The organism is Halobacillus sp. A1-3, assembly GCF_050971765.1.
In the GTDB taxonomy this organism is placed as follows: Bacteria; Bacillota; Bacilli; order Bacillales; family Halobacillaceae; genus Halobacillus; species Halobacillus mangrovi_B.
Genome location: NZ_JBPCEO010000009.1, coordinates 57,672 through 115,342, shown reverse-complemented (window position 1 = coordinate 115,342; position 57,671 = coordinate 57,672). Strand labels below are relative to the sequence as shown.

Genomic DNA, 57,671 nt, shown 5'->3' with positions numbered 1-57,671 from the left:
CGAGTCCGTACTGAGACATTTGCGCCCGATCTACAAGAACCTGGACTTCACGAACCTTTCCGCCTTCGATACTTACAGATGCAACGCCTTCTTGCCTTTCTAAAAATGGGACTAGGCGGTTTTCAGCTACTTCTTGTAGTTCTTCGGGTGTATCCCCTGATAGCCCAACAGTCATGATTGGCAGCTGCTGGGGATCGAAACGTAACACGTTCGGTTCTCCCGCTCCTTCTGGCAGAAGGCCCCTGACTTGGTCAACATTTTCCCGAACTTGTAATAGGGTGCTGTCTAAATTCACACCCGTGTTAAATTGCATCAAAACAAGAGAAGATCCAGCCTGCGACTGCGACTGGAGAACTTCCAAACCTTCGATTGAACTTACAGAAGATTCCACGGGTCTGCTTATCAGTTTTTCGACTTCCTGTGGTGCTGCCCCTTCGTACGAGGTGGATACTACGGCAATTGGCAGGTCTATTTCCGGATAAAGATCAATCGTTAAATTTCTTAATGAAACGAATCCTAAAGCAAGGATTGCGGCTACAACCATAATTACACCGACGGGGCGCTTAACTGAAAGATTAACAAGCTTCACTTAAGCGTCCTCCTTCATGATCGTGACCTTGCCACCATCCGAAAGAGTTAATTGTCCAGTTGTAATTACTTGGGCATCTCCTGGTAGGTCTGCTTCAATCGCCGTACGGTCCGTCTGAGCTTCTACCACCTCAACGTCCATCCGAACTGCTTTCTCATCGACGACATGATAGATATACGATTCATTTCCCTCTTCTACTACAGCATCCGTAGGGACAATCCACGTGTTCTCTACGACGATTTCTGGTAGTAAGAACGTAGCCATCATTCCTGGCTTGATCTTCTCGTCTTCGTTGTCCACTTGCGCCTCTACAGGGTATAACCCTGTATCATCAGGCACAGAAGATACATATTCAATAGTGGATGTAACCGTCTGATCGATGGAGTCTATGGCAACTTCAAGTTCTTCCCCTTTCTCAAATAAAGAAAGCTGATCTGCGGTAACAGAAGCTGTTACCGTCATCGGGTTGAGCCCTACAACCGTAGCAAAAGGCTGTTGATTGGTTACAAAATCACCTTCACTAGCGTTGAGAGTAGAAATTTCTCCAGAGGTGGGAGCGGTAACAGCTTCATTCGCTGTTTGGTCTTTGGCTTGATTCAGTTGTACGTTAGCCTGCTCAACTTGGAGTTCAGCTTGATCAACCCCAACTTGCGCCTGTTCCAATTGCTGCTGTGCCTGGTCAAGCTGAGCTTCCGCTTGAGCAACAGCCGATGTGGACTGTGGCTGCTGACCTTTCAACTGTTGATATTGCGCTTTTGCTTGATCAGCCCTGCTTTGAGCTTGCTGGTAAAGAGCTTCAGGAATCGCACCTTCATCCACTAGCTTCTTCGTCTGATCTGCCAATTGCTGAGCCTGTTGATACTGCTCACGAGCAGCTTCAGCAGCTTGTGAGGTTTGACTTTTCTCAGATTTTGCAGCCTCTTTCGCCAAGTTTACTTGCTCCTCAGCATTCTCCACCCCAAGTGCAGCCTGCTCCTTTGTAATTTGAGCATTCTCTAGTTGTTTTTCAGCCTGACGAACAGCCAGCTGTTGTAATTCAACTTGACTCTCCCCATTACCAGGATCAACTACACCAATGGTTTCGCCTTCTTCCACTCGATCTCCCTTCTCAACGTTTAAGGTTACAAGCTCTCCTGGCGTCCTAGCTGTCACAGGAGAGGAATTAGCAGTCGATGCTCGTCCAACAATCTTTCTATCAATAATAAAGTCATCCTTTACAGCCTTCTCTATCTCCACGGGCGTTACTCTTTCTTCTGTTACTTCCTCCGAATCATCACCAGAACAGGCGGCTAGTAAAGCCGTTAACAATAACAGCATGGAAATTCTTTTCATAGCAAGACTTCCTCCCCTTTTATGTAAAAACGCTTTCTCAGTTGTGAATCAACTCGTTCTCTATATAAGTTTCCCCAAATGCTCAATTCTTTATATATAGCGGTTTTCATCCTCTGACCAAGTAGTCATAATTATGAATAATGTTACTAAACTGGGAATTGTAATGCAACTTGTAGACGGCTGTCTGAAATGACAAAATTGTGTCATGAACTAACTCATGCGGTAAAGAAGACTATACAGAACGCCTTGTTAGACTATAAAAAAACCGGATCCGCTGCCGGATCCGGTTTTGCCTTATTGAAGTGTATTGCCAAGCTGGGAAACAATCAAATCAAGTTTCTTTACTTTTGGAAGATCGTATCCGCGGAAACGCTCATTAAAATGAGCGAATACAGGTTCTAAAGCTTCATCATCCATTAATTCTCCATAAGTCTTATAAGCATGTTGATATTGTCCGATATATCGCTTCATCTTCTTCTCAAACCCGGACAAATGATACGTGGAGGAAAAATCGAATGCTTTTACAATATCACCATCATACGTAGGGAATTCAGGGTTGATCGTATGGAGCATGGAAGTTGCCAACGGAAACTGCATTGTAGGATTGCCTTTATGGTTCTTAACTTCGTAAAGGCTTTTAGTAATTTGGACGATATTAGGACGCTCATATCCTCGCTGTTCTTCCATCAATTTAAAGTAGTAAGTTTCAAACTCCTTCGTTAAGCTCGGATTATCTAGCCTGAAGAAATGTCGAAATACGAATTGGTACAAGGTATCATCGGGTACATACGTATCCTGATAAACCGTATGAAGATACACATACACATCTAACTTTTCTTGGGGGATACTGTTAATTACTCTTTCGAAATCTCCTAATAGTAAGTCTTTCAGATCACTAGCCGTTCTGTACTTCATCATTAATCACCTCTATTCGCTTATTCCACGCACAAAAAACTAGAAAACTCCAAATTGTAAAGTTTTTATGAATCTTTGTCTTACTATTCATTCTACATAAGCTAGGATGATTTTCCAACAGATAACAAAAAGCTGAACTAAGGAATTCTTAGTCCAGCTTCTCGAAACCTATATTTCTCTATTAGAAGTTGGGTTACAGGAGAGATCTGAAAGGGAATAAAAATATTGAGACACTGGGAATAGTGAGGCGATTTCAATTCAGTAAAACTCTTATTGACATAGGTATTGTTTTTTATTGACGGGGCTATCTATTTTTGGACTACTTATCTTTCCTTCAAAATCTGTACAATAGGAGGAATATGTATCATAGTGGTTGGTGTTTTTATATCTTTTTAGCACGAATAAATAAAAGCCGCTTAATAGAGCGGCTTCAAAAGAAAACGTTACTCATTTCCATTCTCGTTGTTTTCACCATTATCCATTGTATCTTCGTTTGTCATATCTTCTTCAGTAGCATCATTATCTCCGTCAGTCATGTCACCTTGATCTTCTTCTGTTTCTTCGGTTCCGTCAGTTCCACCCTCGTCCATGTTATCTTCTTCTTCCATATTACCCTCGCCGTTTTCTTCCTCTTCATTCATGTTTTCTTCTGTATCGTTTCCTTCTTCCATTTGCTCATCTTCCGTAGCACAAGCTCCTAGAAGAGAGAACGTTAAAAGGGCGATCAAAAGCTTCAATGGCAGTGTTTTCATTTTGTGTTTCCTCCTTTTTAGTGATTACGTCCCGTATTATACCCATCCCATTTCATTTCATACCATTTTGTGGATAAAAAAACACTCCGGTGCGTGGCCGAAGTGTTCCATTTATTTATCTGAAGTTTTCATTAATAGAACGCGCTAAAAAGGTGGCAAATTGTTCTCTTGTGATTCTTTGATCAGGTCCGAATTCTGTTTCACTTACACCTTTTGTAATTCCAGAAGCATAAAGTCTTTCAACAGCTTCTTTATACCAGTCATTATCTTTTACATCAGTGAAAGGTTCCTCTTTGGAGGCAGGCGGGAATTGATACACTCGCTGAAGAAGAACAGCCATTTCCCTTCTTTTCAAGTAGGAATCTAAGTTGAAGCGATTTTTATTATCTCCTTCAAAGATCCCTTCGTCTGCTAATGCAGCCACTTCATCATAAAAGTCACTGCTACTTGGAACATCAACAAATCCAGGGTCTGGCCGGTTAGTCAGTTCAATATTCTCTGCACGGACTAAAAGCAAAGCTGTATTTTTACGTTTTAAAGGATCCTTATAACCAAATTCGTCTTCACTATAGCCTTTAAGAATGTTCATGTCATACAAGTATTCAATGGCTTCCACTGAATAATTATCTTTAGGAACATCCTTAAACTTATTGCGAAGATACGGACTTGCAACATAGCCTTCTGTGCCATTCTCCAATTTGACTGGATAAAAAACAAACGTGTTTTCGTTAGGCGATTGGTCATATTGGTAAGACCCAGTTACAGTCGCAAAATCTCCTTCATTTAAGGTTCCAACTATTTCTGACTTTGTTGATGGAGCTTTTCTGACTCTCAGGTCTACGGTAGAGCCTATCGTTTGGCCTTCTTTGTAAAAATGTTTAGACTTAGTAAAAGGTATTAAAAAATGGTACTTATCCTTCTTGAATTCAATATTTTCATCACTATCAGTATCATATTTGAATTCTTCTGCCTCAAAATCCATTTGGGCTAAATCATCATAGCCTACTCCATTTCTAATGTTAGAAAATAGTTCCTCCTGGTAAGCTCCTTCATTCTTTTCACCGGTCGCTTGCTTTACAGGACTGTTGACAGGCTTGGTTCCATTGTAGGCCATTACTGCAAAATACCAATGTTCGATGACACGTCGATCCCCATTGTTAATCACTGGTAAATCACTGCGTTCGAATTTGTCATTCAAAATTTGTATTCCAGCTTCAATGTTGTAGATGATATCGTTCTTCAATTTTTCCTGATCGAAGGCTGGTTGATTGGTCAACTGCATGATACCAATCCCCCCATCCGGCGAGATCACAGGTTCTCCATTTTCATCAAACTGTTCCAATTTGCTTTCTTTTTTTGCAATCTCGGTAACGATTTCAGGAGGCACATCATACTCAATAGCCGCTTCTGTCAAAAGACAAATGGTTGTCTTATAATCCGGATTTTCACCAGTCTTTTTTTCATAATTACATTTTTCTTTAATAGATTCTTCCGCATGTACTTGGGTGCTTGAAAAAGCAGCAATAGAGCTAAAAAACGTCAATACAGCTACTGTTTTAAGCACCTTTCTTATAGTAATAATGACACAACTCTCCCTTAATAGATTGATAGATTCATACTAGCCTCCTAGAATTGTACCATAATATTCCTTTCCAACCAATCAAGCATAGACAATGCGATGCAGTTGAGGACAATTGATCAATGAAAGGCCACCTTGAGGGACTTGGACTTGAATCCTGACATTAAAAAAAGCCCGGATATAAGATCCAGGCTCTTTTGATTATTTCAATGCGAACATGATTTCTGCTTCACATGCAACTTCACCATCAACGGTGGCCTTGGCTTTTCCTTTACCCATCGGCCCTTTAAGGCGTACGATTTCTACTTCCAGCTTCAACCTGTCACCAGGTTTAACCTGACGCTTGAAACGGCATTTGTCGATACCCGTAAAGAAGGCGAGTTTACCCTGATTTTCCTCTTTCTTAAGCATCGCTACAGCTCCGATTTGAGCAAGAGCTTCTGTAATTAATACTCCAGGCATAACCGGGTAGTCTGGAAAATGTCCTTGGAAAAATGGCTCGTTCACCGTTACATTTTTATATCCAACGGCTCGTTCTCCTTCTACTACCTCTTCCACTTGGTCAATCAGAAGAAATGGATAGCGGTGCGGAATGATTTTTTTAATCTCTTCAATATCTAACATATTCTGGCTCCTTTCGCACATACTATCCCTATTATAAAGGTCGATTAGTCGTACGACAAAATTTATTTTAAATGGAGAGAATGCTTCTTACATTAGGAGGTAAAACGATGATTTGGACTATTTTAATTGTCCTGCTGGTATTGTGGCTGCTTGGTATAATCGGTGGAATCGCCGGAAACTTGATACATTTACTTCTCGTGATTGCTTTAATCGTCCTTATTGTTAGACTCGTAAACGGCCGTAGGCGCTAGCTTAATGGGATCCAATAACAAAAGTCAGCCTGGTCTTCTAAGACCAAAGCTGACTTTTATTATTTCTTATGAGGATCTGATGTATTCTTTTTGCTGAGAAGCAAGCGTCTGTTCAGAGCTTCCAGCCATTTTTGTATGTCTCATTTCTTTTACCGGAGCACTTGGGCTCAGCCAGAACGTGTACCAAGACCCTTCCTTGACAATAGGGTCTAAATCAAACATATCGAACTGGCAGTGCTCAGAGATCTCCTGTAGCTCTTTTTTATTTGGCAAAGCGAAAAGATTAGAATGGGCCACGAAGAAGCTATTAAAAGCTGAAGAGAAAGCTTCCCCGTGTTCTGTTTCATTGATAGGAGTAATGACAGAAACCAGTCCCCTCTGGGTCACATATTGATGGATATGATCTAAAAGTTGATGACGGGCATCAGGATGGATATAGTGGAAGATATTGTGAAGAAGGACAACATCCGCTTTTTGGTCTTCCCTAGGCTTCCATTCACTAATGTCACCCACTACGTATTCAATGTTTGAAAAGCTCTCAGACAGCTCTCTCGCTCGATCAATTACTTTATTGTTTAAATCTACACCAATCATTTGGATTTCAGGAAATTCTAACGCAAGCTTTCTTAAATATCCCCCGTGACCGCACCCCAAATCGATTATTGTTTCTGCATTGCGCTCACGAATCATCTTTTTAATTTTCTTAATGGCAAAATGTTCAAGTAATGCAGATGTTTCTGCCACTACTCCGCCGTGTAATTCGTGATCAAATAACGCTCTTTCCTGAGATCTCATAATTTCAGGGTATTTTAGCATCGTCGGCAGATGAAGCTCCATCATTTCTTTCAAGAGGGCTTTCACTCCTGGAGAGTCATCCTTACCCATCAAAGAGGCACAACGTCTTTTAGAAGTCCGGTACCTTTTGTTCGGCCGTTTTTTTAAATGTTTCACAGCCACTCCTACTTTTACCCAGGAAGCCAGCAGGTCATAAGGATAACCTGTCTTCTCACTGACAGCTTCTACGGTTCTGGCACTCTCGAATTCATTAAATAAGTCAAGTTCTGAGCCTACATAAGCATGCCAGCTAGGTAAAAAAGACTCGTTTTTTTTCATCCACTTCCTCGCCTGCATCGCGGTTACCCATTCATTCATGTGACCCATCCTTTCTATATCTTTCTTTCCAGGGGTAATCTTCTGCTTCAGAGAACAAGTAATTTCTCTGGGTATCATCAGAGACTTGTTTTTTTCTGGCGGGAAGCACTCCCCCTTGAACAGCTCTATCGATGAGAGTAAAATCCCAGCGACCTAAACCAGAAATATTTAACATCTGTTTCACATGTAACTGATCATCGTCCAATATACGCTGGACAGCATTCATTCGAAGCTTTCTCCACCATTCGTTTCTAAAAGAATAAACGAGTGCAGATAAATGACTAAGCTGAAGCAAAAATTCAACACGTGGCTTGCGAACATCTTCGTAATAATGAAGATACTCATGATAGGGCTTTCCTTCTTCTTTGCACCATGCAAGCAACTCTCCGAGCACATCGGCATCCTGAATAGCTAAATTCATACCTTCTCCTGCCATGGGGTGTACCGTATGAGCTGCGTCACCCATTATTGCTAGATTACCTGAATAATAATGATCAACGTGATAAGTGAAAGGAATCATTAACTGAACTTTTTTCCAGTCCTCTATGCTGCGGACACCTTCTGACAGCTCTGGTTCCAACTCACTATAAGAACGGTATAAATATTCCAGTCCTTTTTCCTTAATGTTCTTGTACTCTCCAGCTTTAATTAGATATACCGTACGCACCTCATTATCCGGGAGAGGGAAAAGGCCTAGAAAACAACTAGAGGTCGTAATAATTTTTCCTTTAGTAAAGTCTTCAGGCCTTGGAATAGTAACAGTTAAAAAATGATGATTGTAATCTTTTCTTTCTACATGCACATTCATTGCGTCTCTTGTAGGAGAACTGCGGCCTTCGGCTCCAATATAGACCTTTGCTTCGATATAAGTAATTTCTTTTTTTTGTTTAATTTTTGCCATGCCATTTTCAAACCCTAAAAATCTTGCACCTGGAAAATAGTGAAAATACTGCTCGGAAGCTGCTCCTTTGTTTCTTAAAATCGACTTTGTCTTTTCGTGAGGAACCATCAAGGCATGGTCGTATTGGCTGGCTACTCGACTATAATTCAATTCAGTCAGGTTGACTTCTTCTGGCGGGCTTTCGGGGATCCGATGTATTTCTTGAAAACGCAGCTGATCGATGGGATGACCACAGCCTTCGATTTCTTCGATAACGCCGAGCCTCTCAAGAATCGCGAGTGTTTTAGGTTGTAAGAGTTCGCCTTTGTAAACGGGTGATTCTTTTTTCAGCTGCTCCGCTATCGTCACATGGACACCGCGGCTTGCCAGTTTAGCAGCTAGAGTTAAACCGCCCACGCCGCCCCCAGCAATAAAAACGTCCGTCTTCACTTCCTTTCCCTCCCCCGTTGTGTAATTTTTTCTGTTACGAATAGATTCCCTATTCCAAAACTTGAAAACATATGGATAAGTTAGGAAGTTCTCTTTCATTAACGGCTCGTTTTATGGTAAGTGGTAATTATTAAAAAATTAAGTTTTAATTATAGAGTTGTACATAATAGCTTGTATCTGGAAGACACGACTTCGAGACAAATTGAGTTATAATAGATATTTCCGTTGCCGTGAGTAGAAGTTGGAGGTCCGGGAAATGATTCGCTTTCCGTGGGCATGCGCTGAGCCTCCTCAGACTTTGTCTTCCGGGGTCTCACCTGTCATGTTTATCCCACAGGAGTCTCACCATTTCCCGGACCTCCTTACGATTATTTGGAATAACGGAAACGCTTTTGAAGTGAAGATAATCAATATCATTACCTTCATTTTCATTTAAATGGGACGCTGAAAAAAATTGATTACTATTATTTGCAGAGCACTATTATTGATAGAAAATCCTATACTTCCGTTTAATTAATGGCGTAGAAAGATCCTGAAAACTCTTGTTGAAGTTAAATGGGGTCCGTTCATCCAAGAACAGATGGGTTGGCTGGAAAACGACGAGACCCCAAAGAGAGCGCAGCGAACGAAGAGGCTTACCAGTTCCCCCGCAGGAAAGCGAGTCGTTTTCCAGACAACCCTCTCTCTGATAATGTAACGGACCTAAGAAAATCTCGAAACTGAGTTCTCAAGATTAGGAGGTTTTAAAAGAAGACAGGATGAAGGTTTGCAGGATGTAGTAGTCTATACATATAAAAAGAAGCACTGGCCATGGGGCCAATGCTTCTCATATCTTTTCCGTACATTTCATATAATGAATAGACGAGCTTATTCTGTTTTGGTGACAATATCCCATATATGCTGCCAGGTCTCCCAATTCAGTGCATCTGTAGGCTTGCCGTCACCAAGTACACCATATCCAACCATTAATCCTAACACTAAAGCAAGTGCACTAAGAAGAAGGACGATAATGATGCGGAGCCAAATAGGGAGAATACGTCTACGAGCTTTCCTAGGACGTTCCTCTGTTGAAGAAACCTTTTCTTTATTCTCTTTAGGCTGCTTGGTCTCTAATGAATTAGACTTGGAGTCCTTTGGCTTCGTTGCTTCGTCTAAAGCTTTTCGCTTTTGTTCTCTTGTCAGATTCTTTTTATTAGAATTAGGATCTGTTGCCATGATCGTCAAGCTCCTTACATTTATGATCTCAGCTGATTGACAAGCCCATCTGTTTACTTGTCGAAATCGACTTCGCATTGAATTAGGAAGCCTTGCTTGATTTCAATACTTACTTCAGGGTTCCCACGCACTTCAGTGAGCATGTCCTCTTCTTATCAGGGCGATATAATCTGCTTCCCTCTTTCCCCATATCTTGGCTGTTAGAACTATAAGAGAGTCCAAAGGATTGACTTATCCCCGCTTCCTTTATATCGCCTTGAGTAAATACTTGTACAGCTTTTTGCATATAAACACCTGGATTAAGAGATCCTACACCTCTACGCACAGGTAACTTCAAGTCTTTGACACAGGTATAGACTTCATCCCCATTTTGCTCAATCAACAACTCTGGAAAAGCTCTCATTGTGACTTAATCAGCTTTATATCCTGGCGTTAGCCATGATAACATTTCTTGCATCCACTGATTAGCCATCATTCCGGAGCGGCTGTCTAGAATCTTCTTAACAAGGTTATCGCTGCTTCTTTCTAAGTATCCTAGAACGTTTAATACTTTGCAGAAATACGTTTATCAATGTTCTCAAGCATGATTCCAGTACCAGATGCTACACAATCCATCGGAGACTCTGCTACTAATACTGGAACCTTCAACTCTTCTGCTAGTAGTTGATCGATTCCATGAAGCAGGGCTCCGCCTCCTGTCATAATAACTCCCCGATCAATAATATCTGCGGATAGTTCAGGTGGCGTACGTTCCAGTACTTGCTTAGCAGCCTGAACTATAACCTGGACTGATTCCCGAAGCGACTTTTCAATTTCACCAGAATTCACAGAAATTGTCCTTGGCAGACCAGATACCATGTCTCTTCCGCGAATCTCAATTTCTTCATTGCGGGATCCAGGGAATACAGTCGCTACACTGATTTTAATATTTTCAGCTGTTCGCTCTCCAATCAGGAGCTTATATTGTTTTTTAATATATTGGAGAATTTCGTAGTCGAATTTATCCCCTGCCATTTTGATGGACGACGCGGTTACGATATCCCCCATTGAAAGGACTGCAACATCCGTCGTACCTCCACCAATGTCCACAACCATATTACCGCTTGGTTGAAAGATGTCCATCCCGGCCCCAATGGCAGCAATTTTTGGCTCTTCTTCTAAGTACACTTTCTTACCGCCTGACTTTTCGGCAGCTTCTTTAATTGCCTTTTGCTCTACTTTCGTTATGTTTGTCGGACAGCAAATCAACATACGTGGTTTCGAGAGGAATCCGCGTACATTTGTTTTTTGGATAAAGTGCTTGAGCATAGCTTCAGTCACATCGAAGTCTGCAATGACCCCATCTTTCAGTGGGCGGATGGCTTCAATGTTACCCGGCGTACGGCCTACCATCCGACGAGCTTCCTCACCTACTTCAAGCACTTTACCAGTGTTACGGTCCATAGCAACTACTGACGGTTCATTTAAAACAATTCCTTTACCCTTTACATGTATCAGCACATTTGCTGTACCAAGGTCTATTCCTATATCTCTTGCAAACATGTCCTGTAGATCCTCCCTATTGTAAAAAGCATAAATACCCATAAAGACACAATAGGACACAAATCCTGCACTGGGCAGCTTTTGAATCCTTCTATGCCTTCAAGGGGTAGGAGAAGATTACTCCTTCTATTTAGTCTTCCCTATTCTTTAAATAGCTATCGGTATAGTTTAAAAACTCACACATCTAATTCTATATTCTATCACAGTATTGCGACATTCGTCTCATCTAACATGAAAAAAGTTACCTTTATCGAGGGATTTTGACAAATAGGAGGATCTAAAGTATCAGTGAAGGGGTTGAACGGACTTCTCGTCTACCAGCTGTGCTTTATATTTCCGTCTCGTTGCTTCTCCGCCGCGCAAATGCCGGATTTCCTTGTGGTAATCCAGAATTTTTTTTACTTCTTTTGCCAGCTCTGGATTCACCTCCGGGAGTCTCTCCGTCAAATCTTTATGGACCGTACTTTTTGAAACGCCAAACTCTTTGGCGATCACTCTCACCGTTTTTTTTGTTTCGATAATGTGCTCTCCAATCTTGATGGTCCTCTCTTTGATGTAATCATGCACTCCACTCGCCTCCTGTGATTGACTATCCAAGGGGGTGGGTCTTTAGGAAAGCGCTTATGTTTTTATGTGTGGGTGGTTAACTCTTGATGTTTGTCATGCTGCATCACCCTGGAAGTTACCGAGTGCTCGGTTATCCTCATTGTATTAATAAAACGGTGAAGATATGCCACATGTGTAAGAGTGGAGACGGGAAACTTTCTATCTAGCTTATTTCTAGGCACAAAAAAAAATGAGGGAAAGCTCCCTCATTTTTAAGTTTGAATTGTAGAGATGGATGATGCGCTATCTTCATCAGGTGTTTGTTCTTCATCTTCAGAACCTGATGGATCTTCTTCTGTATTTGGTTGTTCATCTTCGTTTGTTTGATTATCTTCGGCAGATGGATCTGATTCATCAGCTGGATCTTGAGATGGAGCTTCATTTTCTTCTGCTGCATCATCTTCTGGTGCACCTTCTGTTTCAGAACCTTCTTCCGCATTATCATTGATTTGGCTTAATGGTTGTCCAAAAAAGCTTTCTGGATTGAATGGCTCACCATTTTTACGAACTTCAAAGTGTACATGAACGCCACTTGCTTGTCCGAATGAATTCTGACCAGCTGCACCTAGAACATCACCTTGAGTGACTTCTGAGCCTGCTTGGACTTGAACATCATTTAGACTAGCATATACAGTGGTCACATCTTTGTCATGAGTGATCTCAATCACATTGCCGTACAATGGATCTTCCTTCACTTCTGTGACTTTACCACTTAGAGCAGCGGTAACCTCGAACGATTCCCCATCTTCTCTAGTGATATCGACACCTTGACTTTGATAGTACTTATTGTTGTATAGGACCAGTGCACTTTCTTGATCTTCTTCTGGAGCGTCGTAATCATAGAATTTAGTTACAATTGTAGCTGCTTTTTCATCAGCGACAGGCATTTGTAAGTTTTCATCCTGCCCCATGACCGCCATTGAATCTTGTTGTTCATTATCAAGAGTTGAAAACTCATTTTGAACTTCAGACTTAGGCTCCTCAGCAACTTCATCACCTACATTGTTCGCACTCTGCTGATACCAAAATACTCCAACTAGAACTAATGCTGCTACCGACAAATACAAAGCTGGATACAACCACTTCTTACGCATCAAGCGTTTAAACTTTAATTTAGTCACGCTTTTCTTACCTTCCTCTCTCATGTTCATCACCTCAAAAACCATTCTGAACACTTATGAGGAATTCTATACATCTTTAGGAAAAATTTTCTTACTGTGCCAACCCTCCATTCACTGCACGGTGAAGTTAACGATAAAAAACTAAAAAAAGAACCGCATGAAGCGGTCCTGTTAATTTACTGGCTTTTCACCTTCCATGAGTGATGCGGTTTGCTTACTCATTGGAGAGATTTCAGTGTTCTGATAATAATGATGCACGATATCTTTATAACTCTTTCCATTCATAGCCATTCCATTCGCTCCATATTGACTCATTCCAACGCCATGACCATACCCTTTCGTCGTAAAAATGACATGATCTCCTTTTTGCTGAATCGTAAAGTCACTGGAAGGCAGACTCAATTTCTCACGAATCTCTCTTCCCGAGAATGCCTGATCACCGAACACAACTTTTTCTACCCGGTTTCCTTCCGTTTTTGTCATCTTAGTATTACTTAAGTCTGTGTTAAGCGCCACACCTAAACTTGCCTGTAATTCCTCTAATGATACTACCTTCTGATCAACAAATTTCGGCGAGGCTTCATCCCATGGACTCTCCACGCTTCTTAAATAAGGAATTTCATTCTCCCAATAATCTTCAGCGTTTTCTGTGTAACCGTTACTCGTTGAAAAGAAAGCTGCCGTTATCGGCTGATGCTCATACGTAATGATCTCTCCAGCCGTTTCTTTTACAGCCTGATTAATTTTTTTCATATTCTCTGCATACCGGTCTTGCCATTGTTGTCTCAACTCTTGATCGTTTTTGTACACTTGGTGATTAACCGTGTCTGTCACATCAGCTTCGCTTGAAACAGCACTTTCTTGTACTAAATGCCTTGTAATGTATGTTCGGGCTGCCAAGGATTGCGCTTTTAATGCTTCAACCTCAAAGGTTGCTGGCATTTCAGAGGCTACGACACGAGCCACGTAAGTTTCTAACGGCACTTTTTCCACTTCCCCAGATCCACTCCTTAATACACGAATGGAAAAGGATGATAAGTCTTCTGAAAGCTCTCCTACACTCTCCTCTTTAGTGCTTGGGGCTTCCTGGACTACATTGACTTCGTTAGAGCCGATGAACGGTACGACGATTAGTGTTGGAATAATAAGAATAGCCATAAACAGGCCACTTGCTACGATTAGTCCTAGCCATTTTTGTCTTCTCATTCTCATCCTCCTGGTCATATAGTAGATCCCTCTACTAAAATGTATCCAAGAAGGAAAAATGATAGAACTAAAAAAGCTCAGTTATTTCAATAAAAATTGAAACAACCGAGCTACTGGATGAGTATATTATAAGGTCGAAACAGATTCACTAGCTTCTTGCTCTTCGATGTAGGATTCACCTTCAAATACACGTTCAATATCTGCACCTAGCTGAGCAAGTTTTTCAGTAAAGTTTACATAGCCGCGATCCAAGTGTTTTAATTCAGTTACTCGTGTATAACCATCAGCAACTAGTCCGGCTAACACTAAAGCTGCTCCAGCTCGCAAGTCTGTAGCTGCCACCTCAGCTCCTTGAAGCGCAGATGGACCTTCCACAATAACACTGCGGCCTTCTATCTTCATATTTGCATTCATACGACGGAATTCTTCTACATGCATAAAACGATTTTCAAATACAGTTTCTGTAATTACACTTGTACCTACTGCGTTTAGCATAAGAGCCATCATTTGGGATTGCATATCCGTAGGAAATCCAGGGTGAGGCATTGTCTTAATATCAGTCGCTTTCAAGATGTCAGGACCGATTACACGCAAGCCTTCTTCTTCTTCCTTGATCGTGACTCCCATTTCTTCCATTTTGGAGATAACAGAACGTAAATGCTCTGGCATCGCACCTTTGACGAGCACATTCCCTCCAGTGATTGCAGCAGCTACCATAAAGGTTCCTGCTTCAACACGGTCAGGAATAATTGTATGAGTAGCACCAACTAATTTCTCTGCACCTTCAATGCGGATAGTTTCTGTTCCAGCCCCTACAATCTTAGCGCCCATCTTGTTTAGATAGTTCGCTAAATCTACGATCTCAGGTTCTTTCGCGCAGTTTTCAAGAACTGTCTTTCCGTCGGCTAGTGCAGCCGCCATCATGACATTCTCTGTAGCACCGACACTAGGAACATCGAAATAAATTTTAGCTCCCTTTAAGCGACCTTTGACTTCCGCTTCAATATAGCCATTTCCGACTGTCACCTCGGCACCCATAGCTTCAAAGCCTTTCAGGTGCTGGTCTATAGGGCGTGAGCCAATGGCACATCCTCCCGGCAGGGCAACCTTAGCATGGCCATAGCGGGCCAAAAGCGGTCCCAGTACGAGAACAGAAGCGCGCATTTTACGAACATATTCTATTGGAGCTTCCGTTGACAACTCACTAGAAGCATCAATTGTTACTGTATTGCCATCAACTTCTACGTCTGCATTCATATGTCTAATTACTTCATTGATCGTATAGACATCTGCTAAAGCAGGTACTTCGTGCAAAACGCTTTTTCCTTCACTTGCAATAATACTTGCTGCGATGACAGGCAGTACGGCATTCTTGGCACCTTCGGCTTTCACGGTACCATTCAGCTGCCTCCCACCACGGACGATGATTTTTTCCAAGGTTCATTCTCCTCCGCGTCCATATTCATTATTATTAATATTCAGCAGTAATAATGGGTGTGCCAATAGTGATGTTTGTCTCCCCGCCCAAAGTTCTAGAGGCGAACTGGACGTTCATATGATCACCAGCTACAGGGATGGCTTGTCCCCATTCTTTTGTATATCCGGTTCTGCTAGACCAGCCGTGTTCAATTACTTCGTCTATTGGTTGAATGTTAAATGTCTGTCTGAATTTTTGATACACTAAAACATCATCTATAATACCACTAGACTTCGCCTTAAGACAAGAGAAAATGTTGACTTTCTCCCCAAAAAATCGACTTTTTACTTCCTGTGGCTTCGACATGTTCGCTGGTGACATTGAAGATGTTCCCTGTCCACTTGCTACATAAACCATTTCTGGTCTCATACCTTTTTCTTTAGGTACGATTAAAATAAATGTTTCGTTGAATGTAGTTTTTTCCTGAGCGTCTTTAAAGATGATTTTGGATGAATTTGTCGTATTCTCTGTTTTAATGACTGAGTCCTTGTAATATGAGATAAGTTCGTTTTTTCTTGCTTCAAGATCGTTCATTTCGAAGGGCTGTTTAATGGTGATTTTCCATTCGTTCACTTCAAGCTGCTCATCCTCAGCAAATGCTGCAAACTTCAAGACAGGTGAATCCTTGCCTGCAGACATTTCCTGTGGATTAGCACCTAGTAAAAAAATAATTGTAGCAATAAGAACAGTTCCTATCATTTTCATTTGAATGCCTCCCCAAGCATTTACTTACTATAAGTGTGACCTGAGAAGACAACTCTCATACGATACAATTCCTAACAACATTAGACATTTGCTCATTTGATTAAAACAAGTAAACTAAACTGTTGGACCAGCGAATGAAATCTAAAAAGAAGTTGCTGACTGTTGTACCTAAAGCTATGGTAATGAAAATAAGTAGTACCCTTGCTTCAAACACTTTATTCTTGCGAAAAAACGCATCAAAATTCACTGCTAACAGCACCCTCCACGTGATTACAATAAAAATCAAATGGGATGTCATACTTAAAATAGCTTCTTCAGCAAAATATTGATCCATGATGAACCCCTTTTCTAATCACGCAAAACACAGAAATGAATTATCCTGCTATACCTTTCTATACCATCTCTTAGCCGTTTTTAAACAATAGATGACATAGGAAATTAATTATTTCTCATTTCCCGGGCAATAATGACAAAATCATCTCCCATTTGCCGTGTTTTGCTGACATAATTTGTTTACCACGAAAAAAACTGCTCTCAAAATGAAAGCAGTTTAAAAGTTATTTTCGAATACATCCAAACGATTGATGGCTCGTTTGAGGGCCAGTTCAGCCCGTTTGAAATCTATGTCGGCTTGTTTATCTTGAAGGCGTCTTTCTGCACGTTCTTTGGCTTTTCTGGCACGATCTATATCAATTTCGGAAGGTTTTTCAGCTGACTGTGCTAGGATTGTCACCTTGTCAGGCCGAACTTCTAAGAAACCGCCACTGACTGCGATACGATCAGATTTGCCGTCACCTTTTAGTCGAACCGCGCTGATTGTAAGTGGAGCGACCATTGGAATGTGACCTGGCAAAATACCAAGCTCTCCACTTTCAGCCTTACAACTAACCATTTCAAATGCATCTTCCAATACCGGGCCATCAGGAGTGACAACACTCACCGTTAGTGTGCTCATAACCATTTCCTCCTTTGGCTATAGTGAATAGCCGGGGTTCACCCGGCATTCACATTACTACAAGACTTGAGGTGCTTTTGCTTGTATGGCTAGCTACAGTACTCAAGGATTAAAACCTAATGATCATCAATGAAGCTCCGATCTTATGTCCTTAAGCACTTTTGCTTTTATTGTTATTGCATTTGTTTAGATTTTTCAACAACTTCTTCAATACGTCCAACTAGACGGAACGCATCTTCAGGAATGTCATCGTATTTGCCGTCAAGGATTTCCTTGAAGCCTTTAACTGTTTCTGAAACAGGCACATAAGAACCAGGTTGACCCGTGAACTGTTCTGCAACGTGGAAGTTCTGTGACAAGAAGAATTGTACGCGACGAGCACGTGCAACAGTCAACTTATCTTCATCAGAAAGCTCGTCCATACCCAAAATAGCAATGATATCCTGAAGTTCTTTATAACGCTGAAGTGTACGCTGTACTTCACGCGCTACTTCATAGTGTTCATCTCCTACGATATCAGGGTCAAGGGCACGAGATGTTGAAGCCAGCGGGTCTACGGCTGGATAGATCCCCTGCTCAGAAAGTTTACGCTCAAGGTTGGTCGTCGCATCTAAGTGAGCGAACGTTGTTGCTGGCGCCGGGTCTGTATAGTCATCGGCAGGAACGTAAATTGCCTGAATGGAAGTTACGGAACCTTTGTCTGTTGAAGTGATCCGCTCTTGCAGCTGACCCATTTCTGTCGCTAGAGTCGGCTGATAACCAACGGCTGATGGCATACGTCCAAGAAGGGCTGATACTTCAAGACCACCCTGTGTGAAACGGAAGATGTTATCGATGAAGAACAGTACGTCCTGTCCTTGTTCATCACGGAAGTATTCTGCCATTGTCAGACCGGACAGGGCAACACGCATACGCGCCCCAGGCGGCTCGTTCATCTGACCGAATACCATTGCTGTCTTCTTGATAACGCCAGAATCTGTCATTTCCCAATAAAGGTCGTTACCTTCACGTGTACGCTCTCCAACACCGGCAAATACAGAAATACCGCCGTGCTCTTGAGCGATGTTATTGATAAGCTCCTGGATTAGTACGGTTTTACCAACACCGGCTCCACCGAACAATCCGATTTTACCACCTTTTACATAAGGGGCTAACAAGTCTACAACCTTGATTCCCGTTTCCAGAATCTCCGTTTCTGTAGCCAAGTTTTCGAATTTAGGTGCCTCACGGTGAATAGGGTCGCGACGGACATCATCACCAAGCGGCTCATCTAAATCAATGTTATTTCCTTCTACGTTGAAAACACGTCCCAGTGTTACTTCCCCTACTGGTACAGAAATCGGTTTGCCTGTATCCGTTACTGACGTACCACGCATTACACCATCTGTGGATGACATAGCAACTGTACGTACTGTATTGTCACCCAGGTGCAGGGCAACTTCCAATGTTAGGTCGACGCTTTTTTCGTCTTCTGTTCGTGCATTATAAATTACACGCAATGCGTTATTAATATCAGGGAGATGGCCGTCATCGAACGTTACGTCTACAACGGGTCCCATGATTTGAGTTACGCGTCCATTACTCATTCATTTCCCTCCTAACTAACTTTTCGAGTCAGAAATTACTATTCTAAGGCAGCTGCTCCGCCGACAATTTCAGTAATCTCTTGAGTGATGGCAGCTTGACGTGCACGGTTATATGAAAGTGTTAGATCACCAATTAATTCATCAGCATTATCTGTAGCACTCTTCATAGCCGTCATTCGAGCCGCGTGTTCACTAGCCTTCCCATCAAGTAAAGCTCCGTAAATTAAGCTTTCAGCGTATTGTGGTAGTAATACGTCCAAAATCTGTTCTTCATTAGGTTCATATTCATAAGAACCTGAAGCAGCTTTATCCTTACTTACATCACTTAATGGCAGCACTTTTCTTTCCGTTACTTCTTGTGTGATTGCACTGACATAGTGGTTGTAATAAATATATAGTTCATCAATCTCTTCGTCTGTGAACATTTGGACTGTTTCGGATGCAATATCCTTTATATCCGCAAAGTCCGGTTGATCAGACAGACCTGTAATGTTTTTATCCACTGGAATATTACGTTTACGGAAAAAGTCACGTCCAATCCGACCGATTGTAATGATTTTATACTCATCAGCAGAAGTGTGCTTCTCACGAATTCGTTGATAAACTTTACGCAAGATACTGCTGTTGTAAGCACCTGCTAAACCTCTATCTGAAGTGATGACGAGATAACCTCTGCGTTTCACTTCGCGAGCTTGAAGCATTGGGTGCCTGCTGGTAGTACCCGCCGCAATGTTCGTTACAACTTCTTGAATCTTATCACTATAAGGAACGAAAGACTTTGCATTTTGCTCTGCACGGTTCAGCTTAGATGCTGAAACCATCTCCATCGCTTTTGTGATCTGTTTCGTTTTCTTAGTTGATGTAATCCGTCCTTTAATATCTCTAAGGGATGCCACGCTGTTTCACCACCCTTTCTAGCTGGTTCGTAAATACCCAATTATGATAAATCCGGCTCTCGTTACGACTTCAGCGACAAAAGAGACATTTAATTCTCTTCAACGTCGCTGATCAGTCGCCTACGCACTTTATCTGTCCGGCTTCGAGGGGCAGACCTTAGCGACATAAGCACTCCACCTCTGTGAAGAAGAACGCTTCACTGAGGTGATTCGCTTATGCACGTCAGGTCTACCAGCCCCTCTACGCACTTCAACTTAATCCGGCTTCGGCTCCTAGCGACTAGCGAGACTTCCCTCGCTTCTGTACGATAAGTCAACATCGGATCACTTCGTTCTCCGTGTTTCCTTTATCTCCTCCAGCTCAGTCCAGTCCGTACGTCGCTTTACAGTCGCCTACACACTTTATTATTCAGAAGCTACAAAAGTTTTCTTGAATTCTTTAACAGCACCGCTCATGTCTTCATCTTCAGCCAGTTTTCCTGTTTCGCGAATCTGAGATAGAAGTTCTTTACGGTTATTTTCTAACCAGTTATGGAATTCGGACTCGAAACGAGTGATATCTTCAACTGGAACATCATCAAGGAAACCTTTTGTTAAGGCATAAATAATCATAACTTGTTTTTCAACAGCTAGTGGTTGGTGCAACCCTTGCTTCAGTACTTCAACAGTACGGGCACCGCGGTTTAGTTTCGCTTGTGTTGACTTATCCAGATCTGAACCGAATTGAGCGAATGCTTCCAACTCACGGTAAGAGGCTAAGTCAAGACGCAATGTACCGGCAACTTTCTTCATCGCTTTAATTTGTGCAGATCCTCCAACACGGGATACCGATAAACCGGCGTTGATGGCTGGACGTACACCTGAGAAGAACAAGTCGGATTGCAAGAATATCTGTCCATCTGTGATGGAGATAACGTTAGTTGGGATATAAGCAGAAATGTCACCTGCTTGAGTTTCAACGAATGGAAGCGCAGTTAGTGATCCTCCACCTTTTGCGTCACTCAATTTAGCGGCACGCTCTAGCAAACGAGAGTGCAGGTAGAAAACGTCTCCCGGGAAAGCTTCACGACCTGGTGGACGACGAAGTAGCAAGGATAGCTCACGATAAGCGGCTGCCTGCTTAGAAAGGTCATCGTATACGACAAGTACGTGCTTACCGTTGTACATGAAGTCTTCACCCATGGATACACCCGCATACGGTGCAAGGTAAAGTAGCGGAGCCGGTTGAGAAGCACTTGCTGTTACAACAATTGTGTAATCTAGAGCTCCGTGACGGCGTAACGTTTCTACAGTTCCACGCACAGTTGATTCTTTTTGACCAATAGCAACATAGATACAAATCATATCCTGGTCATGCTGGTTCAAAATTGCATCAATCGCAACGGAAGTTTTACCTGTTTGACGGTCTCCGATGATCAATTCACGTTGTCCACGACCAATTGGAACAAGAGCGTCGATCGCTTTGATTCCTGTTTGAAGTGGCTCATCAACTGATTTACGATCCATAACACCTGGTGCTGGTGATTCGATTGGACGAGTTTTTGTCGTTTCCATTGGACCCATGCCATCAACTGGCTGCCCCAGTGGGTTTACTACACGTCCCAACAGTTCTTCTCCTACTGGAACTTGCATGATGCGTCCTGTACGACGTACTTCGTCGCCTTCTTTAATATCTGTAAATGGTCCTAGGATGACAAGACCCACGTTATTTTCCTCTAAGTTCTGTGCCAGTCCCATAACACCATTTGAAAATTCTACTAGCTCTCCAGCCATGACGTTGTCAAGACCATGAGCACGTGCGATACCGTCACCAACTTCGATAACTGTACCGACATCTTTGACTTCAATCTCAGTCTCATAGTTTTCAATTTGCTGCTTAATCAGCGCACTGATTTCTTCAGCTTTGATGCTCATGCTATTTCACCCCTATCATCTTTATTTCGATACTAGTTCACGTTCCAGACGGTTTAATTTACCGCTGACTGAACCATCGAAAATTCGATTCCCTATTCTCACGCGGATACCGCCGAGCAATGAAGAATCAATCATATTAGTAATGTTCAAGGATTGCTTTCCTACTTTTGGAGCAAATGTTTTCGAGATTTGCTCTTTTTCTTTATTAGATAATTCACGTACAGAGTAAACCGTTGCGTCAGCTACACCTTTTCTGGCAGAGATCTTAGACATATATTCGTTGATCATATCAAAGATAATGTCTTCTCTATGACGGTCTACGATTAGCTTCAACGTGTTTAATACCTCAGCTGATAAAGCCTGAAATGATTTAGCAACTACACGTTTCTTATCTTCAGTCGTAACCTTTGGATGCTTTAGAAATGTATAAACGGAAGGGTTCTTACCGAAAACGTCCTTTACGACGTTTAACTCTTCTGCGATTTGATCGACTTTCAGATGTTCCTCAGCGAGTTGAAAAAGGGCTTGCGCATAGCGCTTTGAAACGATAGATCCACTCATCGTTTTTCGCCTGCTTCATTAATGTATTGTTGGATCAGCTGATCTTGATCCTTTTGAGACAACTCTTTCTCAATAACTTTGGACGCGATCATGACAGACATGGAAGCAACTTGATCTTTAAGCGACTGAATTGCTTTCTCCTTCTCCTGAACAATCTCTTGTTTAGCAGAGTCTTTCATGCGGTCTGCTTCTGATCGAGCAGATTCAATAATAGATTGTTCCTGTTGAGCAGCTGTCTTACGTGCATCCTCAATAATCTTCTGTGCATCTTGCCTTGTCTTTTTCAACTCTTCTGAAGCTTCACGCTGCATGCGGTGTGCTTCTTCACGACTTTTTTCTGCCGTGTCTATTTCATTGGAAATATAATCTTCACGCTCTTTCATCATGTTCATGAAAGGTCCCCAGGCAAATTTCTTAAGTAATGCTAAGAGAACAATGAAAAGTATTAATTGGACGAGCATATCGCCGATGTTCAGTCCGCCACCAGCTCCAAGAACCAATGTATTAGTAAAAGTTTGCACCTTGCTCACTCCTTTCGACCCTAAATGGGGCTATACATAACAAAAACCCGGCTTAAAGGTTTAAGTCGAAGTTTTAAATCTAAAAGAATGGGTAAACAGTTGTTGGCTGATGTAGAGAAATGGCGAAGGAAACTTTCGCTTCGCCATCTCGCTTTAAGTAAAATCCTTATTGACCCATTACAATAAATGCAATTACGACACCAATGATTGGAAGTGCCTCTACTAGGGCAACACCAATGAACATTGTTGTTTGAAGAACGCCGCGCAATTCAGGTTGACGAGCAATCCCCTCTACTGTTCTACCTACGATTAAACCGTTACCAATACCTGCACCTACTGCTGCAAGACCTACTGCAATTGCCGCTGCAATTAGACCCATGTTAAATTCCTCCTCAAATATATTAAAAAATTTGTTATTTATTAATGGTCAGAACTCACTTTGTGAGACATATAAACCATTGTCAACATTGTGAAAATAAATGCTTGAATAAAGCCTACGAATGTACTAAATGCTTGCCAAGCTAACATTGGGATAACTCCTCCCAAGAAGCCAAGGACACCAGCTGAGGCTATTCCTGCTAATAGACCTAGCAAGATCTCACCGGCATAAATGTTCCCGTAAAGTCGAAGACCCAGTGTCAACGTATTTGAGAACTCCTCAATGATCTTAAATGGAAGTAAAAATGGTAATGGGCGTGCAAAGTCTTTAGCGACTTCATTGCCCCCTCTCAATTTAACCCCGTAATAATTGGTGAGAACAACAACCATAACAGCCAGGGTTAGAGTAATACCTGGATCGGATGTCGGTGATTTCCACCATAGAACATCGTTTGGCGCAAAGATTGTGACTACCCCTAACATGTTAGACACAAAGATATATGTGAAGAGAGTTAATCCTAATGGTAGAAATAGTCTCCCTACTTTCCAGTCCATGTTAGAACCAATAATTCCTTTCACAAAGTCAATGAGCCACTCCATAAAGTTTTGAAAACCCTTTGGACGTCGTTCCAAACTTCGTGTTGCTGCAACAGCAACAATAAAAACAATGACTGAAGCAATCAGCATCATCAATACGGTGGATAGGTTAAAGTCTAACCATTCGATACCCAACGCATTTTCCAGCATCGGTGCTTCGTGATTCATTCTGTTCACCTCTCTTCCATCGTGCTATTCTGTTAAATGTTTCAACAGGTAGTCTATAAAAATGACAAAGTAGGCTGTCATTAGGCCCAATACTACAGAAATAATGTGGAAATGTTCTTCGAATTGAAGTGCAATAACGGCTGCTAAAGCCCCTGTGGCTAATCGTGTAAACGTACCAATATTTGGTTTACGTTTTTTTGATTTAGATGTGTCAATGTCTGTGGAATGTTCACCTAGCTTGGAGATTTTTCTTTGCATCGTCCATAAGTTATAAAAACTAAGAATGGTTCCTAATAGAAGTCCTAAAAAAACAGGTTTCCATGGAGTAACCCCCCACCCTAATACGAGCAAAGCTAAAAGGTAGAACATCCATTTCCGTTGGCGGGATATCATCTGTTGATAATCTATCATGTTAATCGTCTCCCGAGTACGAACGTACTAAACGAATGGTTCCATATGTACCTGCTCCTAATCCAAGGAATAACCCTATGATTAAGAATGTGGGTGCTGTGGATAAGTGGCTATCGATCCACTTCCCAATATATACTCCAGCTAAAGGTCCGCCGGCTAATTGAGAAACAATTGCGCTAGTAAGCGCCATAGCCTGGAATGGTGGCTTAGAACGTCTCATATTTTCTCACTCACTTTAAGGCAGGAAAAAGGGGATAAACCTTTTAGTTTCCCTTATATGAAAACCTTATCATTCCATCCTATGTAAGAATACAATAGGGGTCATTTGATGTCAATGAGTTTGTGAGCAAAAGTACAAATGAATGACACTTTTCGATCACATTTTTGTCACATTTTTGATAGAGCCAGCGTTCATTCTACATGAATGTAAAAATTTAAACAAGAACACGCCCCAGTCACTCCAAATATAGGGTGAACTGAGGCGTTCTTCACTCACTAAAATGAACCGGAAAGGTATACGATTCTTTTCCATTTGAAGTGGTCACATTGACAACGGCAATGTATGGCCCCTCCATATCAAACGATGATTTGGTAATTTTCCCTTCTACAAGTCCAGATTCTGGCTGATCAATTTCGATCAATTGTCCCTGGAAGAGCATTGTTCCTGCTCTGTATAAATCCACAGTGACTTTTTCGACTTTCTCTGTTAGGTGGAAACGATAGGAAACGGATTTGTCACGGTCTGGATTTTGGTTCAATTCAAAGCCTGTTACTTTCTCGTAAGACGTATCTTCTTTCAGGTATAAATAAGGAAGATGATAAATTTGTCCTCCGCTCTCAAGCTTTACATATCCCTGATGGACACCATCCTTTATAAACGCCTTAGATAATTGAAGTTCTACGTGCTCCTCTTTTGTCTCTCCTGGAGCAAGTGAAATAGTAGAAGGAAGCCGCCACGAAACTCCCCTTTCTATTGCGGGTCTTTCAACGTGAATTTCCAACTGTTCTTTCGTCGTGTTCTTTAACCTTATAGGCAATTGTTTCCTGAAGAACTCGTCGTGCAAACGGCCAAATTCCAACGCCCCTGATTCAATCAGCAATTCAGGATTGATCGATTCTGAAATGTCTACCAAACCACTCCCTTGTTCTGTAGGGAAATACATATGGTTTTGAGCTGGCATCACATCGGCCGAAGACAGTAAAGAGGCTTTGACTTTTTCCGGCGTCCAGTCAGGATGAGCTTCGAGCATCAATGCGACTACACCAGCCACATGAGGTGCAGCCATACTTGTTCCTTGTAGCGGCTGATAGCCCCCTGGAACAGTACTAAATATGTTGACTCCTGGAGCAACCAGGTCTGGCTTGACCTCCCAGCTTGTTGTTACAGGACCTCGCGAACTAAATGGTGCGATCCCTTCATCCGTTGACTCACGGATAGTATTTACCCATTGTTGTGCATCGACTGCTTCAGACTTAAGCCATTCGCCATCTTCTCTCGATACGCTAGCGACTGGAATAGGTAACTTTTTTTCTAAAGCACCTTGAAAAATGCCTTCTTCGTTATTATAGATGATGACGCCGGTAGCACCTGCTTGATAGGCTTTGATAGCTTTCTCTGTAAAAGAGATCTCTCCTCTTTCAAACAAGACGATTTTCCCTCTTGCATTACCCAGTTTATCCAATCCTTTTCCCGCCATCATTATCGGATATTTTTTATCAAACTCCCACGGTATGGAACCTAGTAGCACGGTAACCGGTACTCGCTTGCGTTCCCCTGGAATAGTAAGAAGCGGTACTTCCCCTTCCATTGAAGAAGCTCCAACAGTAATCGCATTGGTTGAGGTAGCTGGAGAACCTACCGTCCATGGGCCTGGACCAGAATTCCCTGCGGCAACGACAACTGTTGTTCCTAGTTCGATGGCTTTATTGACTGCATGGGAGGTGGGCCAGTCAGGACCATTTACATCATTCCCCAGGGATAAGTTAATCACATCCATCCCATCCTCTACCGCTTCTTCAATCGCTGCAATCACTTGCACCGATGAACCTACTCCTCCTGGTCCAAGAGCTCGATAAGCGTACAATTCAGCCTCAGGTGCGATTCCCTTCATTTTTCCATTGGCCGCTATCACTCCCGCTACATGCGTACCATGCATGGTTTCACCTTCCCCTTGCGTCTCCATCGGATCTTCATCAAAATCAACCGTATCAAAACCTCCGCGGTAAGCACCGGCTAGGTCGGGATGAGTGTAATCTATGCCTGTATCGATAACCCCGACTTTCACACCTTTTCCTGTGAAAGGAAGATCATAGCGCTGTCGTAACATGTCTGTGGAAAAAGAAGGGATCTCACTAGTCATGGTACGATAAGTTTCTACTGGATATTGCTGAACAACTGTGTCTAGTCTTGCCAGCTTCTCTAATTCACCAACCGTTCCTTTTATGGCTGCTCCCTTAAAAATCGTGTCATATCGAGCTACGACTTCCAATCGGGGAATCCTTGCTTCCACGTGATCCACAAAGTCATCAACTGATTCTTCAATTTCAACGATGATTGTCACTTCTTCCTTTAATTCTGGAGAACGAAAGCCTGAACATAAAAGCAACACCAATACACACATCATAATTCTACACATAATCAGACCTTCTTTTTTGCTTAGTTTGCGAGGAACGAGCGGAGCTATACACATAGAAAAAGCCAAGCCTCTACTAAAAAGGCTTGGCTTTTTTATTATTCAATTTCAAATGGTGCCGGTTTATCCTCACGCTGCTTAAAGAAATAACGGATCGCTTCAGCAATGCGAGCGGATGCCTTGCCATCTCCATACGGGTTTGAAGCCTTCGCCATTTCCTGATGCTTAGTGTCATCAGATAACAGCTCATGGGCTAAGTGGAAGATGTGATCTTCCTCAGTACCTGCGAGCTTCAGCGTACCTGCTTCAATTCCTTCAGGACGTTCTGTTGTATCGCGAAGCACCAGCACAGGAACACCTAACGAAGGAGCCTCTTCTTGTACTCCTCCTGAATCGGTCAAAATCAAGTGGGCACGAGATGCGAAGTTATGAAAATCGATAACATCAAGAGGATCGATCAACTTAATCCGATCATCATTTCCTAAGATCTCATCCGCTGTCTCTTTTACAACAGGATTCAGGTGAACAGGATAGACGACTTGGATGTCTTCATGCTCCTGTACGAGACGCTTGATTGCTCTGAACATTTGCTTCATATTATTACCAAGATTCTCACGACGGTGAGCAGTCATAAGAACGAGACGTTTATCACCAACTTCGTGGAGAACTTCAGAAGTATAATCCTCGTTCACAGTCGTATGAAGAGCGTCGATCGCTGTATTACCTGTTACAAAAATGTGATCCTCTGGCTTATTTTCAGAGAGAAGGTTGTCACGAGATTTGTTCGTTGGAGCAAAATGAAGATCTGCCATGACACCAGTCAGCTGGCGATTCATTTCCTCTGGGTATGGAGAATACTTGTTCCAAGTTCTTAACCCTGCTTCCACATGCCCAACAGGAATCTGATTGTAGTAGGCTGCTAAGGAAGCTGCGAAAGTTGTCGTCGTATCTCCGTGAACTAACACAACATCCGGCTTCGTTTCACTCATGACCTGATCAAGACCTTCCAGTGCACGTGTCGTCACTTGAGCAAGAGTTTGGCGAGATTTCATAATATCTAAATCGAAGTCTGGTTCAATATCGAAAATGGATAAAACCTGATCCAACATTTCTCGGTGTTGGGCAGTTACGGCTACAATTGGTTCGAATTGTTCGGGACGTTTCTTAAGTTCCAGAACAAGTGGTGCCATTTTAATGGCTTCCGGTCTTGTCCCAAAAATCGTCATTACTTTGATTGGTTCAGACACTGAATGGCCTCCTTTAAGAGGGAAGTTATTTATTCGATCGTTCGCTTTCACTTTTAAATATTTGTCCAGTTACGGTGCCCAGCCTCTCGAGGTCATAAGTCATTCCATTACATGGAGAAAGTTCACTCCACTCCATGGATTGTCTTATGCTTGTCGAGGCTAATCAGGGCACCTCCACATTTCTATTACTATCTAGTTACAGCTCCCAGAGACTAGTGAGACTTCCCTCGATTCTGTACGATAAGTCAACATCGAATCACTTCGTTCTTCGTGTTTCCTTTATCTCCTCCATCTCAGTCCAGTCCATACGTCGCTACCCGGTCGCTTTCACTTTTAATTTTACTTAGTTCCGTATAAGCGGTCGCCTGCGTCTCCAAGGCCTGGTACAATGTATCCTTTTTCATTCAGCTTCTCATCAAGGGCAGCTAGATAGATATCAACATCAGGATGCTCTTCCTGGACAGCTTCGACCCCTTCAGGTGCTGCAACTAAACACATTAAGCGGATTTGGCGTGCGCCACGCTTCTTCAATGAATGAATGGCTTCATTGGCAGAACCGCCCGTAGCCAGCATAGGGTCAATCACAATCAATTCACGTTCTTCTATATCGCTAGGGAGTTTGACATAGTACTCTACCGGTTTCAAAGTTTCAGGGTCACGGTAAAGACCAACATGTCCGATTTTGGCTGCAGGAATCAATTGAACAATACCGTCAATCATACCAAGGCCAGCACGAAGAATAGGGACTAGTCCAATTTTCTTTCCTGTCAATACTTTCGCTTTTGCTTCCTGTACGACAGGGGTATCGATTTCAACCTCTTCCAATGGTAGGTCACGAGTAATTTCAAATGCCATTAAAGCGGCTACTTCATCAACTAGTTCGCGAAAATCTTTCGTGCCTGTTTCCTTTTTCCGTATGTACGTCAATTTGTGCTGAATCAACGGATGGTCCAATACATAAACTTTTCCCATTGCCGATCACTCCTTCTCATAGTTTGCATCCTTTAAATTGTACTTAAAATCAAGTTCACCTGCAACCCAATATAGTTAGTAAATCTTGTTACATCTCCATTACAGCTCATTGAAGTACTTTCGATACCCTACACAGTCAAGATAGTTGAAAGTTTTTATAAAAAAAGCCACTAGACAATATCTAGTGGCTCCTTCCTATTATAGTGAAGAATAGGCTAATGTTTGATATAAAGGAAAACGGGACGTTAACTGATGGACACGCTCTTTTGCTTCTTTCATTTTTTCTGCATCTTCATGATGTTCAAGCGTGAAGGCAATCAGATCAGCAATTTCATCCATTTCTTCTTCTTTAAATCCTCTGCTTGTCACAGCAGCGGTTCCGATTCGGATACCACTCGTAACAAACGGGCTCTCCGGATCGTAAGGAATGGTATTCTTATTCGTTGTAATTCCGATTTCATCCAGGGCTTTCTCTACTACTTTTCCTGTTAAACCTTTGCTGCGCAGATCCAGGAGTAGAAGGTGGTTATCCGTACCATCAGAAACGATATCCACGCCTTTTTCTATTAGAGATTCACCAAGGCGTTTTGCGTTTGCGATAATTTGACGTGAGTACTGTTTAAATTCAGGCTGCAACGCTTCTTTGAAAGAAACGGCTTTCGCTGCGATGATGTGCATAAGCGGACCGCCTTGCATACCAGGAAAAACAGACTTGTCAATTTTCTTAGCAAACTGCTCTTCACAAAGAATCATACCGCCACGAGGTCCACGCAAGGTTTTGTGAGTAGTCGTCGTAACAAAATGAGCATGCGGAACCGGGTTTGGGTGTAGGCCTGACGCAATCAAACCAGCAATATGCGCCATGTCAACCATAAGGTAAGCACCTACTTCATCAGCGATTTCACGGAACTTCGCAAAATCAATCTCACGAGGATAAGCACTTGCACCTGCAACGATCAGTTTAGGCTTCACTTCTTTCGCTTTTGCTAGAACAGCATCGTAGTCAATCAATTCATTTTCTTGATCAACTCCGTATTCTTCGAAGTTATAAAGCTTTCCACTGAAGTTCACAGGGCTTCCATGAGTCAAGTGACCTCCATGACTTAGATTCATACCTAATACGGTGTCTCCATGTTCAAGTACTGTGAAATAGACAGCCATATTCGCTTGCGCTCCAGAGTGCGGCTGCACGTTGACATGATCTGCTCCAAAGAGTTCTTTCGCTCGATCACGTGCCAGGTTCTCTACTACGTCTACATGTTCACATCCACCATAATAACGGCGACCAGGATAGCCTTCAGCATATTTATTGGTTAGTACAGAGCCCATCGCTTCCATGACAGCCTCGGAAACGAAATTCTCTGAAGCAATTAATTCAATATTCTCCTGCTGACGGTTTTTCTCATCGTTGATCGCTGCAAAAACTTCTGCGTCTGTTGACTTCACTTGATTCATAGTACACTGTTCCCCTTTCCATTCCTATTCATCACACGAACCTTCGACTTCACTACTTTCATATACAGCCCGAACGCCTCCTATAAGAGGAGGACGAGTTCTGGCAGCCGTGACATGTGCATGACCAATCGACTTCTGTTCAATTCGAAGCGGTACAGCCACACGCTTCAGATGCATTCCAATCAGCGTATCTCCGATATCCAGTCCCCCAGCTGCCTGGATGGACTCGACAAGCACCGGCTCCTCCATATGCTTGTATGCATAAGAAGCCATTGACCCGCCTGCTTTTGGAACCGGAATAGCAGCCACCTCGTCCAGACCGTATTGATCAAGGACCGATCTTTCAATGACAAGGGACCGGTTCAGATGCTCACAGCACTGAAACGCAAGTTCCGCTTCTGTATTGTTGGAAATTTCCTTTAGTTCCTCAAAAACAACAGAAGCAATCTCTTCACTTCCAGAGGTACCGATCCGTTCTCCAGCGATCTCGCTTGTTGAACAGCCAATAACGAAAAAGCCTTTCCGTATGGTGCCACTATCCAGAAGTTGTTCCACGACAGACCTAACATCTGCTTGAATGGCTTTCACATCAGTCACGAATACCCCTCCTGTGGTACTGTATTCTAAAAAAGAGAAGCAACCGGCTTCTCTTCAATTGTCAGCTTCAGCTATGATGACTGCTTCCGCTATGTTACGTTCCATTGTATTACTTATTTTCGTATTCGGCAATCTTACTTACGCGTCTTTCATGACGGCCAGCTTCAAAACCAGTGGAAACCCACGTTTTAGCGATTTCTTTTGCTAACCCAGGCCCGATAACACGTTCACCCATGCAAAGTACATTAGAGTCATTATGTTCACGAGTTACTTTTGCAGTGAATAAGTCATGTACAAGCGCAGCTCTGATTCCTTTAACTTTATTGGCAGAGATGGACATCCCAATTCCTGTACCGCAAATCAGGATGGCTTTATCAAATTCCCCACTTGCCACACGTTCGGCAGCTGGGATTGCATAGTCGGGATAATCAACAGAACTTTCACAATTACAGCCAATGTCTTCAAATTCAACCTGCAAATCTGTCAAAACATCTGCCACTTCACGGCGTAGATTAACCCCTCCGTGGTCTGAAGCAAGGATTACTTTCATGGATTCAATACACTCCTGTCTACGTATAATCATCCTAATCGTGCCAGTTTACTTGACAACTGTCAATTGAATTTGAAGGATTTAATAGGTAATATCTCCGTCTTTCTCGCATAAATCCGTTAATCTACCTTCATATAAGAAGATCACACTAGATTCATTCCTTCATATAGCGGAAAATGCAAAAAACGATTCTTGTTCCGAGTTGATAGCCTCAGAACTAAGAACCGCTGCTTTTCTAATATAATAAGAATAATCCAGAGAATGGAAGTACCTCTACAGGTAAAAAAATTAATAAAAATAAAAAGAGCAGATTCACTCACAATTTTGAATGAACATCAGCCATTGTAGTTGTCTAGCTTTTTAATTAGAAGGTCGATATGTTTATCCAGTTCATCTCTCGTTTGACGATAAACATCGATGGGTCCGCCAAAAGGATCAGAGATATTAATATCTGGAAAATTGTTTTCCATTTCTTCAATTTCCTTAATGTCTTCTTCCAATGCTCGCATAAGCTTTTGGTCAAGTTCTTCCTCTTTTAAATCGTCCTTCGATTCATTAAGGATTTTCGTTCGTTTCTCTTCAAACTCTGTGTAAAGCTTTTTTAGTGTTTCCCACTGTTCATCCTCTATAAGAACATATTCTTTTAAAGTATAAAACTTGTCCTGATGGTCCGGATACTGCAGGGCTAACGTTTGCTTGTGACGATCGGTCATTGTTAAGACAACGTCCGACCAATCTAGTAAATCTCCATTAACAGGAGTCGTTTGATGATTAAGAGTTAGTCCCACTTCATCGAGCACTTTCTGGGAGTTTTCAGCCATAGGTTCTCCTTTGCCCGCAAAAATACCAGCTGATTTTACTTCTCCCTCTTTTCTTTTATCCCTTAGGATGGCTTCTGCCATCGGGCTGCGACATGTATTTCCCGTACAGACAAACAAAATATTCATACCTATTCTTCTCCTATTCCTCTAAGAACTTTAGCTCTACCACTATAATATCACAGGATGGTAGATGATCGAAATTTTTGTCAAAAAATGGTGTACAGGCCAAGGGAACATAAAATAGCGCCCCCAAGCAGTTCACTATAGGTTCCTAACCAACTGCTCGCATGTCTTCCAACTATAAAGCCAGCCCAAGTCAAACCCATACTGAAAAGACCAAATGACAAGACGGAGACTAGAACTTCTGAGCCTCTTAATCCTAAACTGAACCCTACAGGGAAGCTGTCTATACTGACACTTAATGCAAACAGCCATATTCCAGCTCCATATAATGTATAAGCTACGGAATGTTTTTCTGTGAAAGAAGCGAAGACAGCGTAACTCCCTATACAAAAAAGTAACAACCCTCCGCCCAAAGAAGCCCATTCACTGGCACTTGAAGAGAGCCAATTCCCAAAATACATTCCTAGTCCAGGCATGATCATGTGAAAAATACCTACTACAATTCCTGAAAAAAATGCATGCTTTAACCTGACAGACTGCAACCCCATCCCGAGAGCTACGGAGAACGCATCCAGCCCTAGAGCTAAAGATAAAAGCATTAATGATGAAACGTGTTCCAATTGAAAGCCCCCTTCCCGGACATGCTATACCATGTTATGCGGGAAGGAAGGCTGCTAGACTACCCTTGAGTTAAAATATGAACAGAAGCTTTAGTCAGGCGGTTCATAATTGCCGCTCCTACTCCTGTTTCCGGAAATGTTTCACATAAAATCACATCGACCTCAGCTTTTTTGAACTCTCTTAATACAGCATACAACCGGCCTGCCACTTCATTCAATCGAACTCGAGATCCACAAAGAGACACACGGTCATGATTGAGCTTTTCAGCCAATTCCGTGCTGGCAATAACTCCTACTCTATGGCCTTCCTCTTTTAACTGAGTCAATTGTTCGATAAAGAATTCATCGTCTCCTTTTACTAGCCAAAGAGGGGCTTCAGGAGCATAGTGGGTATATTTCATGCCAGGTGATCTGGGATGTTCCTGCTTATCTTTCAGTGCAGAATCCACATCAACAATTGGCAGTATTTTTTCCAAATCTTCTTTCGTGACTCCCCCAGGTCTAAGGATAACAGGAGTATCGGATGTACAGTCCAAAACAGTGGATTCTACACCTACCCCTGTTGCTCCTCCGTCAAGGATTCCTGCAACACGCCCCTCTAAATCTTGCCAAACATGAGCAGCGTCTGTTGGGCTTGGCCGGCCGGACCGATTAGCACTTGGAGCAGCCAAAGGCTTTCCTGAAGCACGAAGTAACGCGAGGGCAAGTGGATGATCCGGCATTCTTATTCCAATTGTGGATAAGCCTGCAGTCACATTTTCTGCTGCCGTCCCGTTGCTTTCCAAAACTAGAGTCAAAGGCCCCGGCCAGAAAGCTTCCATCAGTCGATACGCTCTGTCAGGAATGTTTTGAGCTAATTTTTCGACTTGGTGGATGTCCGCAACATGGACAATCAACGGATTGTCTGAAGGGCGGCCCTTCGCTTCAAAAATTCTCTGAACAGCTTCCACATTCGTCGCATCTGCTCCCAAACCATAAACGGTCTCTGTCGGAAAAGCTACGACATGACGATCGTTGAGTAACTGCGCTGCTTCTTCTATAGAAGGATCGGTCTCCAATAATTGTGATGGTTTCCAAAACCTCGTCTGCATAGTGATGGTTCTCCTTTTTACGTACATTTCTTATTCATTATTATGAGTTTTTCTACAAAATATCGCAAATTTAGACATTATTCACAAGATGTCCTCAAGTTATCCACAACTTTACCCACATATCCAAAGAATCCGTTAGTTATTTTTCTGTTTGAAAAATTAATATTCACAGGATATCCACAGTTATTGCGGATAATGTGTATAACATCTTCACTTATTCACATTTCCTTGTTAGCAACTGTAAATATCCACAAATCTTTTTCGACATCTTTTTGAATAAAATTTTGATAATGTAGAATGTTGTCTAAAAGTTCCGAGTGACTTGTGACATGAATCTCTGAAAAACCTTCTTCTTTGGCATACAATTGAATCAGCTCAAATACGCCTAAAATATGGGCAGCGGATATATTTTCGTTCATCTTCAAGCTTTCAAGCTTCCTTTTTCCTTCTCCTAAGTCTACGAACCGAAACGAACCGATCTGTTGGGCAGCTTGCTTAATATGATAAAGTTCTTTTTCCACTTTTTCGATATACATAACAAATCCACACCCCTTTTTTCTACTCTATGAAACAGGGTGTGGATAATATGTTAGGAAAATAGCTTTCCCCAAAGTTCAAAAACGAAAAACTTCATTTCTTTTTCTTCCTCGTTTTCTTTATTCTCAACGGTTGGTTCTTCTTCAGCTGCAACACTTGTCCCATTGGAAAAGTCCAAGAAGCAAAGCGGTGGGAAGAGTACACACCACCAATTATCCCCTTCTCCTTTTCCTAAGGTTATCAAGATCGCTTCATACTCTCCCGCAGGATATACATAATTCCCGTACAATTTGGTAGGAAAAGAAACGGTGCTATCGTAATCGACAGTGTAAGCTTGCTGAAGCCCAGCTTCCTTAAGCGTACTGCCTACAATGGCCTCTATCTCAGGCAGGCGGTCTTGAATCAACTCTCTAGCAGCTTCAATAGAAGTTAAATCTTCCACCCACTTCGTAATTTCAGCGTTTACATTATCACGAACTTTACGCTTTAATTGCTGATCTTCTTGATTATTACTATCCGCTAATATTCGAAGACGAATCGCTTCGTCAGGAATGACTTGGTAGCTTTCGCCAGGCTGAGCGTCTAAACGCTGTCCCCAAGGCAACGTTGCGATGATAATTGAAAGTGCTAGAAGTAAAAGCCAACTGTTTTTCATTTCCGTTTCCTCCCTGTCCCTCTACTAGTCGCTAGTATGGTCAGGGAAAAAACAGCTTAAACATATAAATCTATTAATCTTATAAAAACCTTTGATGAGTGGCAAAAACCATTCGATCTTTTTTATTGATATCCTGCCTTACCTCCACAGCAGCCTCAGGAAAACGAGCCTCAATTAACCGTTTAACCGCTTCTCCCTGGTTATGACCAATTTCAAAAGCAATCAAGGACGGCTGTTGCTGCAGCTGATTAAGAATAGCTTTGTAGGCAGCCAATCCTTCTTCTTCTGCAAATAAAGCAAGCTCAGGATCAAAATTCAAGACTGTATCATCCATCTCACTTTTGTCTTCACGAGCAATATAAGGTGGGTTAGATACGAGAACGTCAATCTTTTGACCGTAGAAAGGCTCTAAATAACTACCTTGATAAAATTCCACTTCTGCAGCGAAATCTTGGGCATTTTGTTTAGCTACTTCAAGGGCTTTATTGGAGACATCTGCCGCTAATACCTTCGCATTCGTTTCCAACGCCAGGGTTATAGCAATTACTCCGCTCCCCGTACCAATATCAACGAGGGTAGGGCTCGTTATTTCATACTTCCTCATCCAGTCCTTCACCCCTACAACAAGTTCCTCAGTTTCTTGCCTCGGGATGAGGACATGAGCATTCACTTTAAAGTCTCTTCCATAAAAGTGAGCGTGGCCAATCAAATGCTGCACAGGCACACCTGTAGAAACGTGATTTCGTACACTTTTCACGAATGCATCTTGCTTCTCTTCAGGAAAAGGATCTCGCTCATACGCTAAAAGCTGAGCAAATGTCAGTCCCAAATAGTACTCAAGCAACAGATCTGCTACCCGAGTTTCCCGGTTGTGCTCCTGCAAAAAAACAGAAGCCCAGCGGCGGGCTTCTCGAATTGACGTAAACGTAGGCTGCATATTACTCACCGATCTGTTCTAATTTTTTCGTTTGTTCTTCAATTAGTAAGGCATCAATGATCTCATCCATATTTCCTTGAAGGATTTGATCAAGCTTTTGAATGGTCAGACCGATACGGTGATCCGTCACACGTGTCTGAGGGAAATTGTATGTGCGGATCCGCTCAGAACGATCTCCCGTTCCAACAGCCGATTTACGGCTTTCATCGTACTCGTCTTGCGCTTCACGTTGGTATTTATCATAAATTCGTGCACGAAGGACTTTCATGGCTTTTTCTTTGTTCTTAATTTGTGATTTTTCATCCTGACAAGAAACAACGATTCCTGTTGGTTCGTGCGTTAAACGTACAGCAGACATGGTTGTATTTACACTCTGTCCACCTGGTCCGCTTGAAGCAAACCTATCTACACGAATGTCCTTTTCATGAACTTCAACTTCTACTTCTTCCGCTTCCGGCATGACAACAACGGTAGCTGTAGAAGTGTGGATTCGACCGCCCGATTCCGTCTCAGGTACACGTTGCACACGATGGGCTCCATTTTCAAATTTTAATTTTGAATAGGCTCGATCTCCACTCACCATAAAGATAATTTCTTTAAAGCCACCAACATCATTGGCGTTAGCTTCAATCACTTCCGTCTTCCAGCCTTGCATCTCTGCGTATCGTGCATACATACGGTAAAGGTCACCCGCAAATAAGGAGGCTTCATCTCCGCCGGCAGCACCACGAATTTCCATAATAACGTTCTTCTCATCGTTTGGATCTTTCGGAAGCATCAGCACTTTCAATTCTTCTTCAAGCTCAGCTTTTCGATCTGATAGTTCACTGATTTCCTCTTTCACCATTTCTACCATATCATCATCAAGGCTGTCTTCGAGCATTGCTTTAGCATCGTCCAGCTGCTCTGTTACCTCTTTATATTCTCGATAGGCCGTCACCGTATCAGATAATCCTGCCTGCTCTTTCGAATATTCACGTAGCTTATTTGTATCAGAAATAACTTCAGGATCACTAAGTAATTCATTTAGTTTTTCATAACGGTCTTCTAATGTTTGTAAACGTTCGATCAATGGTATGCACCTCTTTCTCCATAACATTCTAATTATATTATAGAGCGGTAATCGATACAACCAGGGCAGATTCTTTTCATCAGTACCGGGTACTGAAGGCTGAGCCCGAGATTCATCCTTAGCTTATCAGGTGCTAAGAAGCAGAAAAAGATACCTGGCACCAAAAGGCAGTCTCTCGGTACCAGGTACGCCATTCAATTATCGAATTTTCACATCTACATCATATCTTGGTACAGCCTGGTAAATCGTTTGTTCAATTTCCTTTTTCCATTCTTCTTTCTCGGCTTTTGACATATCTTTTTCCCCATCTATATCAACACTTACCCAGACTCGGCTTGCTTCCAAGATGACACGTTTTACGTTGACCCCAGGCATTTGCTCAACTGATTCCTTAATGAGCTCGCGATCCTGCTTCAATCCCCAGGTGTCTCCCACATATTTAATCGACCTCGGATTTTGAGTATCTGTCGTCACTTTTTCGTTCATGCCCATATTTTCTACATCATCTCTGCTTGTTTCACCCTGATAATTTTCCATCTGAAAACCACAGGCTGCCAGGATAAATGCAGAAATGACGATCACCGTTAAGGCTCGTAACATCACAATCACCTCTTCTCTTTTTACGGTTATTGTTAACCGACTAAGAGGTGATTATGTATATCACCTTGATGCCTCAGTTGTTACAGCCATGATTTCCAATTCATATTTTCCAGGGATCACGGCTTTACTTTGGATATAACGCTTATATTTTTGAGCCTCTTCGTAATTTTCAAAAGTAAGTTCCTTATTGTTTTTCCAAAATTCAATAACGATATGTTGTTCGTCAACGCCAACAATACGGTAAGTCATAACAGACTCCTTTCTTTAGTCGGTATATAGACGATCACATTTTTTGGAAATTAAAAAAACCGAGAAGTCCCCCATAGTGAGGTTCTTCTCGGCTTTGTCTAGCTCTATTGTCTAGCCCAATTGTGCCGGACCTTTATTAAAATTTAATCAAATGTGAAAGAATCTAGTTAAGGATAAGGTTTAAGTTTAAATTATCCCTAACCACAGTATAGTACAAAGCCCATATGATTAAAAGGGGCTCAATATAAAGGTTTCGTTACATTGTCTTCTCAATTTTTACTTGATCTGTAACATGGACATAATTCAAAAGCTCTTCACATAATGATGCATACTCCAGACACATATCATAGGTAGGGTCTTCTGAAGGAGCGGCAGACTCAAGATTTGCGCATTCTTCTGCGCAGTTTTGGCACATCTCTGCACTAGACCGACAAATCACTTCTGCCGATGGGCTATCTTTAGAAATAACCTCCACTGCATACCTGTAAGCATCACCACATTCCTTTAGGAGATTGGACTTTTTTAAAAGTATTTCTTTACTCTTGTTGGACATATTTTATACTCCCCTTTCTCAGTGAGAAGTCATGCAGCCTTATCTCCTGTTACGATTTCAAGTCTGTAGGTTTGAAAATAAATATAATGTAACTGCGATCAAGATTGAAATCCCAGTCTAAGAAGACATCTTCAATTCTTGTTTGAAGGATGGATTCGAAAGAAGAAAGGTGAAGAAGCCGCTTTTCCAAATGTCTTTTGGCAATCTTTAACTGCTCATGAAAACCTAATCGAATCATTTCCTTCTCAATTGCCACAAAGATCCCTTCTCTTTCAATGATCAACGTTCGATCGTTCAAAAGAAAAGAACGAATCATTTCAGGTTTTTTTTGCGCGTGGTGAGTTATTTTTTCAATTTCATCATGAACGGTTTGTTTTTGTTCGTAATGTTCATTATTTTCATCAACCATCGGTTTCACGTTCATAATTCCTACAATCATTCCGGAGCGATTGGATAAGGACCAATCATAATATAATGATTCTACTTCAATTCCCGCTGTTGCCCTCAGCGTCGCTTTGATGTCCGGGATAAGTTCTTGCATCAGTAAATCTCTGGTTTCTTCTACCTTTGAAGTATTATTCTGATGGACAAGAACTTTTTCCATAGGTGCTAAAAACCCCTTCAAGTAAATCGTGATGTAAGGTTCTTCGATGGAAACAAAAACAGAAGATGGGCCTTTGCCGAAATTATCACGAAGGAGTTTTCCTATGTAACTTGATACTTCCGATTGGACAGAACGTTTATCCATAAAAATTCATCCTTTTTAAGGTATCTTGCTACATTTTTACCACTATTATAATAAAATTAAACGAATTCGAGCACATCGATAACACATTTGAAAAGAGTGTCAGGTTTGAATCAAGCAACCTTTTTGTACCTGGCACCAAAGAACAGCTAGGGCGTCCCAGATACCGGAAGACAGATTCCGGTATCAGATCCCTAAGGAAGACTGAGATATACCTAACAGCAACCTACAAAAAAACCGACAGCTCAATTAGAGCTGCCGGTTTCGGCTATTGCATCATCAATTTTCAGCGTACGCTGCCTTCACTTGCTGTTGCCTGGGCTTGTTAGGTACCTTGTGGTGGTGACGGCACCTCGGTTCATAAGACTCAGAAGCTCCAACAAGGATAATTGGGTCATCATACGAAGCAGGTTCCCCATTAATCAGGCGCTGCGTTCGACTGGCTGGCGAACCACATACAGGACAAATCGCATTGAGCTTTGTAACACTTTCGCTAAGGGCCATTAAATCAGGCATTTGACCAAAGGGTTCACCTCGGAAATCGGTATCGAGTCCTGCTGCAATGACTCGGATCCCACGGTCTGCCAGGCATTCCACAACTTCTACTATGTTCGTATCGAAAAATTGAACTTCATCTATCCCTACAACATCTACATCATTATCTACAAGAGTAAGAATATCTAAAGAATTCTTAACGGGGCGCGCTAATACGGAAGTACCGTTATGTGATACGACGGCATCCTCTTTATAACGATCATCAATCGCAGGCTTAAACACACGCACTGTCAAATTACCGAAGGTCGCTCGGCGAACCCGGCGAATCAACTCCTCTGATTTCCCGCTAAACATACTTCCACAAATGACCTCAACCCATCCGCTTTGTTTCATTACATACACGTCCAACGTCGCTCCCTTCTCGCACTGTCCACAATGTATTCATCAAAAAAAGAGCCCTCCCGGCAGTCTGCTGAACGAATGATCGATCGTTCATGGACCATCAAGGACAGCTCTCATCTATAAGGACTTCAAACAACGGTCCCATCCCTTTTTAAACATAAGCAAAACTATAGAGTAGCAGATCAGCTACAGCATAGGTTCAATCATGTTTAATGAAATGAGCTTTTTTTGACAAAAAAACAGGCAAACTTAAGAGACAATTTGCCTGTTTTTGTTCAAAATGATGTATGGCCGTCGATATGACGACCACTCATTATTATGAAAGGTTATATTTTTTCTTGAAGCGATCCACACGGCCACCAGCTTTATCAGCTTTCTGTTTACCTGTGTAGAACGGGTGAGACGCAGAACTAATCTCTACGCGGATCAATGGATACGTGTTTCCATCTTCCCACTCGATTGTTTCTTCGGATGTTTGAGTAGATCCGGTTAGAAACTTGAAATTAGAACTTGTGTCTAGGAATACAACTTTACGGTATTCTGGATGAATTCCTGATTTCATGTTCTTCCACTCCTTTTTGCCCTGAATCCTTTGGAAACAGAGTTATTGTAAGAGCCGTTGAAGGTTAGTCGTTACACCTTTTACTGAAACTCACATAGAAAGATTATAACAGGGTACAAACCCTAATGCAAGATACGATCGACATTTGTCAAAAATCGGTTATCCCTTATATGAGGCTTGTGTACGGCGGCCTTGAGAGGATTTTCCTTGCATATCTTTATTCATTAACTCAAAAAATTCTTCATTATTCTTCGAAGATTTAAGACGGCGCAGGAAACGGTCCGCAAAGTCCGGTGTATCTGACAGCGTTTTGCGAATCGCCCAGATTTTATCAAGGTACTCTTTTTGAATAAGCAATTCTTCTTTACGCGTTCCTGAACGCAGAATATCAATGGCTGGGAAAATACGGCGTTCAGCGAGACTGCGATCAAGATGCAGCTCCATGTTTCCTGTTCCTTTGAACTCTTCATAGATGACATCGTCCATACGAGAGCCGGTGTCTACAAGGGCCGTTGCTAATATCGTTAAGCTTCCACCTTCTTCAATGTTTCTAGCCGCACCAAAGAAGCGCTTCGGACGGTGGAAGGCTGCGGGATCAATTCCTCCAGAGAGAGTACGCCCGCTTGGTGGAATAACCAAATTGTAAGCACGTGCAAGTCTTGTGATACTATCCATCAGTACAATTACATCGCGTTTGTGCTCAACAAGACGCATCGCACGTTCAAGAACTAATTCAGAAACTTTAATATGGTTTTCAGGGACTTCATCGAAGGTTGAGCTTACTACATCAACGTCGGAATCGACAGAACGCTCAATGTCCGTCACTTCTTCAGGACGCTCGTCAACAAGCAAAATAATCAGTTTTGAATCTGGGTGGTTCTTGGATATGCTGTTGGCAATCTGCTTAAGCAACATCGTTTTTCCAGCCTTTGGAGGAGCGACGATTAAACCACGCTGTCCATACCCTACCGGAGACATAACGTCCATAATCCGAGTAGAAAGCATTTTCGGTTCAGTTTCAAGTTTCATTTGACGATCTGGATACAGAGGAGTTAAAGCCGGGAAGTGCACACGCTCTTTAGCTGAATCCGGATCCTCCCCGTTCACCGCGTCCACATGCAGCAAGCCGTAATACCGTTCATTTTCTTTTGGTGGGCGTACTTTTCCTGATACTTTATCTCCGTTTCTTAAGTCGAACCTGCGAATCTGAGACGCAGAAATATAAATATCTTCTGCACTTGGAGAATAATTGATCGGTCTTAGGAAGCCAAACCCTTCAGAAGGAATGATTTCCAGAATCCCATCCATAAATAAAAATCCATCTTTCTCTGCTTGAGCTTTAAGAATGGCAAAAATCAATTCTCTTTTTGTCAGCTTTGCATAGTATGAGACTTTATATTGTCTTGCTTTCTCATAAAGACCCTTTAAAGTCATCGTCTCTAGGTTGGAGATTGTTAAATCTGCCACAAAATCACCACTTTTATATATTTTTCTTTCAATCTTGAATGTAAGCTTACTATTAAAACAGTGTGACTTCTCTTGAATATGATGTATGGAAGAAAAAGGAGAAGTTGAGTGAAGTAATTGCTTAGAAGCTTACGGAGATTTATCGTCCATGGTTTCCTCTCTAACAAACAATCTTTATTTTACTCTTGTCTATTTGCGGATTCAATCCCATTTTAAGATTTTTTCAGGCAGGACGTCTGAGGTAAGTTTTCGTAGAATAGGAGGAAGCCGAGATTACCGGCTTCCCATTGATCTTATGGTTTAATAACAAGATTAGGTTTTTTCTTCAAACTATGATTCCCATCAATGAATCTCACTGTTCCAGATTTAGCACGCATGACAAGCGTTTGAGTGGTTGCCTTTTGTCCTTTAAACTGGACACCTTGAAGCAATTCACCATCTGTCACGCCTGTGGCTGCGAAAATGGCGTCATCACCTCCGCAGAAATCATCCATGTAAAGGACGCGATCGACGTCTTCGATACCCATTTTCTTGCATCGCTCAAACTCCTCATCGTTTGATGGAAGTAATTTCCCTTGAATCTCTCCACCTAAACACTTGAGTGCAACAGCAGCAAGGACGCCTTCAGGGGCACCCCCAGAACCGAATAGGATATCAACCCCTGTATCATCAAAGGCCGTGTTGATTGCGGCAGCTACGTCACCGTCTGGAATCAACTTAATACGTGCTCCAGCTGCACGAATTTCTTCTATAATACCCTGGTGTCTCTTGCGGTTCAAAACAATTGCCACAACATCCTCGATTTCTTTGTCCTTTGCTTCGGCAACAGCTTGCAAATTCTCAGCGATGGATGCATTGATATCAATTTTCCCTACTGCTTCAGGACCAACAGCGATTTTATCCATATACATATCTGGTGCATGTAATAGCTGTCCATGGTCCGCTATTGCAATTACAGCAAGAGCATTCCATGTTCCTTGCGCGACAATATTCGTTCCTTCAAGCGGGTCTACAGCCACATCCACACGCGGGCCATAACCATTCCCCAGTTTCTCCCCTATGTAAAGCATAGGAGCTTCATCCATTTCACCTTCACCGATGACGACTGTTCCCTTCATCGGAATGGTGTCAAAAACATCTCTCATGGCAGAAGTTGCTGCATCATCCGCTTCGTCTTTTTTCCCTCTTCCCATCCAACGTGCAGATGATAATGCAGCAGCCTCTGTTACTCGCACTAATTCCATTGATAAACTTCTTTCCATGGTTATCTCTCCCCATTATAAAGATTTTTCCTCATCTCCCCATGGAAGTACTGTTCACATTAAGAATCCTGGAATTGTTCGACTTCTTCGTCTGACATTTCCTCATACCAGACTTTAGCACCAAGCTCAATCAGCTTGTTCGTGATGTTTTCATAACCTCTTTCAATGTGGTCGACACCAGTGATTTCAGTGACACCTTCAGCCATCAATCCGGCTATGACAAGAGCAGCACCGGCACGCAGGTCAGATGCCTTCACTTTTGCAGCCTGGAGTTTCGATGGTCCTGATACAATCGCAGAACCCCCTTCTACTTTAATAGAAGCATTCATCCTGCGTAGTTCATCGACATGTTTGAAACGGGCCTGATAAATCGTATCAGTGACAATACCTGTGCCTTCTGCTTTCGTAAGTAACGAAGTAAATGGCTGCTGGAGGTCTGTCGGGAAACCTGGATAAACCAGTGTTTTGATATCAACAGCTTTCAGTTTGTCTCCTGGCTTCACGTAAAGCTGTTCATCATTCTCCTCAATAGTGACGCCCATTTCACGAAGTTTGGCCAAAAGGGACTCCAAGTGCTGAGGAATGACGTTATCAATGATCATTTCCTCCCCCTGGGCAGCAGCCATAATTGTGTAAGTTCCTGCTTCAATTCGATCCGGTATGATAGTATGAAGGCAGCCTGATAAACTTTTTACTCCTTCAATACGGATCACATCGGTGCCTGCACCTTTGATTTTAGCCCCCATACTTGTAAGTAAAGTAGCTACATCAATGATTTCAGGTTCTTTTGCCGCATTTTCAATGACTGTTTTCCCTTTAGCCCTGACAGCAGCAAGCATAATGTTAATCGTTGCACCTACACTCACAACGTCCAAGTAGATCCTCGCTCCACGCAGTTCTTTAGCTCTCAAATAAATAGCGCCTTGCTCATTGGTTACTTCGGCACCAAGAGCTTCAAACCCTTTAATATGCTGGTCAATTGGACGAGGACCGAGGTGGCATCCACCCGGCAGTCCGATGACCGCTCTATTGAAGCGGCCCAGCATGGCACCCATAAAGTAATAGGAAGCACGCAGTTTCTTAACTTTTCCGTTTGGAAGCGGCATGGCAACCATATTGGAAGGGTCAATACTGATGTTTCTTCCATCCTTGTGTACTTCCCCACCAATTTCTCTCAGTAAATCCGATAAGATGCCTACATCAGAGATGTCCGGCAATCCTTCAATTTTAACTGTAGATTCAGCTAAGATAGCAGCTGGCAACAAAGCAACAGCACTATTTTTCGCCCCGCTAACACGAACTTGTCCACGTAAGCGGCTCCCACCTTCGACTAGTAGTTTATGCATGAAATACTCCTCGCTTTAAACGTAAAGATTATGCCATTATTATGTGCATATTTTTCCATTTCAATCTAGTTATTTTTGATTATTCCAGTCATTGAGGAATTTTTCAATACCTTGGTCCGTAAGCGGGTGTTTGACGATCTGGCTGAAAACTTTGAATGGTACTGTTGCAATATGCGCTCCGTGCATAGCCGCTTCCGTAACGTGCACAGGGTGACGGACAGAAGCCGCGATGATTTCCGTATCAATCGCGTGACGGTCAAAGATTTCAGAGATTTGAGCGATTAACTCTACACCATTGTGACCAATGTCATCGAGACGGCCAAGGAAAGGTGAAACATAAGTAGCTCCTGCACGTGCGGCTAACAGAGCCTGGTTTGCAGAGAACACAAGCGTCACATTGGTTTTAATGTTCAATTCACTAAAAGCTTTGACTGCTTTTAAACCTTCAAGCGTCATCGGAACTTTAACTGTAATATTCGGAGCAATAGCCGCTAGTTCTTTTCCTTCTTTAATCATTCCTTCAGCATCTTCAGAAATGACCTCTGCACTGACAGACCCTTCAACTTCTGCGGTAATTTCCTTCAGCCGCTCGTGAAAAGAGACACCTTCTTTAGCTACAAGACTCGGATTCGTCGTTACACCTGCTAGAACTCCCAAGGAATTTGCTTCTCGGATATCTTCAATGTTCGCAGTATCAATAAAAAATTTCATTTCAATACACCTCGATTTTTTAATAGTTCCCAAAGCTAATGGACGAAAACTGAAAATGATTGCGTTTTCACAAATCATGAAAAGGAAACCGCTACTTCGTAACGGCTTCCTGGTGCATATGCTTTATTAAGCTTTTTGAGAAGAACCGAATTCGCGCATTTTACCGATTACTGTTTCTTTAATCGCGTCGCGACCAGGTCCTAGATATTTACGAGGATCATACTGCTCAGGCTGATCCGCTAGTACTTGACGTACAGCTTTGCCTTGAGCAATTTGGTTCTCAGTGTTTACATTGATTTTCGCAGTACCGAAAGAAATAGCTTTCTTGATATCTGCTGTCGGAATTCCTGTACCGCCGTGAAGAACTAGTGGCTTGTCTACAAGACCCATGATTTCTTCCATGCGGTCAAAGCCAAGATTCGGCTCTCCTTTATAAGGACCGTGTACAGAACCTAGTGCAGGTGCAAATACGTCAACGTTTGTTTCGTCAACCAATTGCTTACACTCAGATGGAATCGCGTATGCAGCTTCTGCATCGTCAACGATAAGGTCGTCTTCTTGTCCACCTACACGGCCAAGTTCTGCTTCAACAGAAACACCGTGGATGTGAGCAAGCTCAACAACTTTTTTCGTAACAGCGATGTTCTCTTCAAGTGGATCGTGAGAAGCATCAATCATTACAGAAGTGAAACCAGCGTGAATCGCTTCTGCACATTTTTGGAAGCTTGAACCGTGGTCCAAGTGGATTGCAACTGGTACAGTTGTACCGTAAGATTTCATAAGTGCTTTCACCATGTCAACGACAACGTTGAAACCACCCATGTAACGGCCCGCACCCTCAGATACACCTAGGATGACAGGGGATTGCTCTTCTTCAGCAGCCTGAAGAATTGCTTGAGCATATTCAAGATTATTTAGGTTGAACTGACCTACACCGTAGCGTTCTTCCTTAGCTTTTTCTAGCATTTCTTTCATTGATACTAGCGGCATGAAAGATCCTCCTTTATAAATCGTTCTTTATTTACAAGTCTGTTTCCATAGGAAAACACACCATGTAAGTTTTGCTACAGTATTAGAATACCAATACCCTTAGCATGGTGCAACAGCCGCTTCAAGTATATAGCGCTTACATTTTAAAAAAAGAAAATTAATGGCTGTGAGCGAGCGATCCTTGTACCAAATCTTTCATTTTATGGATATCAAAGGGCTTAGGAATAACCTCACGAACGAATGAGTAATCCACTTCCTTTTCGATTTGGGTCTTAGATAATCCTGTAATAATAAGAATAGGAGATTGATAATCTCTATCATCCAATTCACGGAGAACGTCCTTTCCATGCATGACCGGCAGATTATAATCCATGATTACAAGATCCAAGTCCTGTTCTTCCATAATCTCAAGGGCTTGCTTGCCTGTTTTAGCGGAGACGGTCTCATACCCCTCACTTTTAAGTATCTCTTCTAATAAAAGTCGTATCCCGGCTTGATCGTCAACGATGAGAATTTTATTTGCCATGGTATTCCCTGCCTTTCCTTATTTTTAGGGCATTTGTTCTTATACGCCCTATACTATTTTCTTTGTGTCGTTACAAATTCGATAGGGTTACAGCATATTCCTGCGTATGTATGTTCGGTTCTGACAAGTTTTCTCATAAAAATTGCTTCTAATCGAATCAAGTAGAATCTTGTCCTTTAAAAACCATACCCTTTAAAAAGCATTAGTAAAAACCCAAAAATCTCCACCTCAGGTCATCCAGAAATTGGATGACCTGAGGTGGAGGGTTTTTCTCTATATATAATAAAAAAAGGCAAAGAGATTTTTCTCTTCGCCTTTCCTTCTTTTAGTATTGCTGTTTCATTGCTGCTCCGATAAAGCCATGGAACAATTCTTGTGGACGAGTTGGACGAGATTTAAATTCAGGGTGGAACTGACTCGCAACAAACCAAGGGTGATCTTCCACTTCAATGATTTCAACTAGACGACCATCAGGACTTGTTCCAGAGAACTTAAAGCCTGCTGCTTCCATTTGCTCACGATAATGATTGTTGAACTCAAAGCGGTGACGGTGACGCTCATAAATCACTTCTTTACCGTAAGCTTCCATCGCTCTTGTATCTTCTTTCAGACGAGAAGGATAAATCCCTAATCTTAGAGTTCCTCCTAAATCAGAAATTTCTTTTTGCTCAGGCAGCAGGTCAATGATCGGATGAGGCGTTGTCGGATCAATTTCTGCAGAGTGAGCTCCACTAAGGTTCAAGACGTTACGCGCAAATTCAACTGTAGCAAGCTGCATACCAAGGCATATCCCTAAGAAAGGCACTTGCTCTTCACGAGCATAACGAATTGCTTCAATCTTACCTTCGATTCCTCGATCTCCAAATCCGCCAGGAACAAGGATACCATCAACACCTTGAAGCATTTCAGATACATTGCTTCGCGTGATGTTTTCAGAGTTTACCCATTTCACATCAACATCTGCATTGTAGCTGTATCCAGCATGCTTCAATGCTTCTACAACGGAAATGTAAGCATCCGGAAGCTCAACATATTTACCAACAAGAGCGATCGTCGCTTTCTCTTGCAAGTTCTTCACTTGATCAATCAGCTTATTCCATTCGGCCATATCAGCAGGTGGACAATCCAAACCGAAGTGATCACATGTGATCTGGTCAAGCTTTTGATCCTGTAATGTGATTGGTACGTTATAAAGAGTATCCGCATCACGAGCTTCAATGACAGCTTCTTTATTAATGTCGCAGAAAAGGGCAATTTTTTCTTTCATATCTTCAGAAATTTCCATTTCTGTACGCAAGACGATGACATCAGGCTGAATACCTAGAGAGCGCAGTTCTTTTACACTGTGCTGAGTTGGCTTTGTTTTCATTTCTCCAGCAGCTTGCAAGTAAGGCACAAGTGTACAGTGAATGTACATCACATGTTCACGGCCGATGTCACTCTTGATCTGACGAATCGCCTCAAGGAATGGAAGCGATTCGATATCGCCTACAGTTCCGCCGATTTCTGTAATGACAACATCCGCATTTGTCTCATGCCCTGCACGGAAAACGCGATCTTTAATTTCATTAGTGATATGTGGAATAACCTGAACCGTCCCGCCTAGATAATCACCGCGACGTTCTTTTTTAATGACATTGGAATAAACTTTTCCTGTTGTCACGTTACTAAATTTATTCAAGTTAATATCAATGAAACGCTCGTAGTGACCTAAATCAAGGTCCGTTTCCGCCCCATCTTCTGTTACAAAAACCTCTCCGTGCTGATAAGGACTCATCGTTCCCGGATCAACGTTAATGTATGGGTCGAATTTCTGAATGGTTACTTTCAGTCCTCTATTTTTCAATAACCGTCCTAAGGATGCCGCTGTAATTCCTTTTCCTAAGGAAGATACAACACCACCTGTTACAAAGATATATTTTGTTGCCACGATGATCCCTCTTTCTCTCATAGTCTTTATAGTTATTCGCTATTTAAGCAAAGTAATGATAAGGAAGGCTTAAAAAAATAAAAAACGCTCCCCACCGAGCGGGGAGCGTTTGAACATTTCGTTTAAGAAATTAAAGAGCCCAAATAAGATTGTACTGATTTGACTTTTGAAAGTCAACCATCCATCAAAATTATTCTTCGTTCTCTTCGTCATCACCAATAAAGCTGATGTCATCCTCTACTATTTCTTCTTCCTCTTCGTCGAGGTCATCATCTTCATAGTCACCTTCAAATTCATCGTCATCATCATCCAGATCTAAATCTTCATCTGTAAGATCAAGATCTTCTTCCAGATCATCGTCTTCAGCATCGTATTCTGAAACTCCAAGTTCATCTTCAAGAAGCTTGGAAGGTTTCTTCTTTTTCTTTTTCTTCTTACGTTTCTGTGGAAGATTAGCAATTTCTTCTTCCATTTGTTCTACAGGGTACCAGCGTTTAAGCCCCCATTTATTTGTCCCGATCGTCATGAACATGCCATCAATGTTCATGTCAGTGTAAAATTGCGAAATGTATTCTTCTTTCTGCTTTTCACTGAAACCTTTCATAGAAGCAATTCGGTGGAAGATTTCATTGAAATCAATCGCTTCTTTCTCTTCTTCTAAAATGATCGTTGCAAGGTCAATCATAGAAATTTCATCAATTTGCTCTTGGCTCAGTTCTTTTAAGCTCACGATCCAGCACTCCTTTATATTCAATATATAGAATAAATGGCCTCACAGGCATACGAATCACATTTAATCATACCATCCATTATATGTTTTGACCTTATAAAAATCAAATAGATAATAGAAGGGTCTTCTTTTAACTTTCTAACCAAACCTACATGAAAATAAACACCTTTAACAAACTAATGATAGACATGAAACTTGGTGTTCTCTTTATTTTAATTTAAAATAATAGAAGGCAATGGACGAACATAAAGGAGAGAAGTATTATGAAAACCCACCCTTTTAACTGGATCGCAACGATCATTATAGTTGCAATTGTTGCAATCTGGCTGACTTACAACTATGGAATGATTCACTCTAAGCACCTGGAAGAGGCAACCTTGACAGAAAAAACTCATAATGAAGACGGCTACTACATTCATCTCAATGATAAAAAACTGCACGTGAAAGATACAAGTACCTGGATGCTTCTTGAAGCAGGTGAGCATTACAATGTTACTTATGAATGGTATGGAATGAAGAAGCCATATGTGACTGAAATTAACCAGGCTCATGATAAAGATCAGATTGGTGGAGGTCACTAATTTTATCCTATTGTTACGCTTAATCGATAATTTAAGCGCCCTGTCTTTATAAGGCAGGGCGCTTTTTGTAGATTTCGTTAGGGTGCTATTGTTTGGCGTTAAGTCGCTATTGGCTTGAGTTGGGGCGCTATAGGTGTGCGTTAGGGCGCAATTGCCGCAAGTTAGGGCGCTATCCTTCTACGTTAAGGAGTAATGCTTTAGCTTAATTGCGTTCACCCAGAGTGTTTCCGCTTTTCTTTCTATCCGGCTGTGGCTCCTATCGACTAGCGTAACTTCCCTCGCTTCTGTACGATAAGTCAACATCGAATCACTCCGTTCTTCGTGTTTCCTTTATCTCCTCCAGCTCAGTCCAGTTCGTACGTCGCTGTACAGTCGCCTCCGCACTTACTATTACATATTCCTTCTATATTGTCCTCCAACTTGGTAGAGAGCGTTGGTGATTTGGCCGAGGCTTGCGACTTTGACAGTTTCCATTAATTCTTCAAAAATGTTGCCGCCTCCGCTCGCTACTTGTTTCAAACGATTTAAGGCTTCCTCAACATGATCTTTGTTTGATTCCTGGAAGTTTCTAAGCTCTGTGATCTGGTGCTCTTTTTCTTCTTTAGAGGCTCTCGCTAATTCCATAGAATCGATTTGCTCTTCAGAAGGCGGGTTCGGGTTCAAGTAGGTGTTTACGCCGACAATCGGCAGCTCACCAGAGTGTTTTTTCCCTTCATAATAAAGGGATTCTTCCTGAATTTTACCTCTCTGATATTGGCGTTCCATCGCTCCAAGAACTCCACCGCGGTCATTAATGCGTTCGAACTCTCGCAAAACGGCTTCCTCTACAAGGTCTGTTAATTCACGAATAATATAGGAACCTTGCAGGGAATTCTCGTTTTTCGTTAATCCGAATTCTTTACTGATGATCATTTGGATCGCCATTGCACGACGGACAGATTCTTCGGTCGGTGTCGTGATCGCTTCATCATAAGAGTTCGTGTGCAAGGAATTACAATTATCTTGAATCGCAATTAACGCTTGCAACGTTGTACGAATATCATTGAAGTCGATTTCTTGAGCGTGCAGGGAACGGCCCGAGGTCTGGATATGATATTTCAGCTTCTGACTTCGCTCGTTCGCTCCATATTTTTCTTTCATGACAATCGCCCAGATTCTTCTCGCTACGCGCCCCATGACTGTGTACTCTGGATCAAGGCCATTTGAGAAAAAGAAAGAAAGGTTCGGTGCAAACTTATCAATATCCATACCGCGGCTTAAATAATACTCAACATACGTAAAGCCGTTCGCAAGTGTGAAGGCAAGTTGTGAAATTGGATTCGCTCCAGCTTCTGCAATGTGATAGCCGGAAATGGAAACGGAATAATAATTACGCACTTGATGATCGATGAAATATTGCTGGATATCCCCCATCATTCGTAACGCGAATTCCGTTGAGAAAATACATGTGTTTTGACCCTGGTCTTCTTTCAAAATATCCGCCTGTACAGTTCCGCGGACAACGTGAATCGTATCCGCTTTAATTTGAGCCGCTTCTTCTTCGTAAGGCTCACGGCCATTTTCTTCGCGGAATTTATTCATTTGCTGGTCGATCGCTGTATTGAAGAACATGGCCAGAATAATTGGTGCCGGACCATTGATCGTCATTGAAACCGATGTGGTTGGATCGACAAGGTCAAATCCATCATACAATTTCTTCATATCTTCCAATGTACAGATGTTCACACCGCTCTCCCCAACTTTTCCGTAAATATCGGGGCGCTCATCCGGGTCTTCTCCGTATAGGGTTACGGAGTCAAAGGCCGTACTCAAACGTTTAGCATCGTCACCTTCTGATAGATAGTGGAAGCGACGGTTGGTACGTTCCGGTGTGCCTTCTCCGGCGAACTGACGCTTCGGATCTTCTCCTTTTCGCTTAAATGGAAAAACTCCTGCTGTAAAAGGAAAAGCGCCTGGAACATTTTCACGGAGCAGCCATGTCAAACGGTCTCCCCAATCTGAATAGTTTGGCAGAGCGACTTTAGGAATTTTCAATCCTGATAGACTTTCTGTCGTGAGGTCCATCGTAATTTCTTTATTACGCACTTTAAACGTGTACGTGTCCCCGCTGTAACGTTCGTGCAAACCATCCCAATCCTCTAATTTCTCTTTTGCCTCACGGTCAATGGACTTCTCGTAATCCTCAATCAAGCGCTCAATACTCGCCTTCGTCTCTTCATCTGTCAACTCTTCCAACGTACCTTTCAATTGGTAAAGTTTGCGAGCTTTTTCTGCTTGATCTTCTGTCTTTTTATGATAATTTCGAACGGCAAGAGAGATATCACGCAAGTATTGCTTTCGTTCATTCGGGATAATGACATTCTGTTTTTCTACTTTATCGACACGTTCAAGCGAGGTTTGATCCTGCCAAGAATATTTTTCATTGAATTGATCAACGATTGCAGCAAAGAGTGTGTTTGTACCTGGGTCATTGAATTGACTGGCGATCGTACCGAAAACAGGAAATTTCGAAGCGTCGTCATGGAAGAGCATGTGGCTGCGCTGATACTGCTTGCGCACTTGGTTCATCGCATCCTCAGAACCTTTCTGCTCAAACTTATTAATAACAATAAAATCAGCAAAGTCGATCATATCAATTTTTTCTAATTGAGATGGAGCTCCGAATTCAGCCGTCATCACGTACATGGACAAGTCCGTTACATCAGTGATCGCTGCATCCCCCTGACCGATTCCGCTTGTTTCTACAATAATAAAATCATAGCCTGCCGCTTTCACCACCTGGATGGCTTCTTCGATCGATTTCGAAAGTTCTGATCTTGCGTCCCTTGTCGCCATCGATCTCATATACACACGTGGATTGAAGATCGCATTCATACGGATACGATCTCCTAGAAGCGCCCCTCCCGTTTTCTTTTTGGTAGGATCTACGGACAAAATAGCAATCTTCTTATCAGGAATTTCGTTGATAAACCTCCTGATCAATTCATCCGTCAAAGAGCTTTTTCCTGCTCCGCCTGTACCTGTGATTCCAAGAACAGGCACTTTTTTATCCACTGTGTTTTTGACAGCGGTTTCAAAAGCGGCAACAGCTTCTCTCTCTTCCTTCGTGGTGTTCTCTACGTACGTAATGAATCGGGCGATTGCCTGGTGGTTTCCTTCAGAAAGTTCCGCAACACTTTTTTCCACATTCAATGGCGGTAAAAAGTCACATTCTTCAATCATGAGATTGATCATGCCTTGAAGCCCAAGGGTTCTTCCATCTTCAGGAGAAAATACGCGAGCGACTCCATATTCATGTAGCTCTCTGATTTCCCTGGGGATGATGACTCCACCCCCGCCGCCATACACTCGAATATGCCCTGCACCTTTTTGATTCAATAAATCTACCATGTATTTGAAATATTCGACATGTCCTCCCTGATAAGAAGATATGGCAATCCCTTGTGCATCTTCTTGAACGGCAGCGTTGACTACATCTTCAACTGCTCTGTTGTGACCAAGGTGAATCACTTCTGCTCCAGTCGATTGTAATATTCTTCGCATGATATTAATGGAAGCATCATGCCCATCAAAAAGACTGGAAGCTGTGACGAATCGAACGGGATTTTTCGGTTGATAAACCGTCGGCTGTTCCATGTCCGATCTCCTCCTTTACTTAGAACTTTCTTTTTCCGTTTCTTTTAATCCTTCTAATAACAGCTGAATTTGAGTTTCTGTATAAGATTCAAGCGTGAATGTCCGCTGTAAAATCCAGCGTCTGAACCCCCACATCTGCCCCTGAACAAAGATGTTGTTTGCAATCAGTTTAATTTCAAGATCTGACCGCTTTTCGGAGAGGCTGTTGACAATGACTTGTTCAAGCATCGCCACCATATCTCTTTCTTTTTGCAAAACATAGTCCTGTGCATCACGGGGCAAAGATTTAACTTCCTGATACATGACAAGTACTTCATCTTGCATGTCATCCATGAGCTGAAAATACGAGCGAATCGCATGAACGAGACTTTGAATACTCGCTTGATTTGGATCGATTGAGGCTTCCATTCTCTCTTTCACTCGCTGGTAGATCGAATCACAGACTAGAAAAAGCACATCCTCTTTTTTACGGATGTATTCATAAAGTGTTCCAATACTAAAACCTGATGCTTTTGCAATTTCTCTTGTAGTCGTCTTATGAAAACCTTTTTCAATAAAAAGTGATACAGCCCCTCTGACCATTTGGTTACGCCGCTTCAGAACTAGCATTTCATCCTTTATTGAAGAAGGAACTTGGTTTTTGGCCATCGTCATTCTCCTTTTCTCATCCATTCCTGAAACCAGGAGCGGGCCAATTGATAAGGATCTGCACTCGGATCTTGGAACACTTGTTGTTTTTCTCGATCCTCTTCAATCTCTGCCTTCACTTCACGCCAAATTTCCTCTCGAATTAATTCGTAGACTTCCAACTTTAATTGCTGTTTTCTTTGTTTAAGACCTTGATCTGTCTCGTATAAGTAATTCTGATGAGCTTTAACTTTTTCATAAAACGTCTCCATCCCTTCATTTTCAGTGGAGATCGTTTTAATGATCGGCGGCTGCCAGCCTTTAGGCTGAGCAATCATCATGTATTCTTCTAATGTGTTCTTCAGCTTTTCTACACCAGGGAGGTCTGCCTTATTAATAATGAAAAGATCAGCAATTTCCATAATCCCTGCTTTAAATATTTGTAAGACATCTCCGCTGTTTGGTGTAAGAACAAGCCCAGTTGTGTCAACGACTTTCATAATGTCGAGCTCTGACTGTCCGACGCCTACCGTTTCTACAAGCACGATATCAAAACCATAGGCGTCACAGACACGAATCGCATCCTTAGTGGCTCTGGCCAAACCTCCCAGGCTACCTCTTGTAGCCATACTGCGAATGAATATTCCAGGATCCATAAAGTGCTGGTTCATTCTAGTACGGTCGCCAAGCAGTGAACCTCCGCTGAAAGGACTGGTTGGATCAACGGCAATGACCGCTACTGTCAGATCATGGCTTCTTAAATAAGTAAGAACCCGGTTGATTAAGGAGCTTTTCCCCGCCCCAGGCGAACCAGTAATCCCAATGTAGTGAGCTCTTTTCTTGATGGAAAAAATATCACTCATCAGTTCCAGTTTTTTCTCATCGTCGTTTTCAACCAATGTGATGGCCCTGGCGAGAGCCCTCATATCTTGATTTTGAATCCTTTCAGCGAGTGGATGCATATATTTGTCACCTTTCTATCATCGGTCTTACCTATGAAAAAGTTATTTCGTCTCTAGTGCAGCTTAGTTTATACGCCTCCGTTCAGTCTTCACCACACTTGGCTCAGGACGAGGGGCAGTTCGAGGTTGCAACAGAAGATTGCGTTCTTCGTCTTAAGCTTGTCGAGGCTGACCAAGGTAATTCCGCACTTAGTCCTATCCGGCTCCATCGCCAAGACTCTCGTGACATAAGCAGAAATTCTTCGTGAAGAAAGTTCACTTCACGATGGTTTTCTGCTTATGCATTTCGAGTCTCCCCGGGCGATTCCACACTTAATCCTTCGTTACCATTCTTCCTATAACGAGGCGTTGAATTTCTTGGGTGCCTTCGTAGATTTGGGTGATTTTAGCGTCACGCATGTAGCGTTCGACTGGATAGTCTTTCGTGTAACCATATCCACCGTGAACTTGAACGGCTTCTGTCGTAATCTTCATCGCAGCATCTCCAGCATAAAGCTTCGCCATCGCAGAAGCTTTTGCGTACGGTAGCCCTTCTGATTCTAGATAAGCAGCTTGATAGGTTAATAGCCTTGAAGCCTCGATTTGTGTAGCCATATCGGCAAGCTTAAAGGAGATTCCTTGCAGTTTAGCGATCGGTTTGCCGAATTGCTCTCTTTCTTTCGCGTAAGAAACTGACTCATCTAAGGCTCCTTGAGCAATACCAACGGCTTGTGCAGCTATTCCGTTTCGTCCGCCATCAAGGGTCATCATTGCGATTTTGAATCCCTGCCCCTCTTCTCCAAGCAAGTTCTCTTTAGGAACTTTACAATCTTCGAAAATCAATTCCGTTGTAGGAGATGAACGAATTCCCAGTTTCTTTTCTTTTTTACCCGTTGTGAACCCTGGGGTATCTTTTTCAATAATAAACGCGCTCACCCCGCGGCTGCCTGCTTCCGGATCAGTTTTAGCAAAAACAATGTAAAGGTCAGCGACCCCACCGTTTGTGATCCAAACTTTGTTTCCATTTAACACGTAGTGGTCTCCATCCAGTTTAGCCTGCGTTTTCATAGAAGAAACGTCACTTCCTGCGCCAGGCTCAGATAGAGCGTAAGCTCCTAGTTTTTCACCTGTAGCCAGTTGTGAAAGATACGTTTTCTTCTGCTCTTCATTTCCGAATTTAAAAATCGGCCAGCTGGCTAATGAAATGTGAGCCGATAGCGTTACGCCTGTGGATGCGCACACACGAGACAGCTCTTCTACCGCAATTACATAGCTTACGAAGTCTGAGCCTATTCCGCCGTATTCTTCCGGCCAAGGGATCCCTGTTAATCCAAGCTCAGCCATTTTATCGAAAATCTCACGATCGAACCTTTCTTCTTCATCACGTTCAGCCGCCGTAGGTTCGACTTCATTTTTTGCAAAGTCGCGTACCATTTTACGGAGCATTTCTTGTTCTTCTGTTAAAGTAAAATTCATCCTCAAATCCTCCTCAATCTCTAATCAAGTGATTGCTAACTACTATTCGCTGTATCTCACTTGTTCCCTCATATATTTCACATACCTTTGCGTCTCTGAAGAAACGTTCAACGGCATAATCTTCTGTGTATCCATAACCTCCGTGGATT

The 57,671-nt window shown here is 42.3% G+C and carries 62 protein-coding genes (2 of these 62 cut by a window edge); 3 read left to right on the top strand and 59 right to left on the bottom strand.

What is annotated here, in order from left to right; translation table 11 throughout:
- The 6 genes from ACRYKC_RS16200 to fabZ all read right to left on the bottom strand — a co-directional run.
- Window positions 1-589 carry the beginning of an efflux RND transporter permease subunit gene (locus ACRYKC_RS16200; protein WP_433808185.1) on the bottom strand. The gene continues 2,489 nt to the left of window position 1, outside the view, so the window shows 589 of its 3,078 coding nt (coding positions 1-589); the start codon lies at window positions 587-589; the stop codon falls past the left edge of the window.
- Window positions 590-1,921: an efflux RND transporter periplasmic adaptor subunit gene (locus ACRYKC_RS16195; RefSeq protein WP_433808183.1), complete on the bottom strand. Its 1,332-nt coding sequence runs from the start codon at window positions 1,919-1,921 to the stop codon at window positions 590-592.
- A gap of 294 nt (window positions 1,922-2,215) precedes the next feature.
- Window positions 2,216-2,836 (bottom strand): hypothetical protein, encoded by a 621-nt coding sequence (locus ACRYKC_RS16190; RefSeq protein WP_433808181.1) that lies wholly within the window; start codon window positions 2,834-2,836, stop codon window positions 2,216-2,218.
- Window positions 2,837-3,279: 443 nt separating this feature from the next.
- The gene (locus tag ACRYKC_RS16185) at window positions 3,280-3,588 is read right to left on the bottom strand and encodes a hypothetical protein (protein ID WP_433808179.1); all 309 of its coding nucleotides are present in this window, start codon (window positions 3,586-3,588) and stop codon (window positions 3,280-3,282) included.
- 115 nt (window positions 3,589-3,703) lie between these two features.
- The gene (locus tag ACRYKC_RS16180) at window positions 3,704-5,152 is read right to left on the bottom strand and encodes an S-layer homology domain-containing protein (protein ID WP_433808177.1); all 1,449 of its coding nucleotides are present in this window, start codon (window positions 5,150-5,152) and stop codon (window positions 3,704-3,706) included.
- Window positions 5,153-5,368: 216 nt separating this feature from the next.
- Complete coding sequence (gene fabZ / locus ACRYKC_RS16175; protein ID WP_433808175.1) at window positions 5,369-5,791, bottom strand: 3-hydroxyacyl-ACP dehydratase FabZ; 423 nt, start codon at window positions 5,789-5,791, stop codon at window positions 5,369-5,371.
- A 107-nt stretch (window positions 5,792-5,898) separates the two neighbouring features.
- Here fabZ and ACRYKC_RS16170 point away from each other — a divergent pair, with 107 nt between their 5' ends.
- Window positions 5,899-6,042, top strand: a complete 144-nt coding sequence (locus ACRYKC_RS16170; RefSeq protein ID WP_433808173.1) for a lmo0937 family membrane protein — start codon at window positions 5,899-5,901, stop codon at window positions 6,040-6,042.
- A 66-nt stretch (window positions 6,043-6,108) separates the two neighbouring features.
- Here the strand turns inward: ACRYKC_RS16170 and ACRYKC_RS16165 are convergent, their stop codons facing one another.
- A complete protein-coding gene (locus ACRYKC_RS16165) occupies window positions 6,109-7,194 on the bottom strand; it encodes a methyltransferase domain-containing protein (protein WP_433808171.1) in 1,086 nt (361 codons plus the stop codon).
- Entirely contained in the window at window positions 7,187-8,524 is a 1,338-nt protein-coding gene (locus ACRYKC_RS16160) for an FAD-dependent oxidoreductase (protein ID WP_433808169.1), read from the bottom strand. The genes ACRYKC_RS16165 and ACRYKC_RS16160 overlap by 8 nt, the downstream gene beginning before the upstream one ends.
- Before the next feature lie 256 nt (window positions 8,525-8,780).
- Between ACRYKC_RS16160 and ACRYKC_RS16155 the strand changes: the two genes are divergently transcribed.
- Window positions 8,781-8,960 carry a hypothetical protein gene (locus ACRYKC_RS16155; protein ID WP_433808167.1) on the top strand — a complete coding sequence of 60 codons (180 nt, stop codon included), beginning with the start codon at window positions 8,781-8,783 and terminating at the stop codon, window positions 8,958-8,960.
- A 431-nt stretch (window positions 8,961-9,391) separates the two neighbouring features.
- Here the strand turns inward: ACRYKC_RS16155 and ACRYKC_RS16150 are convergent, their stop codons facing one another.
- The 45 genes from ACRYKC_RS16150 to rpoE all read right to left on the bottom strand — a co-directional run bounded on the left by ACRYKC_RS16150 (window position 9,392) and on the right by rpoE (window position 50,261).
- Window positions 9,392-9,739: a DNA-directed RNA polymerase subunit beta gene (locus tag ACRYKC_RS16150; RefSeq protein WP_433808165.1), complete on the bottom strand. Its 348-nt coding sequence runs from the start codon at window positions 9,737-9,739 to the stop codon at window positions 9,392-9,394.
- Window positions 9,740-10,282: 543 nt separating this feature from the next.
- Entirely contained in the window at window positions 10,283-11,281 is a 999-nt protein-coding gene (gene mreB, locus ACRYKC_RS16145; RefSeq protein WP_433808163.1) for a rod shape-determining protein, read from the bottom strand.
- Window positions 11,282-11,566: 285 nt separating this feature from the next.
- Entirely contained in the window at window positions 11,567-11,848 is a 282-nt protein-coding gene (gene spoIIID, locus ACRYKC_RS16140) for a sporulation transcriptional regulator SpoIIID (RefSeq protein WP_433808161.1), read from the bottom strand.
- Window positions 11,849-12,099: 251 nt separating this feature from the next.
- Window positions 12,100-13,032 carry a stage II sporulation protein SpoIIQ gene (spoIIQ, locus tag ACRYKC_RS16135; protein ID WP_487247157.1) on the bottom strand — a complete coding sequence of 311 codons (933 nt, stop codon included), beginning with the start codon at window positions 13,030-13,032 and terminating at the stop codon, window positions 12,100-12,102.
- Between the two features lie 147 nt (window positions 13,033-13,179).
- Window positions 13,180-14,214, bottom strand: a complete 1,035-nt coding sequence (gene spoIID / locus ACRYKC_RS16130) for a stage II sporulation protein D (RefSeq protein ID WP_433808157.1) — start codon at window positions 14,212-14,214, stop codon at window positions 13,180-13,182.
- 126 nt (window positions 14,215-14,340) lie between these two features.
- Window positions 14,341-15,651, bottom strand: coding sequence for a UDP-N-acetylglucosamine 1-carboxyvinyltransferase (gene murA, locus ACRYKC_RS16125; RefSeq protein ID WP_433808155.1), 1,311 nt, complete (start codon window positions 15,649-15,651; stop codon window positions 14,341-14,343).
- A 34-nt stretch (window positions 15,652-15,685) separates the two neighbouring features.
- A complete protein-coding gene (locus ACRYKC_RS16120; RefSeq protein WP_433808153.1) occupies window positions 15,686-16,396 on the bottom strand; it encodes a YwmB family TATA-box binding protein in 711 nt (236 codons plus the stop codon).
- A 100-nt stretch (window positions 16,397-16,496) separates the two neighbouring features.
- Complete coding sequence (locus ACRYKC_RS16115; RefSeq protein ID WP_433808151.1) at window positions 16,497-16,730, bottom strand: DUF1146 family protein; 234 nt, start codon at window positions 16,728-16,730, stop codon at window positions 16,497-16,499.
- Window positions 16,731-16,946: 216 nt separating this feature from the next.
- The gene (locus ACRYKC_RS16110; protein ID WP_433808149.1) at window positions 16,947-17,351 is read right to left on the bottom strand and encodes a F0F1 ATP synthase subunit epsilon; all 405 of its coding nucleotides are present in this window, start codon (window positions 17,349-17,351) and stop codon (window positions 16,947-16,949) included.
- A gap of 173 nt (window positions 17,352-17,524) precedes the next feature.
- On the bottom strand, window positions 17,525-18,937 hold the full coding sequence (atpD, locus tag ACRYKC_RS16105; protein WP_433808147.1) for a F0F1 ATP synthase subunit beta: 1,413 nt from the start codon (window positions 18,935-18,937) through the stop codon (window positions 17,525-17,527).
- Window positions 18,938-18,975: 38 nt separating this feature from the next.
- Window positions 18,976-19,833 (bottom strand): F0F1 ATP synthase subunit gamma, encoded by an 858-nt coding sequence (locus tag ACRYKC_RS16100; protein WP_433808145.1) that lies wholly within the window; start codon window positions 19,831-19,833, stop codon window positions 18,976-18,978.
- A gap of 405 nt (window positions 19,834-20,238) precedes the next feature.
- Complete coding sequence (gene atpA / locus ACRYKC_RS16095) at window positions 20,239-21,747, bottom strand: F0F1 ATP synthase subunit alpha (RefSeq protein WP_433808143.1); 1,509 nt, start codon at window positions 21,745-21,747, stop codon at window positions 20,239-20,241.
- Window positions 21,748-21,768: 21 nt separating this feature from the next.
- Entirely contained in the window at window positions 21,769-22,308 is a 540-nt protein-coding gene (locus tag ACRYKC_RS16090) for a F0F1 ATP synthase subunit delta (protein WP_433808141.1), read from the bottom strand.
- A complete protein-coding gene (locus tag ACRYKC_RS16085) occupies window positions 22,305-22,829 on the bottom strand; it encodes a F0F1 ATP synthase subunit B (protein ID WP_433808139.1) in 525 nt (174 codons plus the stop codon). The genes ACRYKC_RS16090 and ACRYKC_RS16085 overlap by 4 nt, the downstream gene beginning before the upstream one ends.
- A 166-nt stretch (window positions 22,830-22,995) precedes the next feature.
- A complete protein-coding gene (gene atpE / locus ACRYKC_RS16080; RefSeq protein ID WP_035548636.1) occupies window positions 22,996-23,208 on the bottom strand; it encodes a F0F1 ATP synthase subunit C in 213 nt (70 codons plus the stop codon).
- Window positions 23,209-23,249: 41 nt separating this feature from the next.
- The gene (atpB, locus tag ACRYKC_RS16075) at window positions 23,250-23,972 is read right to left on the bottom strand and encodes a F0F1 ATP synthase subunit A (protein WP_433808137.1); all 723 of its coding nucleotides are present in this window, start codon (window positions 23,970-23,972) and stop codon (window positions 23,250-23,252) included.
- A gap of 24 nt (window positions 23,973-23,996) precedes the next feature.
- Window positions 23,997-24,383, bottom strand: a complete 387-nt coding sequence (locus ACRYKC_RS16070; RefSeq protein ID WP_433808135.1) for an ATP synthase subunit I — start codon at window positions 24,381-24,383, stop codon at window positions 23,997-23,999.
- A 1-nt stretch (window position 24,384) separates the two neighbouring features.
- Window positions 24,385-24,603, bottom strand: coding sequence for an AtpZ/AtpI family protein (locus tag ACRYKC_RS16065; RefSeq protein WP_433808133.1), 219 nt, complete (start codon window positions 24,601-24,603; stop codon window positions 24,385-24,387).
- Between the two features lie 268 nt (window positions 24,604-24,871).
- A complete protein-coding gene (locus ACRYKC_RS16060; protein WP_433808131.1) occupies window positions 24,872-27,007 on the bottom strand; it encodes a S8 family serine peptidase in 2,136 nt (711 codons plus the stop codon).
- A gap of 107 nt (window positions 27,008-27,114) precedes the next feature.
- Window positions 27,115-28,263: a non-hydrolyzing UDP-N-acetylglucosamine 2-epimerase gene (gene wecB, locus ACRYKC_RS16055; protein ID WP_433808129.1), complete on the bottom strand. Its 1,149-nt coding sequence runs from the start codon at window positions 28,261-28,263 to the stop codon at window positions 27,115-27,117.
- 339 nt (window positions 28,264-28,602) lie between these two features.
- Window positions 28,603-29,235 carry a uracil phosphoribosyltransferase gene (gene upp, locus ACRYKC_RS16050; protein ID WP_085028241.1) on the bottom strand — a complete coding sequence of 211 codons (633 nt, stop codon included), beginning with the start codon at window positions 29,233-29,235 and terminating at the stop codon, window positions 28,603-28,605.
- Between the two features lie 198 nt (window positions 29,236-29,433).
- Window positions 29,434-30,690: a serine hydroxymethyltransferase gene (locus ACRYKC_RS16045; RefSeq protein WP_433808127.1), complete on the bottom strand. Its 1,257-nt coding sequence runs from the start codon at window positions 30,688-30,690 to the stop codon at window positions 29,434-29,436.
- Window positions 30,691-30,714: 24 nt separating this feature from the next.
- A complete protein-coding gene (locus ACRYKC_RS16040; RefSeq protein ID WP_433808361.1) occupies window positions 30,715-31,278 on the bottom strand; it encodes a TIGR01440 family protein in 564 nt (187 codons plus the stop codon).
- 118 nt (window positions 31,279-31,396) lie between these two features.
- Window positions 31,397-31,837 (bottom strand): ribose 5-phosphate isomerase B, encoded by a 441-nt coding sequence (gene rpiB, locus ACRYKC_RS16035; protein ID WP_433808125.1) that lies wholly within the window; start codon window positions 31,835-31,837, stop codon window positions 31,397-31,399.
- A 335-nt stretch (window positions 31,838-32,172) separates the two neighbouring features.
- Window positions 32,173-32,784: a low molecular weight protein arginine phosphatase gene (locus tag ACRYKC_RS16030; RefSeq protein ID WP_433808123.1), complete on the bottom strand. Its 612-nt coding sequence runs from the start codon at window positions 32,782-32,784 to the stop codon at window positions 32,173-32,175.
- Window positions 32,785-32,864: 80 nt separating this feature from the next.
- Entirely contained in the window at window positions 32,865-33,401 is a 537-nt protein-coding gene (locus ACRYKC_RS16025; RefSeq protein ID WP_433808121.1) for a manganese efflux pump MntP, read from the bottom strand.
- Window positions 33,402-33,460: 59 nt separating this feature from the next.
- Window positions 33,461-34,492 carry an L-threonylcarbamoyladenylate synthase gene (locus ACRYKC_RS16020; RefSeq protein WP_433808119.1) on the bottom strand — a complete coding sequence of 344 codons (1,032 nt, stop codon included), beginning with the start codon at window positions 34,490-34,492 and terminating at the stop codon, window positions 33,461-33,463.
- 218 nt (window positions 34,493-34,710) lie between these two features.
- Window positions 34,711-35,028 (bottom strand): hypothetical protein, encoded by a 318-nt coding sequence (locus tag ACRYKC_RS16015; protein ID WP_433808117.1) that lies wholly within the window; start codon window positions 35,026-35,028, stop codon window positions 34,711-34,713.
- Window positions 35,029-35,081: 53 nt separating this feature from the next.
- Complete coding sequence (gene spoIIR, locus ACRYKC_RS16010) at window positions 35,082-35,684, bottom strand: stage II sporulation protein R (RefSeq protein WP_433808115.1); 603 nt, start codon at window positions 35,682-35,684, stop codon at window positions 35,082-35,084.
- Window positions 35,685-35,763: 79 nt separating this feature from the next.
- A complete protein-coding gene (gene prmC / locus ACRYKC_RS16005) occupies window positions 35,764-36,621 on the bottom strand; it encodes a peptide chain release factor N(5)-glutamine methyltransferase (RefSeq protein ID WP_433808113.1) in 858 nt (285 codons plus the stop codon).
- Window position 36,622: 1 nt separating this feature from the next.
- Window positions 36,623-37,693, bottom strand: coding sequence for a peptide chain release factor 1 (gene prfA, locus ACRYKC_RS16000; RefSeq protein WP_433808111.1), 1,071 nt, complete (start codon window positions 37,691-37,693; stop codon window positions 36,623-36,625).
- A 198-nt stretch (window positions 37,694-37,891) separates the two neighbouring features.
- Entirely contained in the window at window positions 37,892-38,293 is a 402-nt protein-coding gene (locus ACRYKC_RS15995; RefSeq protein WP_433808109.1) for a hypothetical protein, read from the bottom strand.
- A 60-nt stretch (window positions 38,294-38,353) separates the two neighbouring features.
- On the bottom strand, window positions 38,354-38,542 hold the full coding sequence (locus ACRYKC_RS15990; RefSeq protein ID WP_433808107.1) for a hypothetical protein: 189 nt from the start codon (window positions 38,540-38,542) through the stop codon (window positions 38,354-38,356).
- Between the two features lie 256 nt (window positions 38,543-38,798).
- Window positions 38,799-39,095, bottom strand: coding sequence for a four-helix bundle copper-binding protein (locus ACRYKC_RS15985; RefSeq protein WP_433808105.1), 297 nt, complete (start codon window positions 39,093-39,095; stop codon window positions 38,799-38,801).
- 49 nt (window positions 39,096-39,144) lie between these two features.
- A complete protein-coding gene (locus ACRYKC_RS15980; protein ID WP_433808103.1) occupies window positions 39,145-39,843 on the bottom strand; it encodes a Na-translocating system protein MpsC family protein in 699 nt (232 codons plus the stop codon).
- A gap of 276 nt (window positions 39,844-40,119) precedes the next feature.
- The gene (locus ACRYKC_RS15975; RefSeq protein ID WP_433808359.1) at window positions 40,120-40,737 is read right to left on the bottom strand and encodes a thymidine kinase; all 618 of its coding nucleotides are present in this window, start codon (window positions 40,735-40,737) and stop codon (window positions 40,120-40,122) included.
- A gap of 316 nt (window positions 40,738-41,053) precedes the next feature.
- Window positions 41,054-41,299 carry a type B 50S ribosomal protein L31 gene (locus tag ACRYKC_RS15970; protein WP_085028210.1) on the bottom strand — a complete coding sequence of 82 codons (246 nt, stop codon included), beginning with the start codon at window positions 41,297-41,299 and terminating at the stop codon, window positions 41,054-41,056.
- A gap of 159 nt (window positions 41,300-41,458) precedes the next feature.
- A complete protein-coding gene (gene rho / locus ACRYKC_RS15965) occupies window positions 41,459-42,766 on the bottom strand; it encodes a transcription termination factor Rho (protein WP_433808101.1) in 1,308 nt (435 codons plus the stop codon).
- Between the two features lie 293 nt (window positions 42,767-43,059).
- A complete protein-coding gene (gene glpX / locus ACRYKC_RS15960; protein WP_433808099.1) occupies window positions 43,060-44,028 on the bottom strand; it encodes a class II fructose-bisphosphatase in 969 nt (322 codons plus the stop codon).
- A 59-nt stretch (window positions 44,029-44,087) separates the two neighbouring features.
- Entirely contained in the window at window positions 44,088-45,374 is a 1,287-nt protein-coding gene (murA, locus tag ACRYKC_RS15955) for a UDP-N-acetylglucosamine 1-carboxyvinyltransferase (protein WP_433808097.1), read from the bottom strand.
- A gap of 69 nt (window positions 45,375-45,443) precedes the next feature.
- Window positions 45,444-46,085: a fructose-6-phosphate aldolase gene (fsa, locus tag ACRYKC_RS15950; protein WP_433808095.1), complete on the bottom strand. Its 642-nt coding sequence runs from the start codon at window positions 46,083-46,085 to the stop codon at window positions 45,444-45,446.
- A 126-nt stretch (window positions 46,086-46,211) separates the two neighbouring features.
- On the bottom strand, window positions 46,212-47,075 hold the full coding sequence (gene fba, locus ACRYKC_RS15945) for a class II fructose-1,6-bisphosphate aldolase (RefSeq protein ID WP_433808093.1): 864 nt from the start codon (window positions 47,073-47,075) through the stop codon (window positions 46,212-46,214).
- A 157-nt stretch (window positions 47,076-47,232) separates the two neighbouring features.
- Window positions 47,233-47,601: a response regulator gene (locus tag ACRYKC_RS15940; RefSeq protein WP_433808091.1), complete on the bottom strand. Its 369-nt coding sequence runs from the start codon at window positions 47,599-47,601 to the stop codon at window positions 47,233-47,235.
- A gap of 325 nt (window positions 47,602-47,926) precedes the next feature.
- Window positions 47,927-49,552, bottom strand: coding sequence for a CTP synthase (gene pyrG, locus ACRYKC_RS15935; protein WP_433808089.1), 1,626 nt, complete (start codon window positions 49,550-49,552; stop codon window positions 47,927-47,929).
- Window positions 49,553-49,721: 169 nt separating this feature from the next.
- The gene (rpoE, locus tag ACRYKC_RS15930) at window positions 49,722-50,261 is read right to left on the bottom strand and encodes a DNA-directed RNA polymerase subunit delta (RefSeq protein ID WP_433808087.1); all 540 of its coding nucleotides are present in this window, start codon (window positions 50,259-50,261) and stop codon (window positions 49,722-49,724) included.
- A 263-nt stretch (window positions 50,262-50,524) separates the two neighbouring features.
- Here rpoE and ACRYKC_RS15925 point away from each other — a divergent pair, with 263 nt between their 5' ends.
- Window positions 50,525-50,842 carry a hypothetical protein gene (locus ACRYKC_RS15925; protein ID WP_433808085.1) on the top strand — a complete coding sequence of 106 codons (318 nt, stop codon included), beginning with the start codon at window positions 50,525-50,527 and terminating at the stop codon, window positions 50,840-50,842.
- Between the two features lie 177 nt (window positions 50,843-51,019).
- Here the strand turns inward: ACRYKC_RS15925 and ACRYKC_RS15920 are convergent, their stop codons facing one another.
- The 6 genes from ACRYKC_RS15920 to ACRYKC_RS15895 form a co-directional block, all read right to left on the bottom strand.
- Window positions 51,020-51,142 (bottom strand): hypothetical protein, encoded by a 123-nt coding sequence (locus ACRYKC_RS15920; protein WP_433808083.1) that lies wholly within the window; start codon window positions 51,140-51,142, stop codon window positions 51,020-51,022.
- Between the two features lie 90 nt (window positions 51,143-51,232).
- Window positions 51,233-54,478 (bottom strand): fused isobutyryl-CoA mutase/GTPase IcmF, encoded by a 3,246-nt coding sequence (icmF, locus tag ACRYKC_RS15915; protein WP_433808081.1) that lies wholly within the window; start codon window positions 54,476-54,478, stop codon window positions 51,233-51,235.
- Between the two features lie 15 nt (window positions 54,479-54,493).
- Window positions 54,494-55,126, bottom strand: a complete 633-nt coding sequence (locus tag ACRYKC_RS15910) for a TetR/AcrR family transcriptional regulator (RefSeq protein ID WP_433808079.1) — start codon at window positions 55,124-55,126, stop codon at window positions 54,494-54,496.
- Between the two features lie 2 nt (window positions 55,127-55,128).
- Window positions 55,129-56,067 carry a methylmalonyl Co-A mutase-associated GTPase MeaB gene (gene meaB / locus ACRYKC_RS15905; RefSeq protein WP_433808077.1) on the bottom strand — a complete coding sequence of 313 codons (939 nt, stop codon included), beginning with the start codon at window positions 56,065-56,067 and terminating at the stop codon, window positions 55,129-55,131.
- 312 nt (window positions 56,068-56,379) lie between these two features.
- Complete coding sequence (locus ACRYKC_RS15900) at window positions 56,380-57,522, bottom strand: acyl-CoA dehydrogenase (RefSeq protein WP_433808075.1); 1,143 nt, start codon at window positions 57,520-57,522, stop codon at window positions 56,380-56,382.
- 13 nt (window positions 57,523-57,535) lie between these two features.
- Window positions 57,536-57,671, bottom strand: the final stretch of a protein-coding gene (locus tag ACRYKC_RS15895; RefSeq protein WP_433808073.1) for an acyl-CoA dehydrogenase. The gene runs 1,010 nt beyond the window's last position; only the last 136 of its 1,146 coding nucleotides appear in the window; its start codon lies off the right edge, out of view; the stop codon is at window positions 57,536-57,538.

Bases quoted from the DNA above. Each gene is read 5' to 3' on its own strand.
- atpA (WP_433808143.1), bottom strand. From the start codon at position 21,747: ATGAGCATCAAAGCTGAAGAAATCAGTGCGCTGATTAAGCAGCAAATT.
- ACRYKC_RS15970 (WP_085028210.1), bottom strand. From the start codon at position 41,299: ATGAAATCAGGAATTCATCCAGAATACCGTAAAGTTGTATTCCTAGAC.
- ACRYKC_RS16015 (WP_433808117.1), bottom strand. From the start codon at position 35,028: ATGTATATCGAAAAAGTGGAAAAAGAACTTTATCATATTAAGCAAGCT.
- ACRYKC_RS16060 (WP_433808131.1), bottom strand. From the start codon at position 27,007: ATGATGTGTGTATTGGTGTTGCTTTTATGTTCAGGCTTTCGTTCTCCA.
- rpiB (WP_433808125.1), bottom strand. From the start codon at position 31,837: ATGAAAGTAATCCTTGCTTCAGACCACGGAGGGGTTAATCTACGCCGT.
- ACRYKC_RS16110 (WP_433808149.1), bottom strand. From the start codon at position 17,351: ATGAGCACACTAACGGTGAGTGTTGTCACTCCTGATGGCCCGGTATTG.
- ACRYKC_RS15910 (WP_433808079.1), bottom strand. From the start codon at position 55,126: ATGGCCAAAAACCAAGTTCCTTCTTCAATAAAGGATGAAATGCTAGTT.
- spoIIQ (WP_487247157.1), bottom strand. From the start codon at position 13,032: ATGAGAGAGGAAGGTAAGAAAAGCGTGACTAAATTAAAGTTTAAACGC.
- ACRYKC_RS15995 (WP_433808109.1), bottom strand. From the start codon at position 38,293: ATGTTACGAGCCTTAACGGTGATCGTCATTTCTGCATTTATCCTGGCA.
- atpD (WP_433808147.1), bottom strand. From the start codon at position 18,937: ATGAGTAATGGACGCGTAACTCAAATCATGGGACCCGTTGTAGACGTA.
- ACRYKC_RS16115 (WP_433808151.1), bottom strand. From the start codon at position 16,730: ATGGATCAATATTTTGCTGAAGAAGCTATTTTAAGTATGACATCCCAT.
- atpB (WP_433808137.1), bottom strand. From the start codon at position 23,972: ATGAATCACGAAGCACCGATGCTGGAAAATGCGTTGGGTATCGAATGG.
- atpE (WP_035548636.1), bottom strand. From the start codon at position 23,208: ATGGGTCTAATTGCAGCGGCAATTGCAGTAGGTCTTGCAGCAGTAGGT.
- ACRYKC_RS15925 (WP_433808085.1), top strand. From the start codon at position 50,525: ATGAAAACCCACCCTTTTAACTGGATCGCAACGATCATTATAGTTGCA.
- spoIIR (WP_433808115.1), bottom strand. From the start codon at position 35,684: ATGAAAAACAGTTGGCTTTTACTTCTAGCACTTTCAATTATCATCGCA.
- ACRYKC_RS15900 (WP_433808075.1), bottom strand. From the start codon at position 57,522: ATGAATTTTACTTTAACAGAAGAACAAGAAATGCTCCGTAAAATGGTA.
- pyrG (WP_433808089.1), bottom strand. From the start codon at position 49,552: ATGAGAGAAAGAGGGATCATCGTGGCAACAAAATATATCTTTGTAACA.
- ACRYKC_RS15985 (WP_433808105.1), bottom strand. From the start codon at position 39,095: ATGTCCAACAAGAGTAAAGAAATACTTTTAAAAAAGTCCAATCTCCTA.
- fabZ (WP_433808175.1), bottom strand. From the start codon at position 5,791: ATGTTAGATATTGAAGAGATTAAAAAAATCATTCCGCACCGCTATCCA.
- ACRYKC_RS16070 (WP_433808135.1), bottom strand. From the start codon at position 24,383: ATGATAGATTATCAACAGATGATATCCCGCCAACGGAAATGGATGTTC.
- glpX (WP_433808099.1), bottom strand. From the start codon at position 44,028: ATGGAAAGAAGTTTATCAATGGAATTAGTGCGAGTAACAGAGGCTGCT.
- mreB (WP_433808163.1), bottom strand. From the start codon at position 11,281: ATGTTTGCAAGAGATATAGGAATAGACCTTGGTACAGCAAATGTGCTG.
- ACRYKC_RS16185 (WP_433808179.1), bottom strand. From the start codon at position 3,588: ATGAAAACACTGCCATTGAAGCTTTTGATCGCCCTTTTAACGTTCTCT.
- ACRYKC_RS15990 (WP_433808107.1), bottom strand. From the start codon at position 38,542: ATGACTTACCGTATTGTTGGCGTTGACGAACAACATATCGTTATTGAA.
- ACRYKC_RS15940 (WP_433808091.1), bottom strand. From the start codon at position 47,601: ATGGCAAATAAAATTCTCATCGTTGACGATCAAGCCGGGATACGACTT.
- ACRYKC_RS16065 (WP_433808133.1), bottom strand. From the start codon at position 24,603: ATGAGACGTTCTAAGCCACCATTCCAGGCTATGGCGCTTACTAGCGCA.
- ACRYKC_RS16190 (WP_433808181.1), bottom strand. From the start codon at position 2,836: ATGAAGTACAGAACGGCTAGTGATCTGAAAGACTTACTATTAGGAGAT.
- icmF (WP_433808081.1), bottom strand. From the start codon at position 54,478: ATGGAACAGCCGACGGTTTATCAACCGAAAAATCCCGTTCGATTCGTC.
- ACRYKC_RS16045 (WP_433808127.1), bottom strand. From the start codon at position 30,690: ATGAATCAAGTGAAGTCAACAGACGCAGAAGTTTTTGCAGCGATCAAC.
- ACRYKC_RS16150 (WP_433808165.1), bottom strand. From the start codon at position 9,739: ATGGCAACAGATCCTAATTCTAATAAAAAGAATCTGACAAGAGAACAA.
- ACRYKC_RS15980 (WP_433808103.1), bottom strand. From the start codon at position 39,843: ATGGATAAACGTTCTGTCCAATCGGAAGTATCAAGTTACATAGGAAAA.
- murA (WP_433808097.1), bottom strand. From the start codon at position 45,374: ATGCATAAACTACTAGTCGAAGGTGGGAGCCGCTTACGTGGACAAGTT.
- ACRYKC_RS16090 (WP_433808141.1), bottom strand. From the start codon at position 22,308: ATGAGTGGATCTATCGTTTCAAAGCGCTATGCGCAAGCCCTTTTTCAA.
- ACRYKC_RS16030 (WP_433808123.1), bottom strand. From the start codon at position 32,784: ATGAATATTTTGTTTGTCTGTACGGGAAATACATGTCGCAGCCCGATG.
- upp (WP_085028241.1), bottom strand. From the start codon at position 29,235: ATGGGAAAAGTTTATGTATTGGACCATCCGTTGATTCAGCACAAATTG.
- ACRYKC_RS16155 (WP_433808167.1), top strand. From the start codon at position 8,781: ATGATTCGCTTTCCGTGGGCATGCGCTGAGCCTCCTCAGACTTTGTCT.
- ACRYKC_RS16170 (WP_433808173.1), top strand. From the start codon at position 5,899: ATGATTTGGACTATTTTAATTGTCCTGCTGGTATTGTGGCTGCTTGGT.
- ACRYKC_RS16195 (WP_433808183.1), bottom strand. From the start codon at position 1,921: ATGAAAAGAATTTCCATGCTGTTATTGTTAACGGCTTTACTAGCCGCC.
- spoIID (WP_433808157.1), bottom strand. From the start codon at position 14,214: ATGAGAAGACAAAAATGGCTAGGACTAATCGTAGCAAGTGGCCTGTTT.
- fba (WP_433808093.1), bottom strand. From the start codon at position 47,075: ATGCCGCTAGTATCAATGAAAGAAATGCTAGAAAAAGCTAAGGAAGAA.
- ACRYKC_RS16120 (WP_433808153.1), bottom strand. From the start codon at position 16,396: ATGAAAATGATAGGAACTGTTCTTATTGCTACAATTATTTTTTTACTA.
- meaB (WP_433808077.1), bottom strand. From the start codon at position 56,067: ATGCATCCACTCGCTGAAAGGATTCAAAATCAAGATATGAGGGCTCTC.
- ACRYKC_RS16020 (WP_433808119.1), bottom strand. From the start codon at position 34,492: ATGCAGACGAGGTTTTGGAAACCATCACAATTATTGGAGACCGATCCT.
- ACRYKC_RS16165 (WP_433808171.1), bottom strand. From the start codon at position 7,194: ATGAATGAATGGGTAACCGCGATGCAGGCGAGGAAGTGGATGAAAAAA.
- fsa (WP_433808095.1), bottom strand. From the start codon at position 46,085: ATGAAATTTTTTATTGATACTGCGAACATTGAAGATATCCGAGAAGCA.
- prmC (WP_433808113.1), bottom strand. From the start codon at position 36,621: ATGCAGCCTACGTTTACGTCAATTCGAGAAGCCCGCCGCTGGGCTTCT.